Origin of the sequence: Pseudoalteromonas sp. T1lg23B, from assembly GCF_002964665.1 — a bacterium.
GTDB lineage: Bacteria > Pseudomonadota > Gammaproteobacteria > Enterobacterales > Alteromonadaceae > Pseudoalteromonas.
The window spans coordinates 1-57,671 of the sequence record NZ_PQBZ01000007.1; the positions used below are offsets into that span (position 1 = coordinate 1).

A 57,671-nucleotide genomic window follows, 5' to 3' on the forward strand; every position below is an offset into this window, starting at 1 on the left:
GAAATGTTACCGCTCGACTTGCATGTGTTAGGCCTGCCGCCAGCGTTCAATCTGAGCCATGATCAAACTCTTCAATTAAAAGTTTTTTTGAAACCGAAGTTTCGTGCTCATTGAATTCTGATTTTGATTTCCTAAGAAATCGAATTGACTGTGCGTTATTATTTTCACTTTTAAAAAAGTAAAATCAAAACAGCTCAAGGCTGAATCTTTTAATAACTTATGGTCACTCAGTTCAATTGAGACTCTAAATTTGTTTGCGTCCCTACCGAGGTAGTTCTGCTGTTAGAACTCAATCTGTACGAGTGCCCACACAGATGATTGCTTCATATTTTTAAAGAACGTTTCGAAATGCTTTCGCGTTTCGAGGGATGTGCATTCTAAGCATTCCCTATTTTTTGTCAACACTTAATTTTAAGAAGTTTCAAAGTTAAGTTTTACTCGACCCTGACCCGTTGTTGCTTTGCTTAATCAGCGTAGCGCTCCGTGTCAGTGGAGGCGCATTATAGAGAACTCCCGTCGCAAGGCAAGCACTTTTTATATAAAAATTGCAAAAAAACGCATTTCGAGCAAAAAAACATACAAAACCATTCAAAACGATACGTTCCATGTCAGTTCAGCCTAACAAATCGTGTGAAATTCGTTCGGGAGGAAGATAAGTATTGTAGAAAAAAGTAAAGATGCAAATTATTTTTGCAAAAAGTACACCAGTCATTTCCCATCCCAGTGTACTTCATATCTACAATGTATATTAATACAACAAACTATATAATTTTCGTCGATATGTTGCAGCTAGTGTGTCTCCATCTGGTAAAGAAGTAACAATCTCTAAAAAGTCTTGTTTAGCCGAAGCAAAATTCAAATCGCGCTTTAATATGCTTAGTAGTAGGTCTAATGCCTCTTCTTTTCTTCCGGCTTCGCCAAGCAGTTTTGCTAACCTTAACTTAAGATCATCATTTTCTGGCTCAGCAGCCAATGCTTCACTTAGCATTTTTATTTCTGGTGATTCTTGTTGCGTTTGTGCTTGTTGCAATTTGGCACACAAGTTTTGATAGTAAGCATCTTGCTCTTGCTCATCTACAGAATCTAATAATGCTTTAGCGTCATCTAGCTTTTGAATTTGAATGCAGATATTGGCCAATACGAGTTTTACACGTGTATTGTTAGCGTCAATATCGTATGCCTGTTTAGCAAAGCTAAATGCAGTATTTAAATCATCAGCAGCTAATGCTTGTTTCGCTTGATCTAATAGTAATACTTCAGGTTTAGGTAAATGTTCGGCTAATGCTTTCTTAATTTCATCTTCACTTTGCGAACCTTGAAGCATATCAACAGGCGCACCATTTTTTAACATCACTAGTGTTGGTAGTGATTGTAATCCAATTTGTTGAGCCAGCTGTGACGCTAATGCCTGCTGCTGTTCGCAATCAACAGTAGCTATTATTAAGTGCTCACCATAACTTGTAGCTAAGTTAGACAAAATTGAGGCTTGTGCCAGACAATCTGGATTTTGTGCGCTAAAAAAAGTTAACAAAATCAGTTTATCTTGATTTTGCTCTCCAAGTACCTGCTGGATATTATCTGGCGTTAGGTTGATTTGATTACTCATATCTTTTATTTGTATTGTCTGCTTGTTTTGAATTTATATTGTGGCGAATACTCTAATTACAAGGTCAGTTCATTGCATTAGTCACTTTTTTGCTGCGCTTCTTAAATCTACGTTTTGTATTAGGGGCAGCAGTTAACCCTTTAAAATTGACGTTTTGGACAACTTTAGCAGCCTCAATAAATTCATTAAGCTGTGTCATTAAAGGGGCCATAAAGGCCTGATAAGTACATTCTTTGTCTGCAATCTTCGCTAAATGAGATTCCCATAGTGCAGTTCTATCAGGTAAAGTGAGTGATTCCGGTAGCATATTTACCATCGAATGGCCCACTTCACTCGCCTTTATTTGTTTGCCACTGCGCTGTAAAAAGCCTCTTTTAAATAGCAGTTCAATAATACCTGCACGAGTTGCTTCAGTCCCTAATCCATCAGTTTCTTTGAGAATTTTCTTGATCTCTTTGTCTTTGACATAGCGGTTTATCCCTGTCATTGCGCTCAGTAAAGTGGCATCTGTATAATGCTGTGGTGGCTGAGTATGCTTTTCCTGAATTTGTGCGTCGTTACAATGCAGCTTTTGCCCCTCAACTAGTGGCGGTAAAAAACTCGACAGCGTTTCTTTATCTTGATCCTGCTTGGTGAATAGGACTTTAAAGCCGATAACATTTATTTGTTTGGCCTTAGCAATAAAAAGGCCACCCGCAATTAAGATATATGCTGTGGTTTCAAGGTAACTATAAGGTGGGTAAAACTGTGCAATATATTGGCGACTCACAAGGTTATATATTTGCTGCTCTTGATACCCCAACTGTGCAGTTTTAAGGCGCTTTTCGGTAGGAATGATGGCGTGATGTGCTGCAACTTTTTTATCATTCCAGCACATTGAGCGTAACGATAGATCTGCACTGCTTATCTGTTCTTGCTCACAGCCTTTATTATTCCCGATTGCAGCTACCACGCTATGACGTTGCTGATAATGTTCACTCGGCAAATAACGATTATCTGAACGAGGATAAGTGATCAACTTGTGCTTTTCATACAAGCTCTGACATATATCAAGTACTTGTTTGGCAGACATACCATACAATTTATTGGCGTCAATTTGCAGCGCTGACAAGTTATAAGGTAATGGCACATTTTGCTTCTTTGGCTTTTGTTCTAACTTACTCACCTCCCCCTGTTGGTCAGTGATCCGTGAAGCGACATTTTCCGCAAGCGCTTTGATCAATACACGCTTTTCGTCATCCATATATGGTTCACATGACTCGCTTGGTTGCCATTTAGCTACTAGTTTCTCGTTTGCCTCGGTGACTAAATGTGCAAATACCTCATAAAAGGGTTTGGACACAAACTCGCTGATCTCTCTATCACGCCTTACCACTAGCCCTAAGACAGGTGTCTGAACTCGACCCACAGAAAGCACCCCTTTATAACCCGCTTTCTGGCCGGTCAGAGTAAACGCCCGTGTTAAGTTCATGCCGTATAACCAGTCCGCTCTGGCGCGAGCCAAAGCAGAAATACTGAGTGGCACAAACGTTTGGTTAGACTGCATAACAGATAATGCACGCTTTACAGCCTGAATGTTTAAATCGCTAACGAGCAAACGTTGAGTTTGCTTTTTTTGCTGCTCAGTTAAGCCAACAAACTGTAAAACCTCATCAACAAGCAATTGCCCCTCTCTATCTGGATCACCAGCATGAATAATGACATCTGCAGATTTAATCAGCTTTCTCAAAACAGTTAGCTGTTTTCTCGTTTTGGGTTTAGCCTTAAATTGCCATTGTGAGGGAACTATTGGCAGATCTTGATACTGCCATTTTTTAAATTTAGGATCGTAGTCTTCTGGCTCCGCTTGCTCTAATAAATGACCAATACACCAAGACACCACACTGCCATCACCAACTTCAATAAACCCATCTTGTTTTTTATGAGGCTTTGGTAGTGCATCCGCAATCGCTCTGCCAAGCGATGGTTTTTCAGCTATGTAAAGTTTCATTGACCAAACAAACACCCACTGTATAAATTAACAGTTATTTTATGTTATCTCGCTTAAATACGCCAGTTTATGAATAATCATCTTGGGCACCCATTGAACATTTCAAATAAAGTGCCACAAGACTAAGCTTTTAAAATAAGTCACGACACGTAATGGCTTACTCTATTTGGTTTTCAACAAATTTAACTGAATATGCTTTTGTTCAACAATTTGCGTCATTGAGTTTGCTGCTAACTCTACCTGGTCAGCCAACTGCGACAACTCCATTGCTGCATCAGCAATTCCGGTAGTATTACTATTGATTTCCTCTGTAACTACACTTTGCTCTTCTGCTGCTGTGGCAATTTGTGTTACTTCATTAGAGATACTTGCAAGCATAGAAACCATTGTACTCATCGCTTGGGCTGACTCTTCACAATAAGCAACCGCTTGCTCGCCCTGAGACACTGAATTCTCAATAATTCCCTCAGATTGATTCACCTCATGAATCAGGTTGTTAATTAGTTCACTAATATCATTGGTCGATGCGTGTGTTTTCGAAGCCAAAGCTCTTACTTCGTCAGCCACAACAGCGAAACCTCTGCCTTGTTCACCAGCTCGCGCAGCTTCAATCGCCGCATTGAGTGCTAATAAGTTGGTTTGTTCTGCAATAGCTCTAATCACATCTAGAATTTGCGATATATCAGTACTTCTCTCCACCACCTTATTAATTGCATTTTTTGCATCAAGCACTTGTGATGCCATGTTTTGCACCGTCTCAGTTGTTTGGACGATACTAGCTTCACCTTTTTGAACTTGCTCAGACGCCTCATTGACACTTTGCGCTGCCTGCTCCGAGGATCTGGCAACCTCTGAAGCAGTTGCACTAAGCTCATTGATTGCAGCAACTACACTGTCAATTTCATTATGTTGGTTGGCCACTTTATTCTTTATGTTAATAGCCACTTCATTCGTTTTAAATGACTGTTGGTATGATTGTTCAGCAAGCAGTTTTAGATCATCTATCATTTTACGCAATTTATCAGTAAACGAATTAAACCCTTTAGCCAATGCCATTAGCTCAGCATGTGAACTCACTTCTAATTCATGTGTTAAGTCACCTTCGCTACTTGCCAAATTTTCTATACGTTGCTGAATGTGAGTTAGTGGCTTAATAATATTGTTGATAAGTACCATAGCTACCGCAATCCCGACAATGGCGACCAATAGTCCCACCAATAACATAGTTTTGCTTAGTGCATCTGATGAAGATTCTAATTCCTGCGCCAATTCTTTGGACTGCGCAAGAACAACCGCTTTAGGTACTTCAATCAGTAGCGACCACGTCACATTTGGTAACTCAATATTTATAGGTAATGCGACTGCAATATCTTCACCCATATCCAACAAGCCTTTGCTTTCATGCAGTTTCATTAAACTCTCAGCATGAGTACCCGTTACAGATTCACTTAATGGTCTTGCAAGCTTACTATAATGGCTAGAGCCAACAACAAGGCCTAACTCACTCAACAATGTGACCTTTGCCGCACCTTGATAAAGACTTTCAGATAGCTCCTCGACTTGCTGCTGGAATACAGGCAGGTTCACATCCACCCCCACCAGACCAACAAACTGTCCATGAGCTTTTACCGGTACGGTGAGTGATGTCATTAACATATCACTATATAAATACGGTTCCATTATACAGGGGGCATTTTTATCACGAGCACACAAATACCATTCAGCTTCCCTCAAGCCAAATTCATTTCTAGTATCAAGGTATTTGTCAGCCGCCGCCGCTACTTTTTGTTGCGTTACAGTTTGCCCTTCACGCGTAAAGTAAATTTCTAACGTGCCATCCCCGGCAACAGAATGGCTTGCACCGCCCATGAACTGCCCATCTTTGTTGTCATAACCGTTGGCTTCAAACTGCGCATACATTGAGGAAACAAATTTATTCTCTGTTAGTGCCCCAGCCACCGCCTTTTGTACAACCTCCCTAGACAAGGGCTGAACCTGTGCTGTGTTGTTCAGTATTCCTGAAAAAGTCAAAGGTATACGGTAAGCCTCATTAATAAAGCCCGAGACTTTCTGGGCGTAATAACGACCCTGTGCTGTAAGACTTTTTTGCGCTTCATCGTACAAAACATCCTGAACTTGTCTGTTTTGTTTTTCATTTTGTGTGCCCAAATGTAACCACATATATAGCGTAAGTATCATCACCAACGATACAACCAACACAGTGACAAACACGAGCAACTTACTTTTTATTGAGGTGTATTTCATGAACTTCCTTTTGAGCAAAACCTGAGCTTAACTCGAACCACACATATGATTTGAGTGGCCGTAATATACATTTTTAAAACCTGCACGACTGAAACTAAATGCAATAAAACTGCTACTTATTGATCATTCTGCAAGTTTTCAAATGTCTGAATTTATTTTTATAATACAAGAACATCATAAACATACGAATTGTGCAACCGTTGCAATTTTTCATTACAATAAAAAAGGCATGATAATCATCATGCCTTTCTAAGATTCAACCCGCTTGCTAACTAAACGTCATCCTCAATATTACCTTTGCCAGAGGTGCGTTCGATGCTTTTTAATTTGTGGTGAATCGCTGATTTTATCAACATGTAGCCACTGATAGGTGCGGTAAGTAACAGGAAGATAGAAATCAAAATCTCTTTCGCACTGATCCCAGCCTGTAGCTGGCTAAAATATATCATTGCAGCGGTGAGTAAGCTGGCCATTCCCAAAGTAGTAGCCTTTGTTGGCCCATGCAGACGCATAAAGAAGTCAGGCATTTTCACTAAACCAATTGAACCAACCAGTACAAAAAAACCACCTATCAATAATAGTATTGAAATTATCCACTCAGACATAACAGCCCCTATTCGATTATGTCGCCACGTAGTAAGTATTTACATACTGCTACCGTGCTAACAAATCCTAACATTGCGATAAGAAGGGCTGCTTCAAAATACAATCCCGTACCCATGCTCATACCGTACAAAATGATTAGCGCGATACTGTTAATATACATCGTATCCAGCGCTAAAATTCTGTCTGGCACTGAAGGCCCTACAACTAAGCGCCACAAATTCAACAGCAGTGACAAACCAATCATTGCAAAAACAATCAGGATCACAGTCTCTAACATTCAAAAATCTCCTTAAGCGGTGCCTCATAACGCTGCTTAACGGTTTGTATCAAGGCCTCTTCGTCCTCTAAGTTAAGCACGTGGATCAGCAGGTAGCGCTGCTCTGGTTTGCTGCCATCGGGCAAAGACTCACGCCAAGGATAAACCTCTGCACTCACCGTTCCTGGTGTTAAAGATACCGTACTTGCTAAAATCGTGATCGGCATACTATGTGATAAATCCAGCGGTACCTTCACAAATCCCGGTTTGAGTCTTTTCGTTGGACCCAAAATTAACAACGCAACTTGTACGTTAGCGGTAATAATATCGTACAACACCAAAAACAAATGTCTGATTGCCAGGCCTGGTTTCAAAATCAACGGCTGCTTAGTACGAAATGGTTGCGTCGCCAAAGGAATTACAATGGCTAATATCACGCCTAAGATAATATGACCTGCCGAAACGCTATTATTAAGAAGTAGCCAAACACAAAACAGCATCAAACTGCGAAATGGCGTTGGTAACCAAGCAAAACGAGCTTCTAAACGCATTATTGCCCTCCTTCTAAAACTAGGCTTACATTACCAGCAAAGTTATGTAATTCCGTTGCTGTAAATAATGCATAATCACTGAGTGGGCCTGCAAAAATAATCATCATAGGTGAAGCCAATACAAGTAAGAACAGCGCACAGCACTGTGCTGGGTGTACCAAATTCTGCTCACCTGAATCTGCTGGTTTAGCCGTAGTATTGTGCCAAAATAATGTACTACCGGCTTTGGATATCGCCATCAATACAGCAAGACTCGCCAACAAATAAACAGGCCAAAACACCATCACATATTCAGTTTCGAAAGTTGCTCTGAGTAACCAAATTTTAGCAACAAATCCTGATAACGGAGGCATACCAATCACGGTGATTGCCGCCAAAATAAACCCACCGCCTAATAACAAAGGCTGCGCAACTGGACGCCCTGCTGTGATCCTATCCGAAACCTTACCACGCTGACGTGCGATGAGATCAGCAATTAAAAACAAGGCTGCACTGACTAATGTTGAATGAACTAAGTAATAAATAGCAGCAGCACTTGCTTGCACACTCTGAACAGCGACCAGCGCCACTAATGTCCCCACAGAAACAATCACCAGATTAGCGGTTAGTTTACGCAAATCTTGACTGGCCAGCACTCCAATGGCTCCGACTATGATAGTGGCAATTGCTAACCACCACAGCCAGCCTTGTGCCATGAGGCTCAGCTCTCCCGCGTTCTTACCAAACACTAACGTATAAACACGCATCATTGAGTACACACCCACCTTGGTCATAATCGCAAACAATGCTGCAACAACTGGCAGTGCTGTTGCATAGGTATTAGGCAACCATAAATGCAGCGGCAACAATGCGCCTTTAAGTGCAAATACAACTAACAGTAGTAATCCGCCAATTTTGGCCAGATAGATGTCATCTCCGTGCAAAGTAGTAACTTTGTGTGCCATATCCGCCATGTTCAGAGTACCTAACACGCCATACAGGGTGCCCAAAGCAATGAGGAATACCGCTGAACCGACTAAGTTCAAAATCACATATTGCAATGCTGCGCGAGTGTTGTGTTTGTCACCACCGTGCATTAACAATGCATAGGAAGCAATCAGTAGCACTTCAAAGAACACAAATAGGTTGAACATATCTCCGGTTAAAAACGCACCGTTCACCCCCAAAATCAAGAAGTGCATCAAAGGGTGAAAAAATGCTCCTCTCTCATCATCACCGGCGCACGCATAAAGTGAGCAAGCAACACCTAATACAGCGGTTAGTGTCACTAGCAATACAGACAGCGGATCAGCCACCATTACGATTCCAAATGGTGCGGACCAATCACCTATCGCATAAACCTGCGAGCCATGATTTTTAACTTGGAAAAGCAATAATACAGAGACGCACAAAGTCGCTAAGGCAAAAACCACAGACGCTACACGCCTGATCTTTAGGTTCTTACCGCAAGGTGGCATCAGAAGAATAACGCCCGCCAGCATGGGCAATAAAATTGGCAAAGAAGTCAAATGCTGGATCATGCTTTACCCTTAGTTTTGTTTTTAGAAGTTTCCTGCCCATTTACATGGTCATTACCCAAGTCAGCTCGGCCACGGATTGCCAAAATCACAACAAATGCCGTCATCGCAAAACCGATCACTATTGCTGTGAGCACTAAAGCTTGTGGTAGCGGATCGGCATACGCCTCTGAATACCCTAAAACAGCCGCTTCATTAAGAGCTAAACGGCCAGAAGAGAACAAAAATAGATTCACAGCATATGACAACATAGTTAACCCAAGCACCACAGGGAATGTACGTGCGCGCAAGATTAAAAATACGCCACAGGTTACCAACAGTCCTACACAAGACGCATATAACAATTCCATTAAAAGTTTACCTCTTCTTTTGGCGCATCCGCGGTGACTTTACCCAAACTCGCTAAAATCATTAAAGTTGCACCAACAACAGTTATATAAACACCTAGGTCAAACACCAACGCACTTGCTAGTTCGATTTTTCCAACTATCGGTATATCAAAATAGTCAAACCAAGAGGTTAAGAATGGACGGCCAAAGAACCAACTGCCAACACCTGTCAGCAAGGCAATCGCAATGCCCGATGCAATGATTTTTCTATAATTGATTGTCAGGCGCTCAGCAATCCAATTTGAGCCATGAGCTATATACTGCAAAATAAATGCTATTGCAGTGATCAAGCCTGCGATAAAGCCCCCACCCGGTAAATTGTGTCCACGTAAGAAAATGTAGAACGAAACTAACAACGCTAATGGCAACAAACTTTGCGAGATACTGGCAAGCAACAACGGATAACGCTCTTTCGCCCAAGGACGACCCTCACTGTCACTAGCAGGCATAAACAAAGGTAGATTAATAAGCAACTTGTAAATACCCAATGCAGCAATCCCAAGCACGGTGATCTCACCCAAGGTGTCAAAGCCCCTAAAGTCAACAAGAATCACGTTAACCACATTAGTACCGCCACCACCAGTTTTAGCATTGGCAATGAAAAACTCTGAAATAGAATCGAGCGGTCTGGTGATCATGGCATAACAAATACTGCCTATTACAACACCTATCGCTGACGATATCCCAATATCTCGTAATACCCTAATTGAGCTTGATTCCTTGGGTGTTCTTTGTGGTAGGAAGAATAAAGCCAACATCAGCAAAATGATGGTTACCACTTCAACCGTTAACTGCGTCAACGCCAAGTCTGGAGCAGAGAAACGTGTAAACGCTACTGAAACCATCAAACCAACAACGGATACCATCAACAGCGATACCATTCGCACATGATGCCAGATCACAGTACCAATCGCGCCTATCATCAATAAAGCCGCACCGATACCATTGTGCATATCTACTTCTGTGGGTTGTTTACCTCCCACAAGCTGCGCCATTTCAAACAATGGCCACCCGGCACTTATCAGTACCACCAAAAACATCAGCATCAAGTAACGTTGCAAAGAGCCATTTTCAATAGCAGTAATCTTACGCTGGCTCCACTTAACTATGTTGTACACACTGTTATCAAACACCTTTTTCGCATTTAGTGGTGGCAAAGATGCTTGGAATTGAAATAGATAACGGCGCTGAGTATAAATGAGCAAACCACCGCACACAGCAATACCACTCATCAGGAGAGGTAAGTTAAAGCCGTGCCACAATGCAACATGATATTCTGGCGCACTACCACCTAGTACGGCTGAGGATGCGACATTGAGAATGCCATCAATGACGAGGTTAGGAAACATACCTACCAACAAACAAAGAGCCACTAATATTTCAATTGGAACTCGCATATAACGCGGCGGTTCATGAGGTTCTTTAGGCAAATCAATCGGATCACCGTTGAAAAATACATCATGTATAAATCTTGCTGAATAAGCGACTGAGAAAGCCCCTGCGACAGTTGCCAGTACAGGGATAAGCCAAGACATAGAGCCAAGTAATTGCTGATATAAAGTTTCAGCGAAGAACATTTCTTTAGATAAGAAACCATTTAGCAAAGGTACACCCGCCATAGCCGCGGCGGCTACCATGGCCAATGTCGCGGTATATGGCATATATCGCCACATACCATTAAGTTTACGCATATCTCGCGTACCTGTTTCATGGTCAATAATACCCGTTGCCATAAACAACGACGCCTTGAAGGTTGCGTGATTAATAATATGGAAAATAGCCGCCACTGTTGCCAGCTCTGTATCTAACCCAAGCAGTAAAGTAATTAATCCCAAATGACTGATTGTTGAATAAGCAAGTAACCCCTTTAAGTCATGTTTAAACAGGGCCACGTAAGCTGCAAACAATAATGTTGTCAATCCGGTCAAACCGACCATAACGAACCACAAGTCAGTACCAGCTAAAGCCGGATAAAAACGTGCCAGCAAAAAGATCCCTGCTTTCACCATCGTTGCCGAGTGTAAATAAGCACTCACAGGTGTCGGTGCAGCCATCGCATGGGGCAACCAAAAATGGAACGGGAACTGCGCAGACTTAGTAAACGCTCCCAGCAATACCAGAATCAACGCCACTTCATACAAACCATGCGCCTGAATAAGGGCTTTGCTTTGTAAAATCACATCTAAGTTATAACTGCCAACGATGTGGCCAAGTATCAGCAAACCTGCCAGTAATGCTAAACCACCACCACCAGTTACCGCCAACGCCATTCTTGCGCCTTTGCGCGCTTCAGATTTATGCCCCCAATAACTAATAAGCAAAAATGAACTTATGCTTGTCAGTTCCCAGAAAACCCATAGTTGTAACACATTGTTAGACGTAACAATGCCCAGCATCGCGGTCATAAACAACATGAGATAGGAAAATAGTTTTGGCATCGAATCTTTTTCGCTCAAGTAATAGCGAGCATAAAATATGACAAGAATACCTATGCCTAAAATCATAAATACAAACAGTAAAGCGAGCCCGTCAAGCCTAAAGGCAATTTCAAGCCCTAACAGAGGGATCCAAGCAATGCTTTCACGTAATACTTCCCCAGCAAACACCGCCGGTGAAATATGTATCGTTAAAGCCAGTGCTATAAACGGCGTAATGAGTGTCAACGCAGTAGATTGGTTGCGTGACAACTTACCCGAAAATGATGAAAGAATACTGCCGATAAAGGATAGCAAGGGTATCCAAAGCAAAGTCATAGATTAAACCTTTTTGTTTCAGTGTCGTAAATGCACGACCCACACTGAGTGCGTGTCCAACTTAGCATGTTTTTAATAATTCTAAATGGCACGCTTTGAGCACACAAAACTTCCCCAGTTATACTGTATTAGTGTTTGAGTTGTCTATAGTTCCACACTCTAGCTGATGATATTTTAGACAACTTTAACAAACAATTCAGATAATATTCATATCTATGTTTCACCTATGCCCTGAACTGTACTTATACATAAAGTCAACTGAGTGTCAGTAACTGTAGACTACCGGCTTGAAAGTGTCTCCAATCGATAACGCTTTGAGTTAATAGCATTTTGCCACAAGGTGCGATAACTCTCAGATAACGGTAATTCCTGATACTGCATAATGCTCCAGCTTTTACTTGGTTTATATGCTTGATGTGCACCATGTTGGCATGTTTCGCTAGCGTACCAATTTTTCGGAGGCGCGCTCTCGGTGACAATTAAATTAGGGGCCAACTGGCCACTTTGTTTACACAGCCATTGTGCTTTACTTGGTGCAATCGCATATTCATCCTCAAATCCACTAAAGTGCATTAATTCATGTAAAAAAACCTGATAATTGTGTTCCGCTGTCAGCGTCATCACCCCTTTGACTACATTCGCCATACCCGTTCGGGTCATGATAACCAAATAATCCACGTTAGTGAGCTGCTCGCGATAACGCGCTAACATGTTTTTTATATCGCACCGAGCATATCCGCTTGACGATTCTGCGCATGACATAACATCGCCAACATAAAACACCTCTGACAGGCAATAGCTGTTTGGCATAGGTTCTGGTTGTTTTAAGTATTGTGTTCGGATCACGTCGAGTTTCGTCACCCCTGAATAATGATCACTCAGCATCAGCACACGGTTTAGACATGTTGGAGCGAATTTCCAACCCAAGGAAAGCGTCATTAAGCCATATTCAGCCAGTACAGAGGAAGGTAGTTGCTCAGGTAGTACACCTTGCTCACTGGCCAGCAAAGTGTTTATCTTGTCTGTTAAACTAATCACTTTTGCCAGCCTACTCAGTTCCTCAAATGCTCGATGCTGCTCAAAGACCTGTTGTAAACGTCTGTGCTGCGCTTGTGAGACTTCTGCATAAGACTTTTGCCAGTACAAACGACTGACACTATAACGCTTGCTTTTTGCAAGCCGAATCGCCCATTCAAATTGCACTGCGGGGTCATTTAACTCCAGCATGGTACGAATCGTTGCGTCGGGTAAAGTCTCCAGCTTGATGCGGTGCTGTGCGAAAAAGTAGCTCTGAGGGTAAGCCGTCAAATAATCAGTACGAGCGTGCGAGTCTAACAACTGCGGATGATGATGGCTTTGCGACATTATCAATATCACAAAGCCCAACAAGATAAACTTGCTAACTTGGCGCATTACCAGCTAACAGGTCCAGTTCTAAGCGAGCATATTTATGCTCTACAAATTCGTAAACGTTGGTGGCAAGTGCCAGCTTAAAAAAGTCAATAGCAACCGCTTTCTTACCGCGTGACTGATAAAGCTTACCGAGATAGAAATAAGCTTCGCATAATCGCTCAGCATATTCCTGCTGATTTGATATACCTTCACCCAACTGCTGTAAAAACTGTCCTTCGCTGATCTGTCCTAAATACAACTGAACAAGTTGGCTGGACCATTGCTGGGGGTCTAATGTAGTGCTATTTGAACGCAACTGCTCTTGTGCTTTTAATGGATCAACCTTCTCCTGAGCCAGATACAACCACATCATTCGATATGCATCTTCAGGCGCTCGCGCTAAAAATGTTGCGAAGTCTTGACTGGCTAAGGCAGGACGATCACCGTAATAAAGTGCAATACCACGATTAAGGTAACCATACTCGTGCGAATCATCCAACTCTAGTAAGGTGTCAAACATGTCGTATGCTTGCCCATACTCTTGCAACAAAGTGTGATGAATACCGAGAAAGTTATAGACCTCAGCCAAATCAGGTTTCATTTTCACCGCACGGTTAAAATCTATGCGTGCCAAGGTGGTTAACCCTAGGCTGTCATAAAGCATACCACGATTGTAAAACAGCTGAGCTCTTTGCTCTTGTTGTAAGTCACTGGCAAGTAAAAACTCCGAATAACGAGCAATAGCAAGTTCGTTACTAAAATTGGAGGCCAATGGAACGCTTAAGGGCACATTGATCACATGTTGTGCGCCTTTCTCGGGACTAGATTGACAGCCGAGCAACCCAATGACAAACAAGGGTAAAAAAAATATGGATGTTAACTTCATGTCCTTCCTCTAGTCGCTCTTAGAGCATATGTCGCGTAGCGGCCATTAAAACATAAAAAAAGGGGGCATACAGCCCCCTTCCACTACTATCTTGTTTTATTTACACAAAATTACTCTGCAGGTGCTTCTGGCGCTTGCTCAGAAGGCAGCTCTGTTGTCTCTTGTGCTTCTTTAATGCTAAGACGTACGCGGCCCTGACGGTCCACTTCAAGTACTTTAACTTTAACTTCTTGGCCTACTGATAAGTGGTCAGCGACATTGTTAACGCGCTCAGCACTGATTTGTGAAATGTGTACTAAACCATCTTTACCTGGTAATACATTTACAAACGCACCGAAGTCAACAATACGCACTACTTTACCGTTGTAGATAGTACCCACTTCAAGTTCTGCTGTAAGAGCTTCAATACGTGCAATCGCATCTTTTGCACTCAAGCCATCAGTTGCAGCGATCTTGATTGTGCCATCGTCTTCGATTTCAATCGTAGTGCCTGTTTCTTCAGTTAACTGACGAATTGTTGCGCCACCTTTACCGATTACTTCAGCAATCTTCTTAGGAGGAATGTTCATTGTGTAGATGCGCGGAGCAAATTCAGAAAGCTCAGCAGATGGTGCAGAGATAGCTTCATCCATTACAGATAAGATATGCAAACGAGCTGCTTTAGCTTGTTTTAGTGCAATTTGCATGATCTCTTTGTTGATACCTTCAATCTTGATATCCATCTGTAGGGCCGTAACACCTTGGCTAGTACCTGCTACTTTAAAGTCCATGTCACCTAAGTGATCTTCATCACCTAGGATGTCAGAAAGAACTACAAAGTTTTCTTCTTCTTTCACAAGACCCATCGCGATACCCGCAACAGATGCTTTGATTGGTACACCCGCGTTCATAAGTGCTAGCGACGTACCACACACAGAAGCCATAGACGATGAACCATTTGATTCTGTGATTTCAGACACAACACGAATCGAATACGGGAATTCTGCTAGCGTAGGAAGTACCGCCTGAACACCACGCTTAGCAAGGTTACCGTGACCGATTTCACGACGCTTTGGTGAACCAATGAAGCCTGTCTCACCAACACAGTAAGGAGGGAAGTTATAGTTCAGCATGAAGTGATGCTTGTGTGTACCTGTTAGGTCATCAATCATCTGTGAATCACGCTCAGTACCTAAGGTCGCAGTCACTAACGCTTGTGTTTCACCACGTGTAAAGATAGCTGAACCGTGAGTACGTGGTAATACGCCAGTCATTACGTCCAACGCACGAACCATGTCTGGTTCACGACCATCAATACGCTTTTCACCGGCAATGATGCGACCACGTACGATTTTCTTCTCTAATGAGCCAAACAGTTTACCCACTTCTTGAGTGTCTAACTCTTCGCCTTCAGCTAGTTCAGCTGTTAAAGCAGCAACAACCGCTTCTTTGGCTACTGAAAGAGCTTCTTTACGCGCTACTTTGTCAGTGATGCGATAAGCTTCACCTACTTTCTCTGAAGCTAGTTCAGCAATTTTGTCTGCAAGTGAAACGTTCTTCTCTGGAGCAGCCCATTCCCAAGTAGGTTTGCCTGCTTGTGCTTTGAACTCTTCTACCGCTTTAATGATCGCTTGAGATTGTTCATGACCGTATACAACGGCGCCTAGCATTTCTTCTTCAGAAAGCACATCTGCTTCAGACTCAACCATAAGTACTGCGTTTTCAGTACCCGCTACAACTAAGTCTAATTTACTTTCTTCTAGCTCTTTAAGCGTTGGGTTCAATACATACTGGCCATCAATATAACCAACACGCGCCGCACCAATTGGACCATTAAATGGAATACCAGAGATCGCTAGTGCCGCTGACGTACCAATCATCGCAACCATATCAGGTTGAATTTCTGGGTTAACAGAAACAACCGTTGCGATAACTTGTACTTCATTCACAAAACCATCAGGGAAAAGTGGACGAATTGGACGGTCGATTAAGCGAGCGATTAGCGTTTCGCCATCATTTGGACGACCTTCACGCTTTAAGAAACCACCAGGGATACGACCAGCAGCGTACATACGCTCCTGATAGTTAACAGTCAGTGGGAAAAAGTCTTGACCAGGTACCGCGTCACGCTTACCTACTACAGTTACAAGTACAGATGTATCACCAATGCTTGCAAGTACAGCGCCGTCAGCTTGACGAGCAATTGCACCTGTTTCTAGAGTCACAGTGTGTTGACCTAGTTGAAATTCTTTAATAATTGCTTGCACAAATATTTCCTTAATAAAAACAAATATAGACGCCAACAACTACCAATTACAGTCTTAACCAGACTCAACAGTCTTTGAATCTGGTTAAGCACTACAATTGGCAAACGATGTCGGCGCAATTTCGGCCCTATGCCGAAGTGCCCTAGTATACTTGTACAGCGGCCACAAAAAAAGGGGCTATTAAGCCCCTTTTTTGATGTTGGCCAAAAAGCCAACAAATAATCAAGCGATTAGCGACGTAGGCCAAGCTCTTTGATTAGTGCAGAGTAACGATCAACGCTCTTACCTTTTAGGTAATCTAGTAAGTTACGACGTTGGCTAACTTTGCGAAGAAGACCACGACGTGAGTGGAAATCATGCTTGTGGTTAGCAAAGTGACCTTGTAACTTGTTGATGTCAGCAGTAAGAAGTGCAACTTGTACTTCAGGTGAACCTGTGTCGCCTTCTGCACGTGCGAATTTTGCTACGATTTCTGCTTTTTCTTGGTTGCTTAGTGACATAATAACTCCAAAATAAATTTAAATTGTGCTTTAGCCGATCACTAATTCAGCCAAAGCGAGTAAGCGGCGCGCATTGTAACAGCAATCCGCACCAGAAACTAGCAAAACTTATTGATTGGTGGCAAGCGCTCTTTTTGCCTTAAGGTGACCATCTGCGTTGCGCTCACCAATACCAATAAACTGACCATCAGCAAGTACTTTAACAACCCCATCAGGTACATTTCCGCACACCACCACTTGACCATGGCTAAAGGCGATACCTTGCTGGGCTGATATTTCTATCGCCGGCAAATCAACCAAAGCACTGTCCATAGGTAAGAGTAACTGATCGATATAAGTGGAAGGCTCAACACCTTCAGCTTTTGCTTGGTTAAGCTTTTCTTCCAACTGTTCAATCGTCACCATCTTTTCACTTGGATAGTGGCCTACTTTAGAGCGATGCAGCATGATGACATGCGCACCACAGCCAAGCTTTTCGCCTAAGTCATCAACAATGGTACGAATATACGTGCCTTTTGAGACATGGGCTGTCATTTGAATTTCTTCATTGTCAGCATCATACTCATCAAGTGTTAAGCTATACACATTGATTTTTCTGCATTTTCGTGGCACTTCAATGCCCTCTCGCGCATATTTATATAAGGGCTGTCCCTGATACTTAAGCGCAGAGTACATAGATGGGTATTGGTCAGACTCACCTAAAAAACTGTCAACAGCTGCTTGAATCGCGTCTTTATCAACAGTAACGGGACGTGTTTCTACCACTTCACCATCAGAGTCAGAAGTTGTTGTGCGTTCGCCAAGCTTAGCGCGTACCACATAAGTCTTGTCAGTATCCAATAAAAACTGTGTAAACTTGGTCGCCTCACCAAAGCAAATTGGTAACATACCTGTCGCTAATGGATCTAACGCACCTGTATGTCCCGCTTTTTGTGCGAAATAAATACCTTTAGCTTGCTGTAATGCTTTATTTGAAGAAATCCCTTCGCGCTTGTGCAATAACACAATGCCATCAACCGAGCGACCTTTTGAACGCCTAGCCATTACTTTTGCTCGTTCTCGGAAGAATTATCGGAAGGACTCTCGGATGAATTCTCAGATGACTCTGAACCACGTTTCTCATTGTCTTTACGAATTACCGTATCAACTAAATTAGAAATACGCATCCCCTCTAGCAATGAGTTATCCACCACAAAACGCAACTCAGGCATGATGCGTGCGCGAATTCGCTTACCTAATACTGAACGAATATAGCCCGTAGCATCATTTAGAATAGCAACACTTTGTTTAGTCTTATCTTCATCAGTAGTATTAAGTACCGTGATAAAGATTTTTGCATAAGACAAATCCCTTGAAACCTCAACAGCCGATACCGTTACAAAGCCTAGACGGGGGTCTTTAATTTCACGTTGTAGAATGACCGCAATTTCTTTTTGAATCTGCTGAGCCACTCTGTCTGTGCGAGAAAATTCTCTCATTTTCACCACTTATAAAATTAACTTATTGAAAAATAAAAATAAGTTTTATTTAAACACAATAGACAAAATGGGGGCTATTGCCCCCATTTCAACCATTATATCGGCATTGAATTACAATGTACGCTGTACTTCAACCGTCTCGAATACTTCGATTTGGTCGCCAACTTTAACATCGTTATAGTTCTTAACACCGATACCACATTCCATACCGTTACGTACTTCTTGCACGTCATCTTTGAAGCGGCGTAGAGATTCTAGCTCACCTTCATAGATAACCACGTTGTCACGAAGTACACGAATTGGCGCGCTACGCTTAACCACACCTTCCGTAACCATACAACCTGCAATCGCACCAATCTTAGGTGATTTAAACACATCACGTACTTCGGCAAGACCAATGATCTCTTGCTTGAATTCAGGTGCCAACATACCAGACATGGCTTGTTTAACTTCTTCAATCAAGCTGTAGATTACACTGTAGTAACGTAAGTCTAGATTCTCAGCTTCAATCACTTTACGTGCAGAAGCATCAGCACGTACGTTAAAGCCGACAATAATCGCGTTTGAAGCTGCCGCAAGTGTTGCATCAGTTTCAGTGATACCACCTACACCAGAACCCACGATCTTCACTTTAACTTCATCAGTTGAAAGCTTAGTAAGTGAATCAGCAATCGCTTCGATTGAACCTTGAACATCCGCTTTTAGTACCACGTTAACTTCAGATACGTTACCTTCGGTCATGTTACTAAACATGTTTTCAAGTTTCGCTTTTTGTTGACGCGCTAGTTTAACATCACGGAATTTACCTTGACGGTACAGGGCCACTTCACGCGCTTTACGCTCATCCTTAACTACGGTTGCTTCATCACCCGCAGCAGGTACGCCAGAAAGACCTAGAATTTCAACTGGGATTGAAGGACCCGCAGTTTTAATCTCTTGACCATTTTCATCACGCATTGCACGAACGCGGCCATATTCAAGGCCACATAGTACAATGTCACCCTGACTTAATTGACCTGACTGAACCAGTACCGTTGCAACTGGACCACGACCTTTATCAAGACGAGATTCGATTACAACACCTGCCGCCATACCTTTGGTTGGCGCAGTCAGTTCTAGAATTTCAGCTTGCATTAATACCGCTTCAAGAAGCTCATCAACACCGGTACCAGCTTTCGCTGAGATATGTACGAATTGCGTGTCGCCGCCCCACTCTTCTGGAATAACATCCAGTTGAGCTAATTCGTTTTTAACACGGTCTGGATCTGCGCCTTCTTTATCCATCTTGTTCACAGCAACGATAAGAGGTACACCCGCTGCTTTAGCGTGCTGAACAGCTTCTTTAGTCTGTGGCATCACACCATCATCAGCTGCAACAACCAAGATTACGATATCAGTCGCTTTTGCACCACGTGCACGCATTGAGGTAAACGCAGCGTGTCCCGGTGTATCCAAGAAGGTGATCATACCGCCTTCTGTTTCAACGTGATATGCACCAATGTGCTGCGTAATACCACCGGCCTCGCCAGAAGCTACCTTAGCGCTACGAATATAATCTAGTGTTGACGTTTTACCATGGTCAACGTGACCCATTACAGTTACAACCGGCGCACGAGGCTCTGTTGAGTCAACTTCTGCACGGTCACTTAGTACTTGCTCTTCTAATTCATTTTCTTTAACTAGAATAACTTTGTGACCCATTTCTTCTGCAACTAGCTGGGCAGTTTCTTGGTCGATAACTTGGTTAATCGTAACCATATCGCCCATTTTCATCATCGTCTTAACAACTTCCGCGCCTTTAACAGCCATGCGTGAAGCGAGCTCTGCTACCGTGATGGTTTCGCTGATACGTACTTCTTGTTTTACATCAGTAACTGGCTTTTGGAAACCATGTTGTAGAGAGGTTGGCGCTTTGAGCTTGCCTTTGCGACCTTTTACTGGCGCTTCAACTTTAGCAGGTGCCTTTTTCTTCTTCTTACGACGCGCACTTTTCTCTTCACGTGCGTCAGACTCATCTTCCGCTTCACGAGCGTAAGTTGAGGTCGTTAAATGGTGGTCTGCCGTTTCTTCACGAAGACGGCGTTCCTCTTCTTCTTTCTTCCAACGAGCTTCATTTTCTTCAGCTAGTCTACGCGCCTCTTCAGCTTGGCGCTTCGCTTCTTCTTCAGCTTTTCTCAATGCTGCCTCTTCTGCTTCTTTTTGCAGACGCTCAGCTTCAAGGCGATCTTTTTCAGCTTGCGCACTATCCACTTTTTTGTCTTGCGGTTCGTTAGCTTTACGTTCGGCGTCAGCCTTACGTTTAGCTTCCTCTTTGGCTTTACGTTCAGCTTCCTCTTTGGCCTTACGCTCAGCTTCTTCTTTGGCTCTCAGTTCAGCCTCTTGCTGTGCTTTAAGCTCAGCTTCTTGACGCGCAGCTTCTTCCGCCGCTAAACGCTCTTGCTCTTTTTGCTGATCAATCGCGCTCTTTTTAACATACGTGCGTTTTTTGCGCACTTCAACAGACACAGACTTTTCTTTACCCGTTGAGCCTTTAACACTTAAAGTGCTTTTGCTTTTACGTTGTAATGTCATGCGCTCAGGACCTTCGGCACCTTTACCGCCATGTTGACGGCTAAGGTGGTCAAGTAATTGCGCTTTTTCAGACTCAGTCACGCTGTCGTCTTTACCTTTGGTGATCCCTGCATCATTCAACTGCTGCAGTAATTTATCAACAGTTGTATCAATAGTCTCGGCTAGTTTCTCAATGCTCACTTCTGCCATAGTGTGTGTTACCTCCGTTAATAAATTTATGCGTCTTCACCAAACCAACAAATGTTACGTGCAGCCATGATCAACTGCCCAGCTTCTTGCTCTGATAAATCGGTTATTTCTACAAGTTCGTCGATGCCTTGCTCTGCCAAATCTTCAAGTGTAACCACACCCTTGCTGGCCATAACAAATGCTAAGTGACGCTCTAGGCCCTCTAAAGCCAATAGGTCTTCAGCAGGCTCTGCACCTTCTAAACTTTCTTCAGTCTTAAGTGCTTTAGTTGTTAAAGCGTCTTTCGCACGGTTGCGCAGTTCTTCAACAGTGTCTTCGTCTAAACCATCAATTTCAAGGAACTCAGAAACTGGTACGTAAGCCACTTCTTCTAGTGTTGAGAAACCTTCGTTGATTAGCAACGCTGCAAAGTCATCATCAATATCTAAGTGTTCAGTGAACAAGTTCACTAACTTGTCTGACTCTTCGGCATTTTTTGCTGCCATATCTTCTACTGTCATCACATTTAGTTCCCAACCCGTAAGCTGGCTTGCTAAGCGAATGTTCTGACCATTACGACCGATTGCTTGTGCTAGATTGTCTGCTTCTACCGCGATATCCATAGAACGAGAATCTTCATCCATGACGATTGATGCTACTTCTGCAGGTGCCATCGCATTGATAACGAATTGAGCAGGGTTATCATCGTAAAGTACAATATCAACACGCTCACCACCGAGCTCTGAAGATACTGCTTGAACACGCGCACCACGCATACCAACACACGCACCAACAGGGTCTATGCGTTTATCATTCGACTTCACTGCGATTTTTGCACGTGAACCTGGGTCACGGGCTGCGCCACGAAGTTCGATCATCTCTTCACCAATCTCTGGTACTTCGATACGGAATAACTCCATCAGCATTTCAGGCTTCGAGCGCGTAACAAATAATTGTGCGCCACGTGCTTCAGGTTTCACGTCGTACAACAAACCACGTACACGGTCGCCTGGACGGAAACTTTCGCGTGGTAACATGTCTTCACGATAAATCACTGCTTCTGCATTGTTACCTAAATCAATCACGATAGCATCGCGAGTTGCCTTTTTAACAACGCCCGTTACTAGCTCACCTTGCTGATCTTTGTATGCTTCAACAACCAGTGCACGTTCAGCTTCACGTACCTTTTGTACGATAACTTGCTTAGCCATTTGCGTCGTGATTCGGTCAAATTTGATTGACTCAATTTGTTCTTCTACGTAATCACCCAATTTAATGTCTGGCTCTTCTACTTGGGCCGCTTCGAGGGTAATTTCCGCGTAGGGGTTTTCAAGTGAACCATCTTCGCGTGGGTCAACAACCATCCAACGACGGAAAGTGTCATATTCACCAGTCTTACGGTCAATAGCTACACGAACTTCAATGTCGCCAGTATGTTTTTTCTTTGTTGCAGTCGCTAGTGCGAACTCTAATGCTTCAAAAATCTTTTCTCTTGGGACTGCCTTTTCATTGGAAACGGCTTCTGCCACCAATAATATTTCTTTTGCCATAGGTAATGCCTCGCTTGCCCTTGTCCTTCGCACTTAATACTTATAACTTTGCGATAATGTTCGCACGTTCGATGTTGCTAAGCATGATTAGATGCTCTGCACCATCAACGCTTATCGTGATCATGTCACCACTTACAGCAACTAAGTCGCCTTTGAAGTTACGACGACCATCCTGAGGAAGTTTAGTACGGACACGTACTTCTTCACCCTGAGCTTTCTCGTAATGCGCCTGTTTGAATAACGGTCTATCTATACCCGGAGAAGACACCTCCAAGTCATATTCATTTGTAATGGGGTCTTCAACATCTAAAATCGCACTAACTTGTCGACTTACATCCGCACAATTATCTACAGTAATGCCATTTTCGTGTTCAATGTATACACGCAACGTAGAATGACGACCAGCTTGCACAAACTCAAGACCCAATAATTCAAACCCCAGTGCTTCAACTGCAGGTTCTAACATTGCTGTCAATTCTTGCTCGAGTTTTGTCACAAAATTCCTCCATACAAACAAAAAAAGGGCCTTAGCCCCAATAACTTAGCTGCTTCAGATCAAAGCTTGGGTTAGCAACCAAAGCCGCAGATACAACAACGCCCCGAACCAAGCGGGGCGTCACACCTAAAGCAAAACTGTGTGGCCAAAGGCCTTGCTTGGTTGCGTTTGACGGCAGCCAAATTAAGCAGACGCTTAAACGCAAAACGCGCATTACAAAGAATGCGCGACACCATACAGGAATAGCTTGTATTCCAGATTTGGTTGCGGGAGCCGGATTTGAACCGACGACCTTCGGGTTATGAGCCCGACGAGCTACCAGGCTGCTCCATCCCGCGCCAATAGCAGTGCAAGCACTGCGAAATATGCGCTGTATTATAAGGACAGTTCCATTAATAAGCAACCTTAGACACAAATAAATCAGCACTTATCGCGATTATGTTCATCATAACCAATATAACAGCACAAACTTCAGGTGTGATTACAACAAATAACAATTGCATTCATGATGGAACCGACTTTTAGCCTCATCACCGCTTTAGTCATCGTACGACTTATCCCACAATATAGAGATTTTTCGTACAAATTTTTCAAACATCTCGCATCCTAGCATATACACACTATACTTAGTACAACTAGACAGACGACCTACTCTGGCTGTGATCTTTAGCAAGTAAACATTTTGCTTGTGTTATTTTAGTTCGAGCAAACGGATGCGCTCTTAATCGACGACGAGGCGATTATGAGTATTTCTCCCTATCAATACCAGCTGTTAACGCAATCCTTTGCGACAATTCAGCCCAACTTTCACTGCTTTTGTGTGAGCTTGCGTACTCAGTTGAATCGTTATGAAGTTCAACTTGTGTTACCAAACAACAACGAGCAACTTATCAGCATAGAACAAAGAGCCAGTAAATTTATTCAAGAAGCATTGTATTTACTGCCCCAACAGGAGCAGCTAGCAAGCTTTATACAGTTACATGCCCCAAGGTTTATGCTGCTAAACCCCTCAGAAAGGGACATAACTGTGCTATGCAATGTCATGATATCAACCTTACAACTCCACTTAGGCGCACAATTCACACTGGCCCTGAGAAATGCATGGCGAAAAGCGCTACACATTTTTGCCAATATTATAAAAAATGCTCTATTTGGCTCAAGCAATGTGGTTTGTTTGCATGAGTTTAAGCTGCAAAAACAACAACAAGCATCTACCAATTAATGACATTAGCGCATCTCATACGTACACTAAATCAAATTAATTGATTAGGTGTACGTATGCATAAACCATTTCTTTTCCCAGTAATTTTGTGTTTCACACTGAGCGGTTGTGACTTTTTTAACGATTCAAAAGTCACTGTCGAACAACAGTATTTAGCGCAACACCAAGAATTAAAACAGGCCGTTGAGGGCATTCGTCAGCAAGGTTTAGATGCCTTTTCTGCAACTGTAGAAAAGGGCTCGGTTGCAGCGTGTGTCACCAAACAGCTAGAAATGGATCCGATGGGGGAGCTCATCGCTGTTGAAGGGGCATTGCAAGACAGTGCCAACCTTGCCGATCTTATCAATACCATTGAGGGATTAACCGATCAAGAGATAAGTCTTGAGCGCATTCCAGATTTATTGCGCCAAGGTGCTGACACGCTCAATTACCTGCGTACATTATTGAACAGCTATGAACTGAGTGATTTGCAAAAACAAGCGCACCAACTCTTAGAAGATGGACAAACTCAAAGCCAAAACATAGGCCAGCACTTAAGAAGCTTGGTTGAACAATGTAATTAAAAAAGCCCCAGCGGGCTTTTTTTGTTAAAACAGGCGCCAACGACGCTTTTTGGTCTGCACTTTGTGCACCCAATTGACCTCAATTGTGGTTACCGCTAAAACATCTCGTTGAGCTTGAGAAATAAGTTCATAACTTAAGCTTTGCGCGGAACCAAAACTCAGAGTGTAGGTAAATGACTTCGTGTTTGCCCAACACTGTAAAATCTTCTTTGAGTAACCTTCGCGAATACAATAATCCCCTATCGTGGGTGTATTCACTTTAAACTTCACATCGGCATAGCAGGTTCTTCCTTGGTTAAGTGCAACGCACTTATTCGGAGTAGCATGTAAAATCTCACTCGGTGCCTGTGTCGCACCATAGCCGTCAAACGCAATAACTCCTAAAATTGCTCCTAGCAAATACTTAGCTGAAATGAGCTTAAAATACATATTTCACTCCAGCGAAAACGGCACTTGCATGACGAGACTCAACCAGCGGGCTTTTTGTCACGTTAGAAGAGCCAACCAGTATTGACGCCCCAGCACTAAAGACCCAATCAACAGCAATTGGATAATTTGCCTGAACTTGTGTAAACACGGATGAAGCTCCATTCACCTGATAAGCGGGTAAGTGAATTGATTGCTCATCAATATCAACCCCGTAGAAGTAATCGATAAAGTTACCGGAATAGTAATTTACCCCAAAGTTAAACCATACATCCCAGTTGCGTAACTCAAAATTACGCGTAGCTTCACCATGAAGTACCCAACCATTGCTCCCGCCAAATGCGTCATATACCAGCTCAACCACCGCACTATATTCTCCAACAGAACGATAATAGGCAAGACCAAAGGATTGATCTTGATGGCGTTCTTTTATGCCACGAAGGGCGGGGACGGTTGGGTCATCGTCAATATAGCCGCTTTGTGAAAAGCTCAAATGGTAATTGCCGTAGATAATGTCTATTCCCTCTTGGCCATTAGTCCACAATTGATAACCTATATCTGCTCCACCAAAAAAGTCACCGGAGTCAACGCGAAGATAAAAGTTTTTATACTCAACCCTCGCATCTGCAAGAATACTGACACCACCAAATGTCGATTTAGCGCCTTTGAGTTTTGGCAGCGTGAGGTCAACCCAAAAAGCGCCTAAGCTGAGTTGCCAATAGAGTTCACCATTTTGTTCATACTCTTGCTGTGCTTTACTCACCATAGGCATGCTAAGCAACAGAAGGAGCAATATTTTTATCTTATTTATCATATTTGGGCATGCTTTCTTATTTATGTAGTTTGTGCCGAAATTGCCGCCTAATGATACCCGACCTAACTGATATCAACAATCACAGTTTTAACTTAATTAAAAGTCTAAAATTAACCAAAATGAAATCAAAAAGTAACATTTAGCCTGTCAAATATCGCACCTCGAACTAGAGTTATTACTTTACCTAAGGATAATTATGAAAAAAATAATACTCTGCGCAGCGCTGGGGATGGCAACGCTGAACGCTCACGCCTTTAGTCAAGAAACCCACAAGCGCATCGTAATCGATGCTGTGAACTACATGGCGCAAAACCCGTCAACCACTCAATATCAAAAATTAGCAAGCTATGCAGCCGCCAACAATATGAGCGTTTCGGCTCTAGCTCAACTACTCGGACAAGCTGCGTATGATGTTGATGACTTTGAAGACACATTCTTCTGCGGAGCAATCACAGGTGACTGCGTACAAGCGCCATTGTGGGGGGCCGCTGAGAGCATCGTAAAATATACCAGCTACTGGCACTTTCAAAATCACACACAAGGTGCAGACGCGCATGGTAACGACTTTGGCGGTTATAACTATCAAAAGTTAACTGTTTGGGGCAGCGTTGACTCAATGGCCGCCACTTGGTTAAAAGGTGATTATTTGGACGATGGCCAAGGCGGTGAAACGGGTTGGTTCCGTGCAGATGACACGCGCTACAACAGCTATGGTATTACTGAAGCCAATTATCGCATCGACAGTCAGTCAAACTATAATATGTACGATGACTTTGAAGAGATGCCATTTCAGCCAATCGATAACCTAGGCCAATATTGGTATCAAAAGTATCTGCAAAGTGGTAATCCTCAATTACTTGGATTTGTATTCCATACCACTGACTTACTGCAACCCCATCATACATGGACAACTTCGGATCTTAATCACTCAAGTTGGGAATCTTGGGTAAAAGACTATTATGATCAAGAGAACCTCAATAATATGCAGTTAGTACGAGAGGCGCTTGATAGCTTTGCCCCACTTGGCGCAAACAGTCAAGATATACGCCCACTGCTCACGCAAGGTGGTGCTTTTTCTTACGCACAAGGCGGTATCGTGCTCAACTCAAAAGATCACTATGATCGGCTAAATACGGCAAAACTTGTGATCCCTCATGCCATTGCCATGGTTGTGCATTTACTTAACCACGCAATGGTGGCACGTTAATGCGTATGTTGGTTTTACTAGTGGCAAGCTTATTTAGCTTGCCACTGTTCGCACAGCTCAACTTTAGCCAATCTGAAATAAAATTGGTACATAACGTCTTACAAGAAAAAGCGCCCAGCCTCTCTTTGCGCCAAGCAAAAGAACGCTTGTTAGAAAATGCCTTTTTACTGGCACAAGCAAAACGGCACCAACCTGCCATTTTACACAAGCAGTCTGCGGTTGGATTTAGCAGCGACTATCATGCCCGACGTTTTACACTGGTATTATTAAAAAGTCAGTTTGACCTGCCCAATGTCCCAGCACTTGATGACAACGCTTTTGCGCCATACACCTCTTTGTGGCTGTTGGATAATTTACCCAACTATCCAAGCAATAACATTTACTCACAGCAACAGTTAGCACAACTTGAACGCGTGGATTTAACGCATTTAGCTAATGCTCCACTGACGCTTGCAACGCTCATGAATGAGCAGTCCATGCAAAACCGCTATAAGCTACACCAAGGCGAAATTAATCTGTTTAAATCGCTTATAGCTGAACACCGTCGTTTCAACCTAACCATGCAGTTACTGGCCGATAAGCTACAGACGATGGGGCTATCAAAGCAACGACTGTTAGAAATCGCCAAAGCAGAACTATTGCGACCTGTGATGCTCACCTACTTTGGCGTACTACACAGTATGCATGGGGAACACAGTGCCTATGTAGAGCAACTACAAGCCAAGATCACACAACAGCAAATTAACGATTACTTTAAAGCCAACAAGAATGACTTTAGGTACATCGCTCAAGTACACTCTCAGGCGGTACTTTTTAAAGAGAAAGAGCAGGCTTCACAATTTTACCACTATGCCAAACAGCACTCTTTTGAGCAGGCACTGAGTCAATTCAAACAACGAGACCTATTCGCTCAAACAGACGGTCTAGTAAAGCGCAAACAGCAAAATTCATGGGCCGAACAACTCGCGTTTAGCTTGCTACCAAACAAGTTATCGAAGCCCGTGAGAACGCCTCAAGGTGAGTGGCTTGTCGCCACCACATTGAAACGCCAGTACAGCTATTACCAAGCAGATAGTGAGACCGTTAAGTATCAAGCCAAAATAGCGCTCACTGATTCATTGGCAACAGCCGAGTATGAAAAATTAAAAAAACAGTGGTTTAGACAACACAAGGCGACGCTATGAAACGATATTACATTGGGCTTATGTTGAGTGGTGTAATACTCTGCACACTGATTATCTGGCTTAATCATGACCCACAGCCGCCAGTAACACTCCCACAAAATGTGAACGCAACTAATCGCACGATTATCGTTGAACCTGCGAGCGAAGCCTTGCATTTAGCTGATAAGCAAGTGGAGCACACACCTGCTGCCGCAAAGGCTCAAAGCAATGACACTGACGCAAACAATATAGACGCCATAGATGTATATGTTCCGCCAATCGCCGAACCGACACACACACCAGCCTATCAAGGCGACTTAAATGATTATGAGCAGTATCAAGCGTTTGGTGAAGCACAAGAACGAAAACTGAAACAACAATATATTGATGCTGCCGCCGACAAAGTTAAACGTCTAGAGGCTCTGTTAGCACGTGGACGAGCAGAAGGTATCAGCAAAGAAGAACTTACCTTTGCGCAACAGAAAATCGCAGGCATTAAAGCCATGAGTGAGGAATTAAGGTTGGAGCTAGAGGATCATACGCAGTAATCGCCAGTCTAACCTTGGCTTGAAACAAACCCCTTAAAACAAAAACGCCGCTCATTTGAGCGACGTTTTTGTCATTACTTAAGGTCAACAACAGTCAGGGAAATCTGTTTGCGACGCTATATTTATTTATTATCTAGCAGTCTTCCAGAGCCGATCTCGATTTTACGTGGTTTGAGCGCTTCTGGAATTTCTCGTTCTAGATTAATCACCAACAGGCCGTGTTCTAGCTCAGCATTGATGACCTTAACATGGTCACCCAACTGAAACTTACGCTCAAAACTACGCTCGGCAATGCCTTGGTGAATAAACTTTCTCTCTGGCTGGGCACTTTTCTGTGCTTTAGTCCCCGATACTTTCAAGGTGTTATTTTCTGACTCTATATTAAGCTCTTGCTCACTAAAGCCCGCCACAGCCATGGTAATTTGGTACTTGTCTTGATCTAACAACTCAATGTTATATGGGGGAAATGTGGCTTGTTTATCTGTGCGAGCCGCGGCATCCATTAACGATGCTAAATGATCAAAACCAATGAATGAACGATAAAGTGGAGATAGGTCTACTGTGCGCATAATAATATCCTCATAATTAAGCGATATAAGTTTTTTACTCTTCCTAAGGAACCAGAAAAAAAACTATTATTTTATTAAATTCAATTTGTTATATTCATGAAAACCCATTACGGCGTCTTCACTAACTGATTTATGGTCGACAAACTTGTTTTCAAGTAAAAAACTTATAAGTTTTCCAAAAAACTTTCATTTTCAATAAAAAAGTTATTTAAAACAGATATATATATATCTTCAACTATCGCTAAGTCTGAGATAGAAACATGTTCATTGACCTGATGAATGGAGTAGTTACGCACACCACATTCAATGACCTGCGTCTGTGGGGACGCAAAAAAACGGCCATCGGACGTACCACCTGACGTACTTAAAGTAGGATAGTGACCAGTGACCTGATGAATAGCTCTTTCGGTCAAAGATAAAAAGCAATTATGCTCTTTTACGCCCGTATAATATGGCTCACATGGGCGCTCCCAGACAAATTGTAATTGGCTTTGCCAATCTTCTAGCAACGACTCAACCAAAGCTTGTACCATGTCACTTTTATAGCCATGGCTATAGCGAATATTAAAGGTGATTTCACACTCACCAGGCACTAAGTTATCGACAATATTTGGTACTGTGATCCCTGTCACCTGTAAATGCGTCTTAGAACCGGGCTCATCTTTCCACCATACTAGCTGGGTTAACGCGCTTACAATCTCACCCGCAATGTGGGCCGCATTAATGGTATTTTCTGGATAGGCAACATGCCCCGCTCTACCATTAATTTGCACTCTGCCAGACAATGCGCCTCTGCGTCCGTTCTTTATCGTATCACCCACAACTTTGTCTGATGTTGGCTCTCCAACCAGACAAGCATCCAGCACAATGCGCTGCTCATGCAAAAACTGGGCGATGCGTTTTGAACCATATTCCGCTTCACCTTCCTCATCAGAAGTGATCAGCCAATAAAATGTTCCCCGAGCCTGTGGCTGCTTGCATAAGTACTCAGTCGCGCTGAGCATCGCGGCAATGCCCCCTTTCATATCGGCAGCACCACGGCCAACGATACAACCATCAACAATATCGCCACTAAATGGCGCTACTTGCCAACCTTTATTATTTGCAGGCACAACATCGACATGACCGGCAAAGGCCAAACTGGGGCCCGGCGAGAAATGACGCTTTGCAATTAAGTTTTTAACCCCTTGGACTTCTTCTATCAGCAAAATTTCGAAACCAAGGTCACATAATTGATCACTCAACCACTTTATGGTGCCCGCATCATCTGGGGTAACTGACGGAGCCTGAATTAGTTTTTGGAGTTTCTGTATGGTGGTTAGATTAGCTGTGGTTATCTCAGCAAGTTGCTGTGCCATGTTGTTAAGCCTATATACTCAAACACGTTTGTACTATTACAGCCAGCTGGTATTGCAATTTGATGGCATTTTTAGGTCATCACAATGACAATGTCGTTGTAAAATGCGCTAGTCCTTTGTGTTTTAGCTGCAAAACCTTAATCTAAATCAAAGTTTCAAAAATTTCTGAAACATCCAATCGCAAATATTGATCTAGAACAGTTTTTTTATTCGTCCGAGCCTTACTATTGACCCATCAAAACAAGATACCTCGTATAGGTTCAGGAGATGACAATGAAAACACTTAGCACTGCATTACTTTCAGCATTACTTGTTGCAGCCCCATTTGCTCAAGCACAATTTAGCATTAACGTTGGTGCTATTAACGTCAACCCAAGCAATACTGCGTCTCATATTGACCAAAATGAAGCGCTAGGACTTGTGGCCGACTCAGATACACAGCTAGGATTAACGTTCGACTATCAATATTCTGACAACATCGTTTTTGAACTCGTCGCAGCGACACCATTTTCCCATACCGTTGAAGGTGCTGGCGGTCTCCAAGGCGCTGAAATCGCAAAGGTAAAGCACTTACCACCGACACTATTGGCGCAGTATCACTTCTTCGCAGCTGATGCTAAGTTTCGTCCATTTATTGGTGCAGGCCTAAACTACACTGTATTTTTTGACGAAGAAGCAACGGGAGCACTGCGCACCACATTGGGAACAGACGATGTGAAAGTTGACTTAGACAGCTCGTTTGGCATTGCGCTGCAAGTTGGTTTCAACTACGCGCTAAACGACAAATGGGGGCTTCACGGTATGATTTCCAAAATCGATATCAACACTGACGCGACCGTTTATGCCAATGGTGTTAAGACTCTTACCTCGGATGTAGAGCTTGATCCTGTGGTCGCAATGTTTGGCGTAAAATACAAATTTTAATAGACCTTTATACAGTTACTTTACTCAGCCCTAAAGGCCACGCTCAGTGGCCTTTTATCATTTATTATTTATTTTCTTTTCTTCAAGCATCGCTTTCCAATGCATTATTTCTGTTGGCAAAATAGGGGTTTGACCATCAAAGCCAGCTACATCTAACATTTCTTGTACGCTAACAATCCCCTTCTTACTACGAAACACGCCCCGCACGTATGCGATGGCATGTAGGCCTCGTGCTGAATGGAACTTTTGTTCAATATAAAAATACTTATGATCCCAACCGACTAAACGAGTAGAGACACTAAATGACTCAAACGGTTTGATGTCTCTTATGTATGTAATCGCCGTTGCGTTGACTATGGGAAACCAGCGCTTTTTCATCACCGCAGAGAACAGTCCAATTCGCTCTGTCATCCAAGTTCTTGCCAAGTCCATAAAGGCTAAATAGCGCGAGTTGGTCAAATGCAAGTTAATATCACAGTCGCTAGGTAATACGCGAAAACGACATTCAACCGTATCCAGAAGTTGCTGATACTCTTTATTGGTTTTAATTTTCCAAAACAGCAACAACAATCGAAAATATAAGTTCATATATCATGGTCCAACCAGTTGTTATTTGAGTCGAGTCTAACATAGAACAATCGCTGAACAAGAAGTACTTGCCATCTTAGTGTTGCTCAACTAGTCTTCAAAAAAAGTCTATAAAATTGTTCGAGATGAAAGAAAACTATTACATTTATACATTTCTGGGGCCTTTAGCCTGCTTTTTTCCAGCCTAAGCTTTGCCGATTTCGATTACCCTGGTGAGGGTACACTTCGTTACCCAACCGGTGCAGAGAAACCTTTTTCCTTTGGTTTTGCTTGGCAAAATAAAACTAAACGATTTCGTATTGGCGAAAAAAGCTACGAAATGGCTGAACTGCCAGAGTCATATTCCATCGCAATCACATTAAGCAAAGATGAAAGCAAAGTCTGGATCCAAGAATTTAATAAAGGATTTATTGAAGGGTTTGATTGGCAGCTTGGCAAACATAAACTGTCGCTTCACAAGCAAGACTTTAACGATAACGTAAAAGGTAACTACCTATTGACGTTCAATAACGTGGATTATTTTCTTGCTAGAAGCAATGTGAGCATTGAAATTTCTTTTACAACAGAAGGCATTGATAACGTTAAATTAGATGGTGTGACTAAGGATATGGGCATTAGAAAATAATGCCCATTTGGGATCGGCAAAGGTAATTTTATACCTTCACCGTTTTTCTATTGATACCGTATTCACGTAGCTTATTAGCCACCGCGGTGTGGCTTAATCCTAGACGCTTCGCCAATTGACGAGAACTGGGATACGCGGGGTAGAGTTTACGCAACAAGGTCGCTTCAAAACGCTTTACAGCCTGTTCCAACGAGCCTTCAAAATCGGATTCTAAATAGCCTAAGTCATGAGTAAATGTCGGCAACTGCATATGCTCAACACGTAGCTCTTGATCGTCAAGCAATGATACCGCTCGGTAAATTGAGTTTTCCAACTGACGCACGTTACCAGGCCACGGATACTGCTCCAAAAACTCTAAGCAATCTTCTGACAATTTAGGGGCTGGATGGCCGTTTTGCTGTGCATATTTCTGAATGAAGTGCTCAGCCAATGGACCTACGTCTGCTTTTCTATCGCGCAGCGGCGCTATTTCTAGCGTTAATACGTTAATACGATAGTACAGGTCTTCTCTAAAACTGCCTTCTTGGACCATTGCGGGTAAGTCTTTTTGTGTAGCAGCGATGATGCGAACGTTCACTTTAACCTCGTTTTCATCACCTACTTTACGAAAAGTACCATCTTGTAAAAATCTTAATAGCTTAGTTTGCAGCTGCTTTGACATCTCGCCCACTTCGTCGAGAAATACCGTTCCGCCGTCAGCTTGTTCTAACACACCTCGTTTGGGCGCGGCATTGTCTTCATAGCCTGCATATCCGAATAGTTCAGACTCAGCAACATCATCCGGTAATGACGCACATGATAATGCAATGAAAGGCTTAAGTGAGCGGTTGGAAGCATAATGGCATGCTCGTGCGAGCAATTCTTTACCCGTTCCGGTTTCACCGGTAATTAAAATAGGCGCTTCAAGCTGAGCCATTTTCCGCGCTTCACGCACGACTCTGCGCATTGCTGTACTGTGATTATGAATAGTCGCGAAACTTTCTTGTCCATAACGACGAAACGCACTGACCTGCTGACCAAGACGGCTCTGTGACTTGATGTTGATTACTGCACCTGCCAATACATCCGCATCATTACCCTGTGGAACTGAAATTGGTAAAATGTCCGCGATGTAATCTTCGCCACTCACTTCAACACGTGTGGTTTGACCAAGCACTTCTTTGCCCTCTAACCAGCGTGTAAAATTAAAACCTTTCAATAAATTATTGATATTTGCACCAATAATTTCCGACTCAGGTTGATTTAAATCCTTGCACGCAGCATCGTTACAATGACGTACCCAACCCTTCGCATCAATCGAAATGACGCCATCGGGGAGCGCACTTAACAGAGTATATAACTCGTTATGCTCTCGTTCGGATGGAAGGAAAGCCGTTGTTCTAACGTCCTCAACGCCATCTATCAGCCTTATTTCAGGCATGATTTTTTGAAACTGTTCAAACTCAATGGGCGGAAAACTAACGTACATTCGACAATTAACCGAATCTACTTCTATACCTTTCAAATCAACCTGGTAACTAACCAAGATATTGAGTATTTCTTGGGCAATACCAATTCGGTCTGCACAATGAATTTCAAGACGCATTTGTTCCTCAAAAAGGGGTAGCACAACTTGTTTGGATCATACTCTAAGAATAGCTACTGGACTAGATTAATGTAAACAATTTTGAACAAATCAGCCGATTTAATCAGTAAAAATACCGTTTTTTACCCAGCAACTAATGAAACTGTATTAGTTTTAAGAACAACTGGCATCACGCAGTTTAGATATTTGGCCGTAATAAGAATGAATGAACCAAGTGCTAAGGTCGTAACGTATGAACAAACGGGCTGTTACTCAGTTGAATATCTTTTAAAGCATAAAAGCACAACACCATAACGCTTCAATAGGCTGTTGAGCCGTAACTTTTTTATAAATATTTAACACTTATTACTATGATTTTTGGAGTTTTATTCTACGCTTTTAATGTCTACAGAGCTAAAGTCGTGTCCCGCTCAACGAATGACAAATTACATACCTTAACCCCTATAACTTTTTAACATGAGGCAGTGAGTGGCTCTTTGGCATCAATTACGAAAGATTCAATTAAACAGCGCTATTTGGCTTTTAGTCATTGTGCTGTGCTGCATGTTTATTGCTGAAACATCCGCTGTATTGCAAAAGATCAATGCGCCTATATACAGCGCCTTTATGCACAGCAGCACACAAGCTTCCGCACAGAGTAACCTAGTTATTATTGAGTCGGACAACTTAGCTGAAGAGCATATACAACTCGTAGAAAAAGCCAACGCTTTACAAGCGCGAGCCGTGATTGTATTCACAGATCTAGTGTTCAATACAACCCCCACCGATAGCGAGCGGGTTTTCTACACTGGCATTAGCGTTCAACCGTGCCACCGCGAGATAAAATCATGGCTAGGCTACCATATCGTCTATTCGCCACCTGCGCACAGCGCCTGCCAAAAATGGTTGAGTGTGTTATTCCCCAATGTGAAATCTACGCACCACCAGCTGATAAGTTTCAAACTTCCAGTGAGCACTCTGCCTAAGTTTAAAGCTCAGCGCTTGCTTGCCAATGACATTTTCTCTGCACAAGTTAAGAATAAAATAGTTTTTGTTACGCAACGCACGCCTGATTACTTTCCCTCACTCATGGCTCCAGGCCTACAAGATGAAACAAACCCAGTTTATCTTTATAGCTATCTCACTCACAACCTTGATCAAAACAGCTTAGTCACACCACTTAACCCCCTAATATCAGCGCTTGTAGAACTCATTGTCATCATCGTTTTAATATTTGTTTATCTGCGCTTTAGTACAATGTTTAACGTCAGGCTGGCAGTGCTGTTGAACACACTCATCTTAATAGTGGGATACATGGGTATTTCGTACCTACAACTACTGCTCCCCATCGGGCAATTACTCATAGTGACGTGGATAGCGCTGGCTTGGGCATTTTTTCACAGCAGGTCCATCGAAGATCAAAACCTTAAAAAACTACTTGAAGACACTGAGCAACGTATGTTTGGTCGATACCTGCCCAAGTCCGTCATTGAACAAAACACACCTTGGGATGGTGTCATCACCTTGACTAACCAACTCCTAAGTCTAAATAAAGGCATATTTCTAACTCGGGTTGAGCACGATCATCGACTACGAGAAATTCACGCTCTCAATTGCCAAATAAGCGACATTAAAGAACAACGAAGAGATTACGAACGCCCCCCATATAGTGATGCGATTAAAGCCCTTGGGGTAATTCAAATTTCTCGTCCGTTCTTTGTAAATCTAGCCGAGAATGAAGCTCAGTATATTGCGCCATTAATGTACGCCGGAGACATTCGTGGTTTCTGGGCTATGACAGTTATTAACAACGAACAGTTTAATGAACAGGCTTTTATCCGAAATGTAAACCGCTTTGCTGGCCAAATTGGAGAGCTGTTGTATCACCATCACACTCATAACAATTTAATACATTCGAGTAATCAAGCTCTGACTCGCGCGCTAACATTCGATGTGTTCGAACCCCAGAGTAAGAAGGTGAATACCGCCATCGCGGGTATGGAACAAAAACTTTCAACCTTAGAGCACATATTCGATCGACTCAGTACAGCCAGTGTGATGTTTAATTTATTCGGTCAAGTGATGCAGGTTAACAAGGCGTTTGAACAGCTTGCTCTACAACAAAAGCTATTGATTTTTGATATCACAGCGTTGGATTTATTGGTTGAGGTCAGCAATCTGCCTATTGACGTTGCAAGAGGAAAACTACGATATTTAACACTCAACAAAGGACAGTTCAGTTTAAGTGTGTCACTCAACGACCAACACTATATTTTACTTGTATACAGCCTCGATAAACTCACTAATATTCGTCAATCTGCCACGCCTTTTTCAATATCAGGTGTGCTATTTGAGTTCATTAACGTATCAACGCTACTAAACAAACTTGAAAACCCAAAGCACATGCTTGAACTCCTTACCATGAGTGAACAACAGCATAACGAAGACGACTGGAGCACCTCTTGATGGACTGGGTATTGCATTTATTTCCCAGCGGTAGTGGCTTAGGTCAGTCGGTTATAACCACAGTGTGGATAGGCATTGCTGTGGTGTGCTTTTTTAATCTGCGCTTTGGCTTTCCATTAACGGGTCTGGTGGTCCCCGGTTATTTGGTGCCTTTATTGATAGTAAGTCCGACATCCGCCGCCGTCATCTTGATTGAAGCCATTGTTGTCTACTGGCTAATGCGGCTAAGCGCACAAACATTGATGGAAAAGTTTGGCTATGCCGAAATGTTCGGGCGCGACCGTTTTTTTGCCATCATTTTAATTAGTATTCTGGTTCGAGTGTGCATGGATAGCTTATTCTGGCCCGCCGTTGCCAACGAACTTAGGCTATGGGACATTACGTTTGAATACGCGTCAGAACTACATAGTTTGGGGCTTGTGATCATAGCCTTAGCCGCCAATGTGATGTGGAATCATGGTTTTAAATATGGCCTAAAAGTCACCAGCATTCAGCTACTGTGCACCTACATTATCGTGCGCTATGTTTTAATGCCATATACCAACTTCAGTATCGCCAATCTTGCAATCATGTATGAGGCGGTGGCCAGTTCAATTGTGGCAGCGCCAAAAGCCTATATTATTTTGGTGCTCACCGCATTTATCGCTTCAAGAGCAAACTTGCGTTACGGCTGGGAGTTCAATGGCATTCTATTACCAGCGCTATTGGCACTACAGTTACTGGAGCCAAATAAGTTACTCACTTCACTTGTTGAAACAGCCATCATTTTACTCATTGGAGGCAGCTTATTGCGCTTCACCCGTCTAAAACAGCTCGGTTTAGAAGGGGCTGGATTGCTCTTATTTTTCTTCAATGTTGGCTTTGTCTATAAGTTGTTGCTGAATTACCTACTGGTCCACTTTTACCCGAGTTTAAAGGTCACCGATGCATTCGCTTTTGGTTATATGCTATCAACGTTATTAGCCCTAAAAATATACCAAAAGAGTGCATTAGGTTTGATTATTCGAGCGACATTTCAAACCTCTATTTTAGGGGGTGCTCTGGCCATTGTTATTGGCTTTTTGATAATGTTTGTACCCAGTCTATTTATGACCGCTAAAACGGGTACTTTAGCAACCAATACCCAACCACTTTCGGTATCTACGCAAATCAGTGAATATAAAAGCGTGCTTTACACCGCAAGCCAAACTCCCAGCGCCGTAGGGCAATATCAACACAATTTGAACATCGCCCAGTTTAAGAAGCTGATCTCCTCGCTTGCTGTGCACAGAAATGAGCCAAGTACCGTGAACACGGCCGCCTTAGAACTCGCCGAAATAGGTTTCGATTTATACCAAGATCAACATCATATCTATATTCAAGATCACAGTAATGACATACCGAGAGGCATGTTTGTGATTAACAAAAAACCAATGGCTAATCACATCATCACGATGCCCTATCCTATCACTGAGCGCGCAGCGAGTGACGCTGCTGGGATTTTATTTACTTATCTCAAAAGCAATGCGCTGGCACTAGGCAACACACAGACCTTGGTCGCCAACGAAGCAGACCTACCACAAAGCGGCTATTACAGTGCGTTTGTGGAGGCACTTTCAACAACTGAGGTGCTGCAACTACGAGAACTCAATCGCCAAAGCCGCAAAACTCTGCCTACGGGAGACAGAACTGCACAGTGCCATGGTTGGGTGTATAACCAAGTCCCTAGCTCTATTAACCAAACACAGCTCACAAATGTACTCGCATGTGGTGCCATTGAGTTTGGCTTAGTATCACGCAATAGTTTGCCTTATCCCCACTATAAGCACAGTATGCTAGAGGTATTTATAGACAATGACAGCTACATCAATTTATTAGCAAAAGTGGCACTTACACAGACGAAGCAAGAACGCTTTCCTATTGCCCAACATGAGCTATCCGTTATACAAGCAGTCGAGGATTATAAGCCTCACATCAGCGCAAAAGGCAGTGGCCACTTTGCGCTGCTATCCCACAAAGAGGCAGCTTTGTGGGAGTTCGAGATCCTTAGGCCTCTTTATCAAATCGCAGACCGAGCAGGTCCACACTCTATAGATACAAATCTTTTCAGTCGCCTAGAGTATATCAATAGAGTGGCTCATATGGTTGGTTATCAGGTAAGTCTAATTAACGATGATAACGCGCATTATTTTATGCTTTCTCCACGCGCAGAACCCCGTTACTACCAATTAGGTCAAGGAATATATTTTATTCGCCTTGGTCAGGCCAACCACCTCAACCTGCAAGTACCAAGGCCCTTGTTCGAAAGCCATACGTTAAAGTTTTCCGCTGAGCTATTTGATACCACACATGCCAAGTCTCTACTCATTGCCGGCGCACATCCATTTGCTTCAGCCAATGCCAATGTACTGAAGCCGACAAATGTGAATTCGCTATTTAATGTCGTACATCAAAGTTTGATCCGACATTATGCTGCTCACGTCAGTATAAATTTACAATTGCGCAGCCACAGCATGCCATCTGATATCAGGCCATCGGCTTTGGCATTCGCTCATACCTTTGCCAGTAACAAACACCAAGGATTGATATTGAAACTGCAAGACGGGTTGGCTAAGTTGGGTGTTGACTACCTGTTAGTCTCAGGCCAAGAAGCAACCCGAGGATTAGAAATCGGCTCATCGGCGCAAAGCGGATATGATATATTTGCTGCTAACAGCGAATTAGCTACCCTCTGGTTGGCTTCGGATTATAAACAGCACTTTGCCGTATCTAACGAAGCCCTGCTACAGCGTCTTAGCGCGATCAGCGCATCGACTATCCCGTTGAAAATAGATTTATCAACGTCCAAACCTTTGCTGTGGCACGCCATAAGCGAAGAACAATATAACCGACTCAAAACAATCACTGATAGCTATGCTCAAACCCAGAACTTGGCGCAGCTATCTAAGCTTTGTCAAACTCTGGCATCTTGCACGATACTTAGCGCTAAGTTGGCACCATCTGACATGCTCTCGCTGGTGCTCAAGCACCAAGACGCCATTATAGCTATTTACCTACCCAATCGTAATATTCTGATCAACAAAGAAAATTTTGCCGACTCATTATTTGGAGACGAGCATGTTTTACATTAAATGGGGGGGGAGAATCATCTGCTACGCGGCTGTATTGTCAGCTTTATTGTGGCTCTTTAATCACATGTACAACTGGGTAATGAGTGCGAAACCATTAGTCTTAACACAAGGCACTGAAACGCGCTCAAAAGTACATTGGCTAAATGAATCTAAGCCACTCGTTTATACCTTTTCGCCCACCCGCATGGGGTCAATTAGAGTATTATCGAACGCTATTTTAGAGCCGGACCAAACACAGGGTCAATCTGTTAACTACGCTATTGTCTACTCGCTCTTGGACAAACAACAGCGGGTTATTTATCGTGCAAAATATCACCACAGCGCAAAAATTATGCTTGAAGAAACAAGTCAAAAAGCGAAACAAATCATCGAGCAACGCGAAAGTTTAAATGTGTCCACCGGCCAGTCCTTTTATATTAATAATACTAATTTTAGAGATGCGACTGCGATTGCCCTTTCCCTGCAAAGTGAGGAGCAAAACGTCAAAGGTGTGGTTGTCAGAGTACATGCTAAAACAAATGCCAACACGGAAGATAACACTAGCGCGTGGCTAAAATACCCATTGGCTTGGCGTGCAAGGGTCAGCAATTACCACACATTAGGGCCCAATGCCCTGAGCGATGAGGAAATAGCAAACGCGGTACGCTATGACTGGCAGAAACTCGCGCCACAAGGTGTACCAGGTGTCGATTTCGACAATGATACTCTCTATGAAATGCTCCCCTACAGCGTGATGGGCTACGACTTCTCCGACAAACAAGTGAACCCAGATGCCTTTTACACCGATACGGAGCTATCAGCATCACTTAAGGTCGATACCTTGCAGGATATTTACTTTGTGAGTGAGCAAGCTGATCAGCTTAATCTGACTTGGTATGACTTGGATGGCCTTTTACCCCCGCAAGTACTTGATGCTGAACATACCGCCACAGAACACCGGTACAAGCTGCATCAGGTTAAACCTGGATTGATCAGTGTGTCTGCAAAGTCAGCTACTTTATCACAATGGTACTACCACGACATGCAGCCTGTCACTTCCCAACATAGCATTTACTATCAAATAGATAATGGTAATGGCGTGAAATATTCCGTTGTACCAAATAGCGACATCAAGCTCGACTTTAGAGCCGACCAGACCAGTCAAGTCGCCATAAAACTCTATGGCGAAAAAGACACCGTGATCGACCAGTTTAACATTAACATTGATTCTCAATGGTCTGTGTTTGATCGCATCATACTTGCAGATACGAACCGAGCCAGAGTAAGTAATTCACAGACTTGGTATATAAGAGATTTACCCGCAGAAGCTGCTTATATACGCGTTGATAGCGACAAACAAGCGTTGATAAAGTTGCAAACTAGGCACGCTCATTTTCACTATCAAAGTACCTTATGCGAGCCAATTTGTAACACCAATGTTGGTGAGTTTTTTGAGATCCCAGCTTGGTATGCGCAAAAAGCTGACAATGATTATGCGCTTACATCACAAGGTAAAACCGCTAAGGTGCGCCTATTTTTAGCGCCACCGATTCTACAAGATAAAGAAACGTTTTATTATAGTAGAGACCTTATTACTTCATTGCCGGTATCCAACACGGCGCTCGTAAACACCAAGACTCCCTATAACCGTGTTCCAACAAAACCTCAAACGTATCAATTCAAAAAGCTTGATGACAGTAGTGCTTTTAAACCGTTACAAAAACTCTTAACGGCGGACCACTCATTAATAATACAGTCTCCAAAACCCCCTTATATCCATGAATTGAAGGCTGATTTAGCGAGCGCTGTTGAAGCCGCTGACCAACAAGGTGTGACGCTATATTTAAATCATGGCTCTGATAGACCTTGGGCAAAACAGCGATTGTTTTTGCTTAATGCTAATACACGCCTCGCATTGCCTTTTAAAACATTACCACAAAGTGTTGTAATTAAAGCTTATACTGCATCGCAAACCGCGCGGCCAATTGAACTTAGTTATCAGTTGCAAGGAACCTTTCAAAACCAACCCGTGGCGTCTTACAGCCTTAATAAGAAACGCTTACAACTTCACCCCAGTGCTTACATTCAAGCCTTTATGTTACACCCCACAATCGGGAAGCTGACTCCATATCCAAGTGTTACCGTACGGATAAATAACGATATTCATCAACTTGAACACCTGACTATTAAATCAAACGAGGATATCTGGATAAGCATTATTGATGAATATACACAACAGCCAAAAAGGCTAAATTGGTGGTTAGATGAAGATATTTAACATTATTTGTGTTCTGCTACTATTGGCTTGCAACGACGCGCGCACAGAATCGAGTTTGCCATCTGTGGCGCAACTTCAGGCGTGGTTCAACAAGCCCACGCCATTGCCGCCTTGGAGCTATCACGCTACAGAAGATCTTCACACTCTCGTTGCAAACTCTAGTCAACTCGGTGGCAATCACCTTTGGTATCGCCAAAGCGGTAGTACCTGTGTCGTGTCTGTACCACATCAGTTTTTCGATAAGCAATCACTCACAATTGGTCAGGCTGTATTTGCGCAAATGTGTCAGTTGCTCATTAGCAACTCACATCACAGAAACACTGAGGATGAACACCAAGAATCTATGGATTTATCAAAAAGACGCAATAGCTTACATCACAATGCAATATTGGCCTATCAGGCAAACAAAGACGCCAAGGTCTTTCAACTACACGGCTTCAGTCAGAGTAAACGCTCAACCCCCGAAGGCAAGCTGGCGGATTTTATTGTCAGCCAAGGTACGACAAGCACACCTGAATTACATCGACTTGCACACTGTTTGACGACTCTCAGCCCACATAGCTTCTACTATCCGGAGCAAGTCTCGGAATTGGGGGGAACAAAAAACGTACTGCATCAGCTACCGCTAACACCCCACTCTTTTTATCACATTGAGATAAGTGCACCGATGCGGCAACGTCTGACGGAGGAGCCACAACTTATGGAGCGGTTTATTGTATGCCTGCAATCTATTCGTTAGCCTTCATGCTACTCACTTTTACACTGACAGTGTGTGCTCACCCACACAAACAGTTTCGTTCGCCCTCTTGGCTGACCCAACATGGTGATGCTCAGATATCTCAAGATGGGCCGGCAGTAATAACTTTGGATGCGCATGCAAGTCGCCAACTATTCCTAGCAGCAGGTCATTGGCTTGACCTACCCAATGTTGATGACAATACAGTGTCTATTTGGCAGGGTTACACGTTCGGTAGTCAAAGAAGAATTGATAGAGATGAATTGAGCTGTACAGCAACACGATGCCAAATAAGTACCACAGGTAATGATCGACTCATTACTGTTGAAAATATCACCAGCAATACCGTCACCTTAACGCTTAAAGAAGGTCATTCTGAGCATCATCCTTCACCGTATAAAGACAGAGTACCTCTGCCACTAGACGAGCTCACACTCAATACCGCCCACCAGTATGAAACGTATTTTCGATTAAGACCGTACCAAGAGGTCTCTGTCACTTTCCAACAGGCAGAAAAACTCAAGCTATCCGTCAAGCAACTAATAACAGGCACACAAAGCACGGGCAAAGTTTACGCCTTTGTTGACCAACAAGCTGTCAGCATCATCCCCCTGAGCGACGTTGTAGCAGAAGAATATGCTAGCCACAAGGTTAGCATAAGCCATGATGATTACTTTGCCGTATCAGCAGACAGTACACTTACCTTAAAAAGTTACGGTAATGCACTGGTGCAAATAACCCGCTCACACAGACCCTTCTTAGATACCGACAGTGCGCAAAAACAACAAGAGTCATTATTAAACCCCTATTGGATTAACAACCTCACAACCAAACTCGAAGATATTCTGTCAAAACGAGATGTGAGTACTTTACAACAAGTTGATTACGCCGCCCTCACCTCTTTGGCACGTAAACGCCACTTACAACTTACGAATATGGTGACAACTGTTAATTATTTTACGCCGATGCACAGCAATACGAATACGCCGACAATAACCAAGCACACGCACAATTTGGTATCACACGGCGTTCGTCAAGCCAACGACACAATATATCCCGTACAGAGTCAGCTTTCGCTGGAACATCATAGGTTAGATAAGCAATTAGCTTTTGACTTGCGGCACAGAGACAATGCCACGGCTCAATTAACGCTTTACGTAAAAGCACCACAACCCACTTTGTTCAGCGCGACACTCGGCGAGCGCAGTTATGACATCGCGATCAGCGATACAAGCAAATTTCACCGTATCGATCTCAATAATGCTCATCACGCACCCCAGCTGTTATTAAACTCAGAACACACAGAGCTTGAGGTCGCAGTGGTCATGCATACGCTATCATCACTCACGGATAGTGAACTACTTTTCATGCAACCGGGTAAACTCGCCGACAAGTCGCCTGTTCTAAAGTCTCAGCTTACGCAGCAACAGCAATATACGGCTCAAGCCTACCTTGATTCTTTACTCCCTTACTCACCTGCAAGGCCTGATGCATTACCGCACAGCCACAGTGAACAACGGCTTCTTTTCACTCAAGCACAAGCGCTTCACAATGATTCACCGCACAGTGCTCTACCATTACTTAAACGCTTGGTAAGCAGTGAATATAGCGACATCATGCTTGATGCTTGGACTTTGAGAGTCAAGACTCTCGACCAGCTTAATTATCGTGCGCTAGCACAGCGCTATTTAGAAGGGTTAATCAAGCACGGTAACGCACAGGTGCGGCAATTTGCGGCAAAGCGACTACTGGCTCGCTATCAAACAGCAAATCTTGATTATAAAATTCAGGGTCTATGCGCACTGTTCTCTGATTACCTCAGCCAATGTACAGCATTAGTGCCTGCTCTTTATGAGGCACAAGGTAAAAAACAGCTCGCCCTTTGGTCAAACCATGACAATCAGCAACCTCTGGGCCAGGACTCAACATTGTTTGCGGATTTAAATTACCTTCACCTAAGTCATGGTGCCACCAGCGAAACACCATTATTTACAATCACTCATTATGGCCAAAGCCCATTGTTCGCAGCAACAGGGCCATATCAAGCATACCAGTTGAATGCTAATCAGAGCATTCACATCGTTGCGCAGAAAGACTTAAAATTGAAAGTAAGTGCTCGCACACAAAATCTAGACCCACGACAGCAACGCACCTTTTGGTTACACCTAAAAGCGCCCAATAAGACAATGATCTTGCCCCTGTTCTCAGACATTCCCTCCAAAACACAGGATCAATATCAACACCCTTTGTCTGTAGCAGCCGTAGGGTATGTGCAGCTCAAGGCAAATGAACAACTTGATATTTCAGCACAGACACTGAGCTATATTAACTTGGCTGTACTGCGCGATAATTCCTTGTTGGCGAATACTCATGTTAACCATATCACTGTCGACCACCAGCAGCCTTTTGAGCAACTGTTAAATAATACCGAAATTGCAACTAAAACACTGTTGACCAACGCCTTACAACGCTTGTCTAACGATGACTTAAGTAATGCTGAGTTCACCGCGCTATTTGCCCGAGTCACGCCAGATAAGCTGACGCCTGACGAATCTTTGCTATTTAACCGCATCGCCCATTTTGGACATTGGCAAAGTGTCACTCAGTATGCTGATTTTCTAGGTACTCAGCTGGTCTCATTGCACGATTTTGAGCAATTGAGTTTGCCCGAACAACTAACCAGACACGCTACAAAAAACACTCACCTCGATGGTGTATTACTGCGCCCTTTTCACACACTGTCTCTCGATATCAGTGAGCTAGAGCCCAATAATAGTAGAATACGTTTACGTTTTTCGGGTGCTGAGCTCGCAACGACACAAACCGCGGAAGTAACCATTCAAGCGGGTGTAAATCGCTATCGCTATACGCTTGAGGACTTAGCAACGGTTGAGCATGTACTCACTTCAGCGGACACAACTGCTGGACTTATCAAATTAACTTGGCACACGCCCTATCAGTCTCAATTAGTCAGCGTACAAATGCAGGAAAAACAGGGAAAGCATTGGCATAATATCGACTTAGCGCAAAAGCAGCGTTTTTACTTAACAGATGAACAACAGCCGCTGGTCATTGAATTGAGCCATGACGCTGTGCTGAAAATAGAGTATTTAAGCAATCATAAACGCTATCAGATTGAGCGCTTTTATCCCTCAGGCAAACATTCACTGGCGATAGAAAATGCCCGCTTACTGCGCGCGTTTGTGTGGAAAATGACAAAAAACAACCACAAACTTCCCGTATCCCCTAGCCGCGATACAAACATCGCTGTGACAAAAACAGTCTTGCCACATACCGCACCACAGCCGATGATTCAATCCCGCCACGTAATCAATCCTGATACGTTAAATGTCACAGGGTATGTAAAAGCTGAACATCAAGGGGAAAGTAATTTCGACGAACAATTACAGCAGCACCAATCCTATGAATGGGGCATTAATTTCCGTTATAAATCAGATAACAACTGGTATAAATTGAGTATAGCTAAACAACATAGCGATGTTTACTACAGTACTTATCAATTGGATGGGCGCAGCGACTGGCTAGCAAAAAACAGTGATTGGTATACTCACGTGCAGCTTCGAGCAAACTGGCAGCCAGAACAAAGAGAGTTCAACAATCTATTTTCTGGGCGGTTGGCTGTTACATTTGGCCAACGATGGCGATTTAATGACGTGCATACCAATCAATGGTGGCTGCAACCTCATTACTTCTACAGTGATGCTAAAAGCAATGACTTGATACTATCTAGTCGATTACATCCCGATATTTTAACGCGCTACAAGCATACTCACCCCTATGGCTGGCACCTTGGCTACCAATATTGGTACCAAAATCATGTTGACCAACGATTAAGCTTTCGCGCACAAATTAGCAGTAACAAAGATTGGCACAGTTTAGATAATGTACGCTTGAGCCTATCAGCAGACCAGTTTTATCAAGGACATATTCTAAGCGCGCAGCTTATCACTCGCTACGCATTTAATGATGAGCATCGGGTCCAAAGTCAATGGCAATATTTATCAAGGTTAGGATGGCAAAAGTGGTATGCCATAACGTCAAAGCAGGCTTTAAACGTTGCGCTGGATTTGGAACAAAATTGGCGTCTCGGTGAACATACCGTGGCACTACAAATAACGCTTGGCAATGTACCAACAACCGGATTTGAACCATTTAGCTACACGGAGCAATCCTTTAAATCCTTGTCTCTTAAACAACTTATGCAGCAGGTGAGTGATGAATAAAGAGCAACTAAAACAACAATTGCAGGATTTATTATTCGCCAATACCGAAAAGTTTTGGATAAATCTCTACCATCATAAGTACCAAGCCTTGATTGATGAGCTTTGTGATTGGCCTTTGCTGATGAACAAACCTGAGGATGAATCACTGCTCCCTTGGCTACATCTCCACTCCATTTCATTTATCAGACATAAAATTGAACAACAGCAGGCTCATATTTCAACCTTATCGAACGCTTACCAGCAATTTGTGGCCCGTCTGTCGAAAACAGATCTTGAACACGAACGGCAAAAGCAAATTCTAAATTATGCAGAGCAACTAGGCGCCACAAAGCAGCAACTCAAAGAAGATAAAGCCGCCTTTGAGCGCTGGTTTGATGAAGGGGCGGTCAAAGAGCGCTACCAAAATAGCGTTGCTGAGATCGAACAAAGTATCAAATTCTTGATTGCCCGTTTGGGAACCTTAAGTAAAAGCTATCTAGCGATAAATCATGGGCAACTGGAACAGACATGGCAAACGCTTGACTTGCAACCTTTTTTCTTGAATTTATTGGAACACAACCAAACGCCATTTATCCGCCATGGCATTATTCGGGCGTTGGTAAATCAAGTGGCTTTAATTCAAGAGCATAATATTGACACCGAACTGAGTGCCGATCTCATTGCTCGACTTGTTGAGTTACTTGAGGATAAGCTCAGCCCCTATACGGCCATCATAGATATTTTAGAAATTTTAATTCATCAACGACCTACTTTTGTCCGAGGTCACATGTGGGCCATGCTGTTTGAAAGTGCGGAGCACATAAATAACGACCAACTGTTTATTTTGGCTGCATTGCCCCGTGTTTTGACTAGGCAATTACAATTAACAGATAAAGATGTTGTGCTACTTACACAACTGTCAGAACACCACTCCCCCAGAGTTAGGCAGGCGCTAATTGAGCAAACGAGTCACATGTCTTACGACATTGCCACAACAATTATTGAAAATCGCTTTAATGAAGAGCACATCGATGCGGTGCGCTTCACTCTCATCAAACAGCTTTCTCAAACCCGTTACAGTGAACATGACGTTGCTTTTAAGCTGTGGCAAAAAACCTTATCAGGGCAATATAGTTTGCCGATTAAGCGCATTGCAATAGAACAAAGTGCACGCATTATGCTCAACATGCAGCTCGATAGCAGTAACCCTGACACCATATTTAAGCGTTATATAGATACCTTAAATACCGCTTTGTCACAGGAGCCACATATTGCTGTAAGACGCTATATAACTAGAGCAAGAGAACAATTGGTGAGCTTTTACAATCAATCACTGATTGCCAATATTAACGAGCAGATCACCGCATCCGACGACATAATTTTACCCTGTGATGACAAACAGCACACACTTGGCCGAACGTTGAGTTTTTTGGCGCAGCGCCAACTGGGCTTTAACGGTGTGATCAAGCATCACAAATGGTTCATCTCAAGCGGTTATAGGGTTGGTAGACGACTTTGGCGAATATTACATGAGTTGCGTCATTCCAGTTCGGATAAGCGCCAAGGGTTTAGTCATACCAAGGCCCGCAAGCCCAGTGCTCAGCTCCATGTTCCCAGTTGTAGCATCGCTCAGATAAGTGACACAAATGTACCAGGCGAACCTTTATATCATTTGGCACAGCAAAGCGCGCGCCCACATTTACCACTGTTGGACTATATACTTTCGATATTGTCTCAAGACAATCTCGCTGCGCCTGTTTTCAGCTACACGCCAGACGGTATTTTGGAGATTACAAAACCCACTACTGTATGGCGTCGATTATATGCCTACAGCTACATTTCACTGCATTTTCAAAAGATTGACTCCTTGCGTAAAGGCGGTGAGTTGGAGCAACTCCGATACTTAGAAGAGCTAACCAAGCTCGGATTTACGTGTCGATTTCTAGCTTATGGAGATGTGCTTGACTGTCAGTTCCCAGTTGAAGAAGGCATCAAGCAATTATTTGCAAAATTGAATGTTGCACCCAGCCTGCTCGCCATCTGGTCAAGCTTCAAAGAATACGCATACTCTGTCTACCAAAATACGCTGTCACAATTGGTATTCTTCGTGGTGACTTTCAGTGCCTACTTTTGGGGCAGACACCTTTATGTAAGCCGCAAAATCATCCAAAACCGTAGCGCTATTGCAGTAAGCATTGGCGGCTGGGGGACTCGTGGTAAGTCGGGTACCGAACGGTTGAAGGCTGCCCTATTCAGTGCTCTGGCACTGCGCTGCATCACCAAAACTACCGGCTGTGAGGCGATGATGATTTATTGCAAAATCACTGGCGAACAATATGAAATACCAATATTCAGACCATTCAACAAAGCCACCATTTGGGAGCAAAGTGATGTATTGGAATTTGCCAAGTCAGTTCAAGCAGATGTGTTCTTGTGGGAATGTATGGGGTTAACACCACGATATGTAAAGATACTACGTCGTTGGATGAAAGATAACTTTGTCACCATCACCAATGCCTATCCCGACCATGAAGATATTTTGGGCCCTTCAGGCGTAGACGTCGCGCGAGAAATGTCGGCGTTTGTCGGAGAAAACACACAGATCTTTACTTGTGAGCAAACTATGGCCCCTATTTTAGAAAGTGCCGCTAAAGGCAAAGGCTCCACATTGATTCAAGTACATTGGGGAGATGGTTTTCAAATCACACCGGAGATCAGAGCACTTTATCCGTACGATGAACATCCAGACAACATCGCGCTTGTTTGCAAAATGGCACAATATATAGGCATCAATAAAGATTTTGTATTCAAGGCGACCGCTGAGCATATCGTGCCGGATATTGGTGTGCTCCAGCACTTTTCACCCGCTCGAGTAGGCAAACTAACGCAATCATTTGTAAACGGAATGTCGGCTAACGAGCGGTTGGCAACCCTTGAAAATTGGCAACGCCTTGAGTTACAAAAAGTCAGTCAACAACCCCATATTCAAACTATTGCACTCATCAACAACCGAGATGATAGAGTCGCCCGCTCCAAGGTATTTGCACACATCATGGCAGAAGACATTTGTTTTGATTACCTTGTTGTCGTTGGTACTAATATTGGAGGCTTTGCCAGTTATTTGCGTACTGCGGTGTCTGAACGTATCGAAAAAGCCGCCGATAATAATGATGCGGGAACCATCGCACAGTTTTTAGAACAGTTAAAACTTATTCATTCTGACGAGGAGATGCTTGCGCGGTATAATTTGTCTTGCCCTGATGAGCCTTTAACTCTCCAAGACTTAAGCTCATCACAAGCACTCGACGAGGCGCTAAAATTAAGAGCTAGTATCTGTGACAGGCAACAACAACTTTTTTTAGCGCGCTATCAACAATGGCAAGTTGCCCAAACGCTGCTTAAACCAAATACGCCACTCAAAATCGAAATTGTCGATACCTGCTTAGCCCTGCTCAATGCCAAACTTATACTGATAGAAGATGCACAGATAAGCAGTGATGATTTGACCCATACAATCGCTCAACTCGGAAGCGATAACCAGCATCAACTCATCGTTGGAATGCAGAACATCAAGGGCGTTGGACTACGCTATGTACAAAGTTGGCAGCAATGGCAAAAAACCAAACAGCGGTGTGACACCCTAAGTCAAGAAACATGCAGTGCCAATGACTTTAAAAAATACCTCAATGAACTCAGCCAGCAAGTAAGCTTTAATGCGCTTGAAACAGCCACATTACAGCAAACTGTGACCCGCCTATTAAAGGCACCTCAAGCACAGAGTGAGTTAAGCCAAGCGGAACTTCAGATTTTACTGACTAAACTGGAGGCGTATTCCAGTATGACGCCCTTGCGTGCCTCGAAAAATCACACAGTGTCACCGGTTAAACAGTTTTTTTTCCAACTTGTTGAGTCTTTTTTGGAAGCTGGAGCTGCGGTACAGCGCAAAAAACAAGCCCAGCAAATATATAAAGATATTGCCACACAGCGCATCACGCTTGCACGGGCTACAACAGAACTCACGCAACTCAGTCAAAGTCAAAAGCCTGGCTGGTTTAGCGAGCGGAAAAAGTTTAGATAACAAAATATGGGCTGATAAATTAGGAGTAAGGCGGCGCTTTGCAGCCTAGCCACTGGATATAGATAACCACTTTAAGGCATCAGCAAATTTTAACTATTTCACGGTAAACGCCCCACAAGTTGCATACTTTATAAAATATATTTCGAAACCTTTTTGCAACATAATTAGCGTTCATTGAGCGTTAACTACTTCCCCATTCCATTTCATGTGGGTATACTGACGCGCTTTAAGTGCATAGATAATCGCTGAGCTAGCGCTGAACCATGCATATTTACTTAATTGGCCACCCGTTCAAATTACATAACTATTTGCACGTAATGATTATTATAAGGCCTCACAACACATTTGATTTAATTAGGAAGCACATATGAGTTCATTACCTAATTCAGGAGAGTTTTTAGGCCATCCTAAAGGCTTGTTCCTGTTGTTCGGCACAGAGATGTGGGAACGCTTCGGCTACTATGGCATGCGTGCCATCTTGGTATTATATTTGGTTGCAATGACCCAAGACGGTGGATTTGGCTGGTCTAACGCCGATGCACTTAGCCTGTACGGCACATTCACTATGGCAGTTTATCTCACACCATTATTTGGTGGCTGGTTAGCCGATAACGTTTTAGGGCAAAGAAAAGCTATCATCATCGGTGGTATTTTAATGGCAGCGGGTCACTTCATCATGGGTGTACCTCATGCCGTTGTAGCTGGTATGGAAGAAAATGTTTTCTATGTTGGCCTTGCTTTGCTGTGTTTAGGTAATGGTTTGTTCAAGCCTAACATCTCAACAATGGTAGGTGACTTATACAAAGAAGGTGACAAACGTCGTGACGGCGCATTTACTATCTTCTACATGGGTATCAACATGGGTGGTGCTTTAGGTCCACTAGTTGCGGGCTATGTTGCAGCGGTCATCAACTGGCAAGCTGGTTTTATCGCAGCGGGCATCGGTATGGTTATCTCGGTTGTTATGCAATTAGTGCTTAGCAAAAAATACCTAGGCGATATTGGTGTAGTACCTGCGGCTAAACTTTCAGCGGCGCAGTCTAGCACTGGCACCAAAGAACCACTCACAAAAGTTGAGAAAGACCGCATTAAAGTTATTTTCACTATGAGTGTGTTCAGTATCATCTTCTGGATGGGCTTTGAGCAAGCTGGTGGCTTGATGAACCTATTTGCAAACGACTATACAGACCGTATGTTGATGGGCTTTGAGGTACCGGCTTCTTGGTTCCAGTCACTCAACTCTATCTTTATCATCATTTTTGCGCCAGTTGTTGCCATGATTTGGTTAAAATTGGACAAGCGCGAGCCTAACTCACCTGTTAAGTTTGCCATTGCATTAGTGTTCCTAGCGCTTGGTTTCTTAACCATGATGCTCGCGCTTGTTACTGAAGGTTCAGGTCAAGGTAGCATTCAAATCAGCATGATGTGGTTAGTGCTATTCTATCTATTCCACACCTTAGGTGAGCTATGCTTATCGCCAATTGGCCTATCAATGGTAAGTAAGCTGGCGCCACTGCGCCTTGCATCACTACTGATGGGGATTTGGTTCCTATGTACAGCAGTCGCTAACAAGATTGCTGGCTTCGTCGGTTCATTCATCGGTGAAGGTCAAGAAGCAATGAACAACGCTATGGGTATCTTCATCGGCCTAGGGGCGACTGCATTACTTTCTGCAACAGCAATGTACTTGTTGAGTGACCGTCTTGTAGACTGGATGCACGGTGCTGAAGGCAAACATGAGCCTCACACACAAGAGCATATTCTTGCGGAAGAACTAGAAGTTGCTGCTGTAAAACAGTAGTCAACCAGCACTTATTACCAAAAACCGCGTGTTAAAAGCACGCGGTTTTTTTGTATCAAAAGCAGATAAAGCACTTGGGTGTACACATATAATTACACTCAGCCCGATAATTAGTGGCTTGCCAGTATTAAGTCGATAGAGATTTGCTGACAGCTCCCCTTCAGACAAGAAAATAAAAAATACTTTAAAATCAATATTGTAAATACTTATATAATGCTCATACCAAGAAAATCACTACGCCTAAACCGCCGTTGAATTGCAAATTATTCTAGATATCACCAGAGTGTCAGCAAACATCCCTTGCTCACAGAGGTTTGTGCAACTTAATTTACAAATGAGCTGTCAGCTAAATAGAGGCCTACTCTTCCTCTTTATCCTTTTTTGATTAATCATCCATCTACTGAAAAACATAATCTAACAAGCAACCCAATTTGCTTAATTGCGGGAGTATGACAATGAGTGAAGTAAAAAACCCACTAGGTTTAGTTGGTATCGAATTTACCGAGTACGCGACACCAGATGCGGACTATATGGATAAAGTGTTCACTGATTTTGGTTTCTCAAAACTTAAAAAGTTTAAAGACAAAGACATCGTTTATTACAACCAGAACGACATCCATTTCTTACTAAACAACGAGCGCGAAGGTTTCTCAGCGGCATTTGCTAAGAGCCACGGCCCAGCAATTTGCTCAATGGGCTGGCGTGTAGAAGATGCTCAAAAAGCATTTGAAGTTGCAGTTGAACGTGGTGCGAAGCCAGCTACTGACTCAGCGAATAAAGATTTACCTTACCCTGCAATTTATGGCATCGGTGACAGCCTTATTTACTTCATCGACGTATTTGGTGACAAAGGTTCAATCTACGAGAATGACTTTGTTGATCTTGAAGAACAAAACATTGTTAAAGACAAGGGCTTTATCCGTATTGACCACCTAACTAACAACGTTTACAAAGGCACCATGGAAACATGGGCTAACTTCTACAAAGACGTATTTGGTTTTGAAGAAGTACGCTACTTTGATATCAAAGGTCAAAAAACTGCCCTACTATCTTATGCGCTTAAGTCTCCTTGTGGCACCTTCTCGATTCCAATTAACGAAGGTAAAGACGACAACAACAACCAAATCGATGAGTACCTAGACGAGTATAATGGTCCAGGTGTACAGCATTTAGCATTCTTAACGAACGACCTAGTCGCTTCACTAGACCAGCTAGACAAGAGCACCATCGCGACATTAGATATCGTTGAGCACTACTATGACACTATCTTCGACCGTGTACCTTGGGTTAAAGAAGATAAAGAGAAGATCAAAGAGCACCAAATCTTAGTAGATAGCCAAAGCGAAAACTGCTACTTGCTACAAATCTTTACTAAGAACTTGTTCGGCCCAATCTTTATCGAGATGATCCAACGTGTTGACGATGGTGGCTTTGGTGAAGGTAACTTCCAAGCATTATTCGAATCTATCGAGCGAGATCAAGAACGTCGCGGCGTGATCTAAGCTATTTATCGTTATTATTTTCACAAGCAGCTTTTTTAAAAGCTGCTTTTTCCATTTTAGTTAAGGCAAAATAGCCTTAATCAAAAATAAAAAGGAACGGCAATGTCTTTTATTAACGAAACCCATGATATTAATCTGACAAGTTGGGTTGCGAGCGCAAACCAAGCTGGAACCGATTTTCCAATTCAAAACTTACCATTTGCTGTATTTCGTCGTAAAGACACTAATGAAGAGTTTCGTGGTGGTGTTGCCATCGGTGATCAAGTACTAGACCTTGCAGTGGTTGCACAAGCAGGTATTTTCTCTGGTGAAGCTCAAGTCGCTGTTGACGCCGCAAATGCACAGGTATTAAACGAGTTTATGAGTTTGGGACAAGCGTATTGGTCAGCACTACGCTTGGCACTATCACGCGCATTGCGTGAAGGCTCTGAACATCAAGCAACGCTTGCAAATGCGTTGGTTGCTCAAGCTGACGTTGAGTACGCCATGCCTTGTCATATCGGTGACTACACAGACTTCTATACTTCGGTCTATCACGCTACTTCTGTGGGTAAACTATTCCGCCCGGATAACCCTTTGCTACCTAACTACAAATGGGTACCGATTGGCTACCATGGCCGTGCATCATCAATTGATGTGTCAGGTCAGGCGTTTCACCGTCCTAAAGGTCAAACCAAAGCGCCTGATGCGGATACCCCATCGTTTGGTCCATGTAAGCGTTTAGACTACGAATTAGAGCTTGGTATATACCTTGGTAAAGGCAATGAACTAGGTGAGCAAATCGCAATTGAAAACGCAGAGGACCACGTCTTTGGTTTCTGTCTATTTAACGACTGGTCAGCACGTGATTTGCAAGCTTGGGAATACCAACCTTTAGGTCCATTCCTATCAAAAAACTTTGCATCAACCGTATCACCTTGGATTGTAACAACTGAAGCGTTGGCACCATACCGCACGCAGTGGCATCGTGATGCTCAAGACCCACAGCCAATGGCATACCTAGAATCAACGCGCAACCGCGAAGCCGGCGCGTTTGATATTCAAATGGATGTGCTGCTTGAGACCGAGAAAATGCGTGAAGCACAACAGCCTGCTACGAAACTTTCTGAGTCTAGTTTCAAGCACAGTTATTGGACAGTGGCACAAATGGTTGCACACCACACAGTTAACGGTTGTAACTTCCAGCCAGGTGACATGCTAGGTTCTGGTACTCAGTCGGGTCCAGAGCACGAAGAAGCGGGTTCATTACTCGAACTTTCTCGTGGTGGTAAAGAAGCAATCACGCTTGCAAATGGTGAAGAGCGCAAGTTCTTAGAAGACGGTGACAAAGTTATTATGCGTGGCTGGTGTGAAGCTGACGGCTTCAACCGCATAGGCTTTGGCTCAGTTGAAGGCACTGTTCTTCCTGCTAAATAATCCCAAATTAAAAGCAGATAAAAATCAAAGGTGTGCGTAAGTGCACCTTTTTATTATATAAATTTGCTGGATTTTTGCTTCAATCTTGTTAAGGTTAAGCGTTGTCTAAAATATTTTTTGTGTATGTTGAAATTAATCAGTCGCCTTTATAAGACGTTGTTCCGCTCAAAGCAGATCTTAATACGCCAAAATGGTGAGATCTATATGCTTACTTTAGCTAGCTGGGTGCAACCATTGTTGATTGCGCTCGTGCTGGGCGCTGTCGCTTGGTCTGTAATAAACGCAAAATCAGTTAAGCGCCAGCAAAGCACAATATCCTCTTTGCAAGCACAAACAGAAGCCGAACAACAACGTTTTTTAAATGAAAAACAACAAATGCAAGCGCAACTTGCACAACAGCAGCAGACACTTAATGAATTGTCTGAAAAGCAGCTTATGCTACAAAGTCTAGTAGATGCTTTGCCAAGCTCCTTAAATGAAACCAGCGACGATATCCAAGATACTGATGAAAACATCAATGCTGATAACAACGCAGAAAGCGACATCAGCAATCAAGACTCCCTGCCCGAAGCAACCTCTGAACAAAGTGAATCTGGCTCAGGAGAGCGCCAAGAGCAGCCGCCTGAAGGTGATTTTAATACTCAAGCACAACTGTTAGTAGCTAACCAAAGAGACCTACTTACAGCCTTGTCGCAGAACATTCAGACTCGCGTTACAAAATTAGCAACCGGGCTTGCCGAAGTGGGCATTGCCCCTCAGCAAGAAAGCTCTGCACTCGCTCAGGGTGGCCCATACCACCAACTAGAGCTGGAGCAACTTCCCGAAGAATACCTAAGTACAATTGATAATCTCGTGGTTTTGAACAACCTCGAGCAAGTGTTAACTACGCTTCCTGACTCTATGCCAGTGGCTAAAGACAACTACTATATCTCTAGTCAATTTGGTTTTCGAAAAGACCCTATCACGGGTAAGCGCGCATACCACAAAGGCGTTGACTTGGCAGGCTGGCATAAAACAGAAATTGTAGCGCCAGCGGCAGGCGTCGTACTTAGAGCAGGTAAAAACGGCGGCTATGGTAAATTTATTGAAATACAGCATGAACATGGATTGGTGTCTCGTTTTGGCCATTTACACACTATCAAAGTAAAAAAAGGGCAACAGATTAGTAAATCAGAGGTCATTGCTTTGATGGGAAGTACTGGACGAAGCACAAGTACCCACTTACATTATGAAGTATTACAAAATGGCAAGCATATTAACCCCATTAAGTTAACTAAGGTGATCAATCGTG

At 43.2% G+C, this 57,671-nt stretch carries 43 protein-coding genes, 1 tRNA gene and 1 rRNA gene (2 of these 45 only partly in view); 18 read left to right on the forward strand and 27 right to left on the reverse strand.

Annotated features, from left to right (window positions below):
• The 21 genes from C2M32_RS02875 to C2M32_RS02975 all read right to left on the reverse strand — a co-directional run.
• A 16S ribosomal RNA gene (locus C2M32_RS02875) occupies positions 1–78 on the reverse strand; the annotation flags it as partial.
• A gap of 670 nt (positions 79–748) precedes the next feature.
• The gene (locus tag C2M32_RS02880) at positions 749–1,606 is read right to left on the reverse strand and encodes a tetratricopeptide repeat protein (RefSeq protein WP_105167022.1); all 858 of its coding nucleotides are present in this window, start codon (positions 1,604–1,606) and stop codon (positions 749–751) included.
• A 64-nt stretch (positions 1,607–1,670) separates the two neighbouring features.
• The gene (locus tag C2M32_RS02885; protein WP_105167023.1) at positions 1,671–3,596 is read right to left on the reverse strand and encodes a DNA topoisomerase III; all 1,926 of its coding nucleotides are present in this window, start codon (positions 3,594–3,596) and stop codon (positions 1,671–1,673) included.
• Positions 3,597–3,758: 162 nt separating this feature from the next.
• Positions 3,759–5,861, reverse strand: coding sequence for a methyl-accepting chemotaxis protein (locus tag C2M32_RS02890; protein WP_105167024.1), 2,103 nt, complete (start codon positions 5,859–5,861; stop codon positions 3,759–3,761).
• Between the two features lie 272 nt (positions 5,862–6,133).
• Positions 6,134–6,466 (reverse strand): Na+/H+ antiporter subunit G, encoded by a 333-nt coding sequence (locus tag C2M32_RS02895; protein WP_105167025.1) that lies wholly within the window; start codon positions 6,464–6,466, stop codon positions 6,134–6,136.
• An 8-nt stretch (positions 6,467–6,474) separates the two neighbouring features.
• Complete coding sequence (locus C2M32_RS02900) at positions 6,475–6,744, reverse strand: K+/H+ antiporter subunit F (protein ID WP_070984038.1); 270 nt, start codon at positions 6,742–6,744, stop codon at positions 6,475–6,477.
• A complete protein-coding gene (locus C2M32_RS02905) occupies positions 6,738–7,274 on the reverse strand; it encodes a Na+/H+ antiporter subunit E (RefSeq protein ID WP_105167026.1) in 537 nt (178 codons plus the stop codon). The genes C2M32_RS02900 and C2M32_RS02905 overlap by 7 nt, the downstream gene beginning before the upstream one ends.
• The gene (locus C2M32_RS02910; RefSeq protein ID WP_105167027.1) at positions 7,274–8,794 is read right to left on the reverse strand and encodes a monovalent cation/H+ antiporter subunit D; all 1,521 of its coding nucleotides are present in this window, start codon (positions 8,792–8,794) and stop codon (positions 7,274–7,276) included. Before C2M32_RS02910 ends, C2M32_RS02905 begins: the two co-directional genes overlap by 1 nt.
• Complete coding sequence (locus C2M32_RS02915; protein ID WP_105167028.1) at positions 8,791–9,141, reverse strand: Na+/H+ antiporter subunit C; 351 nt, start codon at positions 9,139–9,141, stop codon at positions 8,791–8,793. Before C2M32_RS02915 ends, C2M32_RS02910 begins: the two co-directional genes overlap by 4 nt.
• A complete protein-coding gene (locus C2M32_RS02920) occupies positions 9,141–11,933 on the reverse strand; it encodes a monovalent cation/H+ antiporter subunit A (protein WP_105167029.1) in 2,793 nt (930 codons plus the stop codon). The genes C2M32_RS02915 and C2M32_RS02920 overlap by 1 nt, the downstream gene beginning before the upstream one ends.
• Positions 11,934–12,212: 279 nt before the next feature.
• Positions 12,213–13,346 (reverse strand): hypothetical protein, encoded by a 1,134-nt coding sequence (locus C2M32_RS02925; RefSeq protein WP_105167030.1) that lies wholly within the window; start codon positions 13,344–13,346, stop codon positions 12,213–12,215.
• Positions 13,333–14,211: a lipoprotein NlpI gene (gene nlpI, locus C2M32_RS02930; RefSeq protein ID WP_105167031.1), complete on the reverse strand. Its 879-nt coding sequence runs from the start codon at positions 14,209–14,211 to the stop codon at positions 13,333–13,335. The genes C2M32_RS02925 and nlpI overlap by 14 nt, the downstream gene beginning before the upstream one ends.
• A 110-nt stretch (positions 14,212–14,321) precedes the next feature.
• Entirely contained in the window at positions 14,322–16,457 is a 2,136-nt protein-coding gene (pnp, locus tag C2M32_RS02935; protein WP_105167032.1) for a polyribonucleotide nucleotidyltransferase, read from the reverse strand.
• A 230-nt stretch (positions 16,458–16,687) separates the two neighbouring features.
• Positions 16,688–16,957 carry a 30S ribosomal protein S15 gene (rpsO, locus tag C2M32_RS02940; protein WP_070984030.1) on the reverse strand — a complete coding sequence of 90 codons (270 nt, stop codon included), beginning with the start codon at positions 16,955–16,957 and terminating at the stop codon, positions 16,688–16,690.
• 108 nt (positions 16,958–17,065) lie between these two features.
• The gene (truB, locus tag C2M32_RS02945) at positions 17,066–18,001 is read right to left on the reverse strand and encodes a tRNA pseudouridine(55) synthase TruB (RefSeq protein ID WP_105167033.1); all 936 of its coding nucleotides are present in this window, start codon (positions 17,999–18,001) and stop codon (positions 17,066–17,068) included.
• Positions 18,001–18,435, reverse strand: a complete 435-nt coding sequence (rbfA, locus tag C2M32_RS02950) for a 30S ribosome-binding factor RbfA (RefSeq protein WP_105167034.1) — start codon at positions 18,433–18,435, stop codon at positions 18,001–18,003. Before rbfA ends, truB begins: the two co-directional genes overlap by 1 nt.
• A 111-nt stretch (positions 18,436–18,546) precedes the next feature.
• The gene (gene infB, locus C2M32_RS02955; RefSeq protein WP_105167035.1) at positions 18,547–21,195 is read right to left on the reverse strand and encodes a translation initiation factor IF-2; all 2,649 of its coding nucleotides are present in this window, start codon (positions 21,193–21,195) and stop codon (positions 18,547–18,549) included.
• Positions 21,196–21,221: 26 nt separating this feature from the next.
• Entirely contained in the window at positions 21,222–22,724 is a 1,503-nt protein-coding gene (nusA, locus tag C2M32_RS02960) for a transcription termination factor NusA (RefSeq protein ID WP_105167036.1), read from the reverse strand.
• A 40-nt stretch (positions 22,725–22,764) separates the two neighbouring features.
• Positions 22,765–23,220, reverse strand: a complete 456-nt coding sequence (gene rimP, locus C2M32_RS02965; protein WP_105167037.1) for a ribosome maturation factor RimP — start codon at positions 23,218–23,220, stop codon at positions 22,765–22,767.
• Between the two features lie 31 nt (positions 23,221–23,251).
• On the reverse strand, positions 23,252–23,434 hold the full coding sequence (locus tag C2M32_RS20725; RefSeq protein ID WP_105167038.1) for a hypothetical protein: 183 nt from the start codon (positions 23,432–23,434) through the stop codon (positions 23,252–23,254).
• A 47-nt stretch (positions 23,435–23,481) separates the two neighbouring features.
• Positions 23,482–23,558, reverse strand: a tRNA-Met gene (locus C2M32_RS02975).
• Between the two features lie 404 nt (positions 23,559–23,962).
• Here C2M32_RS02975 and C2M32_RS02980 point away from each other — a divergent pair.
• Positions 23,963–24,442 carry a globin gene (locus tag C2M32_RS02980; protein WP_105167039.1) on the forward strand — a complete coding sequence of 160 codons (480 nt, stop codon included), beginning with the start codon at positions 23,963–23,965 and terminating at the stop codon, positions 24,440–24,442.
• A gap of 56 nt (positions 24,443–24,498) precedes the next feature.
• Positions 24,499–25,005: a hypothetical protein gene (locus C2M32_RS02985; RefSeq protein WP_105167040.1), complete on the forward strand. Its 507-nt coding sequence runs from the start codon at positions 24,499–24,501 to the stop codon at positions 25,003–25,005.
• Between the two features lie 24 nt (positions 25,006–25,029).
• Here C2M32_RS02985 and C2M32_RS02990 read toward each other — a convergent pair whose 3' ends face one another.
• Positions 25,030–25,434 carry a DUF3019 domain-containing protein gene (locus tag C2M32_RS02990; RefSeq protein WP_105167041.1) on the reverse strand — a complete coding sequence of 135 codons (405 nt, stop codon included), beginning with the start codon at positions 25,432–25,434 and terminating at the stop codon, positions 25,030–25,032.
• A complete protein-coding gene (locus C2M32_RS02995; protein WP_234401204.1) occupies positions 25,424–26,197 on the reverse strand; it encodes a MipA/OmpV family protein in 774 nt (257 codons plus the stop codon). The genes C2M32_RS02990 and C2M32_RS02995 overlap by 11 nt, the downstream gene beginning before the upstream one ends.
• A gap of 244 nt (positions 26,198–26,441) precedes the next feature.
• On the opposite strand from C2M32_RS02995, the gene C2M32_RS03000 reads away from it, so the two are divergent.
• Genes C2M32_RS03000 through C2M32_RS03010 form a run of 3 tightly spaced genes read left to right on the forward strand, consistent with a single transcriptional unit; the run spans position 26,442 to position 29,163 of the window.
• Positions 26,442–27,452, forward strand: a complete 1,011-nt coding sequence (locus C2M32_RS03000) for a phospholipase (RefSeq protein WP_105167042.1) — start codon at positions 26,442–26,444, stop codon at positions 27,450–27,452.
• 5 nt (positions 27,453–27,457) lie between these two features.
• Positions 27,458–28,636: a peptidyl-prolyl cis-trans isomerase gene (locus tag C2M32_RS03005; RefSeq protein ID WP_234401205.1), complete on the forward strand. Its 1,179-nt coding sequence runs from the start codon at positions 27,458–27,460 to the stop codon at positions 28,634–28,636.
• On the forward strand, positions 28,633–29,163 hold the full coding sequence (locus C2M32_RS03010; protein ID WP_105167044.1) for a hypothetical protein: 531 nt from the start codon (positions 28,633–28,635) through the stop codon (positions 29,161–29,163). Before C2M32_RS03005 ends, C2M32_RS03010 begins: the two co-directional genes overlap by 4 nt.
• Positions 29,164–29,285: 122 nt before the next feature.
• On the opposite strand, the gene C2M32_RS03015 is transcribed toward C2M32_RS03010, so the two are convergent.
• Positions 29,286–29,732, reverse strand: a complete 447-nt coding sequence (locus tag C2M32_RS03015) for an Hsp20 family protein (RefSeq protein ID WP_070991688.1) — start codon at positions 29,730–29,732, stop codon at positions 29,286–29,288.
• Between the two features lie 164 nt (positions 29,733–29,896).
• On the reverse strand, positions 29,897–31,090 hold the full coding sequence (dapE, locus tag C2M32_RS03020) for a succinyl-diaminopimelate desuccinylase (protein WP_105167045.1): 1,194 nt from the start codon (positions 31,088–31,090) through the stop codon (positions 29,897–29,899).
• Positions 31,091–31,363: 273 nt separating this feature from the next.
• Between dapE and C2M32_RS03025 the strand changes: the two genes are divergently transcribed.
• Positions 31,364–32,014, forward strand: a complete 651-nt coding sequence (locus C2M32_RS03025) for an OmpW/AlkL family protein (protein ID WP_105167046.1) — start codon at positions 31,364–31,366, stop codon at positions 32,012–32,014.
• A gap of 57 nt (positions 32,015–32,071) precedes the next feature.
• Here the strand turns inward: C2M32_RS03025 and C2M32_RS03030 are convergent, their stop codons facing one another.
• A complete protein-coding gene (locus C2M32_RS03030; RefSeq protein ID WP_105167047.1) occupies positions 32,072–32,602 on the reverse strand; it encodes a thioesterase family protein in 531 nt (176 codons plus the stop codon).
• 319 nt (positions 32,603–32,921) lie between these two features.
• Here C2M32_RS03030 and C2M32_RS21085 point away from each other — a divergent pair, with 319 nt between their 5' ends.
• Positions 32,922–33,227: a hypothetical protein gene (locus C2M32_RS21085; RefSeq protein ID WP_325047860.1), complete on the forward strand. Its 306-nt coding sequence runs from the start codon at positions 32,922–32,924 to the stop codon at positions 33,225–33,227.
• Between the two features lie 28 nt (positions 33,228–33,255).
• Here the strand turns inward: C2M32_RS21085 and tyrR are convergent, their stop codons facing one another.
• Positions 33,256–34,812 carry a transcriptional regulator TyrR gene (gene tyrR, locus C2M32_RS03040; protein WP_070991696.1) on the reverse strand — a complete coding sequence of 519 codons (1,557 nt, stop codon included), beginning with the start codon at positions 34,810–34,812 and terminating at the stop codon, positions 33,256–33,258.
• Positions 34,813–35,355: 543 nt separating this feature from the next.
• Here tyrR and C2M32_RS03045 point away from each other — a divergent pair.
• Positions 35,356–37,257, forward strand: a complete 1,902-nt coding sequence (locus C2M32_RS03045; RefSeq protein ID WP_158678084.1) for a hypothetical protein — start codon at positions 35,356–35,358, stop codon at positions 37,255–37,257.
• Positions 37,257–40,367, forward strand: coding sequence for a poly-gamma-glutamate biosynthesis protein PgsC/CapC (locus C2M32_RS03050; protein WP_105167050.1), 3,111 nt, complete (start codon positions 37,257–37,259; stop codon positions 40,365–40,367). Before C2M32_RS03045 ends, C2M32_RS03050 begins: the two co-directional genes overlap by 1 nt.
• Positions 40,354–42,624 carry a hypothetical protein gene (locus C2M32_RS03055; protein WP_105167051.1) on the forward strand — a complete coding sequence of 757 codons (2,271 nt, stop codon included), beginning with the start codon at positions 40,354–40,356 and terminating at the stop codon, positions 42,622–42,624. Before C2M32_RS03050 ends, C2M32_RS03055 begins: the two co-directional genes overlap by 14 nt.
• Positions 42,611–43,363: a hypothetical protein gene (locus C2M32_RS03060; RefSeq protein ID WP_105167052.1), complete on the forward strand. Its 753-nt coding sequence runs from the start codon at positions 42,611–42,613 to the stop codon at positions 43,361–43,363. The genes C2M32_RS03055 and C2M32_RS03060 overlap by 14 nt, the downstream gene beginning before the upstream one ends.
• Positions 43,342–47,604 (forward strand): hypothetical protein, encoded by a 4,263-nt coding sequence (locus tag C2M32_RS03065; RefSeq protein ID WP_105167053.1) that lies wholly within the window; start codon positions 43,342–43,344, stop codon positions 47,602–47,604. The genes C2M32_RS03060 and C2M32_RS03065 overlap by 22 nt, the downstream gene beginning before the upstream one ends.
• On the forward strand, positions 47,597–51,661 hold the full coding sequence (locus C2M32_RS03070) for a poly-gamma-glutamate synthase PgsB (RefSeq protein ID WP_105167054.1): 4,065 nt from the start codon (positions 47,597–47,599) through the stop codon (positions 51,659–51,661). The genes C2M32_RS03065 and C2M32_RS03070 overlap by 8 nt, the downstream gene beginning before the upstream one ends.
• Before the next feature lie 367 nt (positions 51,662–52,028).
• Positions 52,029–53,462, forward strand: a complete 1,434-nt coding sequence (locus C2M32_RS03075; protein WP_105167055.1) for a peptide MFS transporter — start codon at positions 52,029–52,031, stop codon at positions 53,460–53,462.
• A 455-nt stretch (positions 53,463–53,917) separates the two neighbouring features.
• Positions 53,918–54,964 carry a 4-hydroxyphenylpyruvate dioxygenase gene (hppD, locus tag C2M32_RS03080; RefSeq protein ID WP_105167056.1) on the forward strand — a complete coding sequence of 349 codons (1,047 nt, stop codon included), beginning with the start codon at positions 53,918–53,920 and terminating at the stop codon, positions 54,962–54,964.
• Between the two features lie 102 nt (positions 54,965–55,066).
• Positions 55,067–56,380, forward strand: coding sequence for a fumarylacetoacetase (fahA, locus tag C2M32_RS03085; protein ID WP_105167057.1), 1,314 nt, complete (start codon positions 55,067–55,069; stop codon positions 56,378–56,380).
• A gap of 204 nt (positions 56,381–56,584) precedes the next feature.
• Positions 56,585–57,671, forward strand: the 5' portion of a protein-coding gene (locus C2M32_RS03090; protein ID WP_158678085.1) for a M23 family metallopeptidase. It continues 8 nt past the right edge of the window; the window shows 1,087 of its 1,095 coding nt (coding positions 1–1,087); its start codon is at positions 56,585–56,587; its stop codon lies beyond the right edge, outside the window.
• A protein-coding gene (locus tag C2M32_RS03095; RefSeq protein ID WP_234401206.1) for a bactofilin family protein crosses the window boundary here: on the forward strand, positions 57,669–57,671 show its 5' end (the start). It continues 411 nt past the right edge of the window; the window shows 3 of its 414 coding nt (coding positions 1–3); the start codon lies at positions 57,669–57,671; its stop codon lies off the right edge, out of view. Before C2M32_RS03090 ends, C2M32_RS03095 begins: the two co-directional genes overlap by 11 nt.

What these genes read in the sequence shown, in the direction of transcription:
- C2M32_RS02880 (WP_105167022.1), bottom strand. Translation starts at nt 1,606, where the DNA reads ATGAGTAATCAAATCAACCTAACGCCAGATAATATCCAGCAGGTACTT.
- C2M32_RS02885 (WP_105167023.1), bottom strand. Translation starts at nt 3,596, where the DNA reads ATGAAACTTTACATAGCTGAAAAACCATCGCTTGGCAGAGCGATTGCG.
- C2M32_RS02890 (WP_105167024.1), bottom strand. Translation starts at nt 5,861, where the DNA reads ATGAAATACACCTCAATAAAAAGTAAGTTGCTCGTGTTTGTCACTGTG.
- C2M32_RS02895 (WP_105167025.1), bottom strand. Translation starts at nt 6,466, where the DNA reads ATGTCTGAGTGGATAATTTCAATACTATTATTGATAGGTGGTTTTTTT.
- C2M32_RS02900 (WP_070984038.1), bottom strand. Translation starts at nt 6,744, where the DNA reads ATGTTAGAGACTGTGATCCTGATTGTTTTTGCAATGATTGGTTTGTCA.
- C2M32_RS02905 (WP_105167026.1), bottom strand. Translation starts at nt 7,274, where the DNA reads ATGCGTTTAGAAGCTCGTTTTGCTTGGTTACCAACGCCATTTCGCAGT.
- C2M32_RS02910 (WP_105167027.1), bottom strand. Translation starts at nt 8,794, where the DNA reads ATGATCCAGCATTTGACTTCTTTGCCAATTTTATTGCCCATGCTGGCG.
- C2M32_RS02915 (WP_105167028.1), bottom strand. Translation starts at nt 9,141, where the DNA reads ATGGAATTGTTATATGCGTCTTGTGTAGGACTGTTGGTAACCTGTGGC.
- C2M32_RS02920 (WP_105167029.1), bottom strand. Translation starts at nt 11,933, where the DNA reads ATGACTTTGCTTTGGATACCCTTGCTATCCTTTATCGGCAGTATTCTT.
- C2M32_RS02925 (WP_105167030.1), bottom strand. Translation starts at nt 13,346, where the DNA reads ATGCGCCAAGTTAGCAAGTTTATCTTGTTGGGCTTTGTGATATTGATA.
- nlpI (WP_105167031.1), bottom strand. Translation starts at nt 14,211, where the DNA reads ATGAAGTTAACATCCATATTTTTTTTACCCTTGTTTGTCATTGGGTTG.
- rpsO (WP_070984030.1), bottom strand. Translation starts at nt 16,957, where the DNA reads ATGTCACTAAGCAACCAAGAAAAAGCAGAAATCGTAGCAAAATTCGCA.
- truB (WP_105167033.1), bottom strand. Translation starts at nt 18,001, where the DNA reads ATGGCTAGGCGTTCAAAAGGTCGCTCGGTTGATGGCATTGTGTTATTG.
- rbfA (WP_105167034.1), bottom strand. Translation starts at nt 18,435, where the DNA reads ATGAGAGAATTTTCTCGCACAGACAGAGTGGCTCAGCAGATTCAAAAA.
- infB (WP_105167035.1), bottom strand. Translation starts at nt 21,195, where the DNA reads ATGGCAGAAGTGAGCATTGAGAAACTAGCCGAGACTATTGATACAACT.
- nusA (WP_105167036.1), bottom strand. Translation starts at nt 22,724, where the DNA reads ATGGCAAAAGAAATATTATTGGTGGCAGAAGCCGTTTCCAATGAAAAG.
- C2M32_RS20725 (WP_105167038.1), bottom strand. Translation starts at nt 23,434, where the DNA reads ATGCGCGTTTTGCGTTTAAGCGTCTGCTTAATTTGGCTGCCGTCAAAC.
- C2M32_RS02980 (WP_105167039.1), top strand. Translation starts at nt 23,963, where the DNA reads ATGAGTATTTCTCCCTATCAATACCAGCTGTTAACGCAATCCTTTGCG.
- C2M32_RS02985 (WP_105167040.1), top strand. Translation starts at nt 24,499, where the DNA reads ATGCATAAACCATTTCTTTTCCCAGTAATTTTGTGTTTCACACTGAGC.
- C2M32_RS02990 (WP_105167041.1), bottom strand. Translation starts at nt 25,434, where the DNA reads ATGTATTTTAAGCTCATTTCAGCTAAGTATTTGCTAGGAGCAATTTTA.
- C2M32_RS02995 (WP_234401204.1), bottom strand. Translation starts at nt 26,197, where the DNA reads ATGGTGAGTAAAGCACAGCAAGAGTATGAACAAAATGGTGAACTCTAT.
- C2M32_RS03000 (WP_105167042.1), top strand. Translation starts at nt 26,442, where the DNA reads ATGAAAAAAATAATACTCTGCGCAGCGCTGGGGATGGCAACGCTGAAC.
- C2M32_RS03005 (WP_234401205.1), top strand. Translation starts at nt 27,458, where the DNA reads ATGTTGGTTTTACTAGTGGCAAGCTTATTTAGCTTGCCACTGTTCGCA.
- C2M32_RS03010 (WP_105167044.1), top strand. Translation starts at nt 28,633, where the DNA reads ATGAAACGATATTACATTGGGCTTATGTTGAGTGGTGTAATACTCTGC.
- C2M32_RS03015 (WP_070991688.1), bottom strand. Translation starts at nt 29,732, where the DNA reads ATGCGCACAGTAGACCTATCTCCACTTTATCGTTCATTCATTGGTTTT.
- dapE (WP_105167045.1), bottom strand. Translation starts at nt 31,090, where the DNA reads ATGGCACAGCAACTTGCTGAGATAACCACAGCTAATCTAACCACCATA.
- C2M32_RS03025 (WP_105167046.1), top strand. Translation starts at nt 31,364, where the DNA reads ATGAAAACACTTAGCACTGCATTACTTTCAGCATTACTTGTTGCAGCC.
- C2M32_RS03030 (WP_105167047.1), bottom strand. Translation starts at nt 32,602, where the DNA reads ATGAACTTATATTTTCGATTGTTGTTGCTGTTTTGGAAAATTAAAACC.
- C2M32_RS21085 (WP_325047860.1), top strand. Translation starts at nt 32,922, where the DNA reads ATGGCTGAACTGCCAGAGTCATATTCCATCGCAATCACATTAAGCAAA.
- tyrR (WP_070991696.1), bottom strand. Translation starts at nt 34,812, where the DNA reads ATGCGTCTTGAAATTCATTGTGCAGACCGAATTGGTATTGCCCAAGAA.
- C2M32_RS03045 (WP_158678084.1), top strand. Translation starts at nt 35,356, where the DNA reads ATGTTTATTGCTGAAACATCCGCTGTATTGCAAAAGATCAATGCGCCT.
- C2M32_RS03050 (WP_105167050.1), top strand. Translation starts at nt 37,257, where the DNA reads ATGGACTGGGTATTGCATTTATTTCCCAGCGGTAGTGGCTTAGGTCAG.
- C2M32_RS03055 (WP_105167051.1), top strand. Translation starts at nt 40,354, where the DNA reads ATGTTTTACATTAAATGGGGGGGGAGAATCATCTGCTACGCGGCTGTA.
- C2M32_RS03060 (WP_105167052.1), top strand. Translation starts at nt 42,611, where the DNA reads ATGAAGATATTTAACATTATTTGTGTTCTGCTACTATTGGCTTGCAAC.
- C2M32_RS03065 (WP_105167053.1), top strand. Translation starts at nt 43,342, where the DNA reads ATGCCTGCAATCTATTCGTTAGCCTTCATGCTACTCACTTTTACACTG.
- C2M32_RS03070 (WP_105167054.1), top strand. Translation starts at nt 47,597, where the DNA reads ATGAATAAAGAGCAACTAAAACAACAATTGCAGGATTTATTATTCGCC.
- C2M32_RS03075 (WP_105167055.1), top strand. Translation starts at nt 52,029, where the DNA reads ATGAGTTCATTACCTAATTCAGGAGAGTTTTTAGGCCATCCTAAAGGC.
- hppD (WP_105167056.1), top strand. Translation starts at nt 53,918, where the DNA reads ATGAGTGAAGTAAAAAACCCACTAGGTTTAGTTGGTATCGAATTTACC.
- fahA (WP_105167057.1), top strand. Translation starts at nt 55,067, where the DNA reads ATGTCTTTTATTAACGAAACCCATGATATTAATCTGACAAGTTGGGTT.